The 57,671-nt window shown below is 49.8% G+C and carries 13 protein-coding genes (2 of these 13 running past the window's edge); 5 read left to right on the forward strand and 8 right to left on the reverse strand.

The genetic code is table 11. The features are described from left to right. The 5 genes from H6570_01955 to H6570_01975 all read right to left on the reverse strand — a co-directional run. Positions 1-354, reverse strand: the 5' portion of a protein-coding gene (locus H6570_01955) for a hypothetical protein (GenBank protein ID MCB9318016.1). 273 nt of this gene lie to the left of the window's left edge; only the first 354 of its 627 coding nucleotides appear in the window; its start codon is at positions 352-354; its stop codon lies off the left edge, out of view. Between the two features lie 170 nt (positions 355-524). Continuing rightward, on the reverse strand, positions 525-719 hold the full coding sequence (locus H6570_01960) for a hypothetical protein (GenBank protein ID MCB9318017.1): 195 nt from the start codon (positions 717-719) through the stop codon (positions 525-527). Then, positions 719-1,066, reverse strand: coding sequence for a hypothetical protein (locus H6570_01965; GenBank protein MCB9318018.1), 348 nt, complete (start codon positions 1,064-1,066; stop codon positions 719-721). The genes H6570_01960 and H6570_01965 overlap by 1 nt, the downstream gene beginning before the upstream one ends. A gap of 432 nt (positions 1,067-1,498) precedes the next feature. After that, the gene (locus tag H6570_01970) at positions 1,499-1,939 is read right to left on the reverse strand and encodes a hypothetical protein (GenBank protein MCB9318019.1); all 441 of its coding nucleotides are present in this window, start codon (positions 1,937-1,939) and stop codon (positions 1,499-1,501) included. A gap of 242 nt (positions 1,940-2,181) precedes the next feature. Next, on the reverse strand, positions 2,182-2,403 hold the full coding sequence (locus H6570_01975; GenBank protein ID MCB9318020.1) for a hypothetical protein: 222 nt from the start codon (positions 2,401-2,403) through the stop codon (positions 2,182-2,184). A gap of 420 nt (positions 2,404-2,823) precedes the next feature. Between H6570_01975 and H6570_01980 the strand changes: the two genes are divergently transcribed. From H6570_01980 to H6570_01995, 4 genes are all read left to right on the forward strand, one after another. Further along, entirely contained in the window at positions 2,824-3,123 is a 300-nt protein-coding gene (locus tag H6570_01980; GenBank protein ID MCB9318021.1) for a hypothetical protein, read from the forward strand. 633 nt (positions 3,124-3,756) lie between these two features. Then, on the forward strand, positions 3,757-17,376 hold the full coding sequence (locus H6570_01985; GenBank protein ID MCB9318022.1) for a VWA domain-containing protein: 13,620 nt from the start codon (positions 3,757-3,759) through the stop codon (positions 17,374-17,376). A 596-nt stretch (positions 17,377-17,972) separates the two neighbouring features. Further along, positions 17,973-25,718 carry a VWA domain-containing protein gene (locus H6570_01990; GenBank protein MCB9318023.1) on the forward strand — a complete coding sequence of 2,582 codons (7,746 nt, stop codon included), beginning with the start codon at positions 17,973-17,975 and terminating at the stop codon, positions 25,716-25,718. A 122-nt stretch (positions 25,719-25,840) separates the two neighbouring features. Continuing rightward, positions 25,841-53,449, forward strand: coding sequence for a hypothetical protein (locus H6570_01995; GenBank protein ID MCB9318024.1), 27,609 nt, complete (start codon positions 25,841-25,843; stop codon positions 53,447-53,449). Between the two features lie 144 nt (positions 53,450-53,593). Here the strand turns inward: H6570_01995 and gyrB are convergent, their stop codons facing one another. Then, on the reverse strand, positions 53,594-55,540 hold the full coding sequence (gyrB, locus tag H6570_02000; GenBank protein MCB9318025.1) for a DNA topoisomerase (ATP-hydrolyzing) subunit B: 1,947 nt from the start codon (positions 55,538-55,540) through the stop codon (positions 53,594-53,596). A 220-nt stretch (positions 55,541-55,760) separates the two neighbouring features. Beyond that, entirely contained in the window at positions 55,761-56,159 is a 399-nt protein-coding gene (tsaE, locus tag H6570_02005) for a tRNA (adenosine(37)-N6)-threonylcarbamoyltransferase complex ATPase subunit type 1 TsaE (GenBank protein ID MCB9318026.1), read from the reverse strand. A gap of 97 nt (positions 56,160-56,256) precedes the next feature. Between tsaE and H6570_02010 the strand changes: the two genes are divergently transcribed. Next, positions 56,257-57,489 carry an alanine dehydrogenase gene (locus H6570_02010; protein MCB9318027.1) on the forward strand — a complete coding sequence of 411 codons (1,233 nt, stop codon included), beginning with the start codon at positions 56,257-56,259 and terminating at the stop codon, positions 57,487-57,489. 134 nt (positions 57,490-57,623) lie between these two features. Here H6570_02010 and H6570_02015 read toward each other — a convergent pair whose 3' ends face one another. After that, positions 57,624-57,671, reverse strand: the final stretch of a protein-coding gene (locus H6570_02015) for an aminodeoxychorismate synthase component I (protein ID MCB9318028.1). Its footprint extends 972 nt past the window's final position; 48 of the gene's 1,020 nt are visible here — the last part of the coding sequence; its start codon lies off the right edge, out of view; its stop codon occupies positions 57,624-57,626.

Here is a 57,671-nt window from a genome sequence, read left to right on the forward strand (position 1 = left end):
CGAAAGATCCACAGGCATGGTACCATCCGTCACTTCCAGGCTGTCGCCGGTCACAAAGTCATACCACATTCCGGTGTGACTGAACTTGGCTTCAGAGGTCCTGTCGACAATTGCAAAATTGCCAATAACGATCACGGTCGAATCTTCTCCAAATAGTGTAATCTGTTTGGACAACTGAGCCAGGTCCAGATCAAAATTGTTGCTATTGAAAGCGCCGATGGAATGTCGCATCTGCATCATTTCCAGGTAGGTAGTAAACAGCTTCTTTCGATCCTGATGTTCCAGGTAGTCCCAGCGGATGGGTTTATTGGCTAGCCGGCAGTCATTACTGATGCTGCCATCCGGGCGAGGCATTTATAGAATAATCGTAACCCAGTTCGCCAAACTGCCAGATCATTTTAGGTCCCGGTATGGAAAAGAAAAAGACGGTTGCAAGTCCTGCATGCCGCAAACCGTGGGGTAAATCCGTAAACTGTAATCATTGTTTTGGTTTCCTGTGTCAATACCGGTACATCATCCGTTCTTCATCGTGACTTTCCATGTAGGACACCGCACTCGGGGTACTCAATCCTTATGGTGTAGGAAGCACCGGATAAATTACCATTGTAGCCGGTAGCCGCCTGAATGTAGGCTCCATTCACATTATTCCACAATAAAAATCCATGATCAGCCAGGACCGTTTCTTCCTCGATATCAGCGAAATGCTCTAAAATCAGCATCAAGTCAGGATTGGACTGCCATAATACATTTGCCATACGATCCAAAAGGGCCACCGGGAAGGATCATATCTGGACATGTCGGTATTATTGGTTGTATAGTTTTGTGTAAATCCTTTAGAAAGGTCAAACCGGTAGCCGTCGATGTGAAAGTTTTCTACCCAGTAGCGCAAAACCCGGTCCATATACCGTTGAGTGGCCAGACTTTCGTGGTTAAAATCGTTGAAAACATTAAATGGGTGTCTTGCCGTTTCGTTCAGCCAGGGATTGTCAGTTGCCGGTTGATTTTTGAGCTGTTCAATACAATTGGGCGAGCGGACTGGCGCCAGTGATGTGATTGAATACAACATCTAGGATTACTGCCATACCACGCTCATGGGCACCGTCAATCACCGCCTTGAAAGCTTCCGAGTTCCGTAATATTTATCCAGGGCCATCGAAGTCCGTATTATAACCCCAGGATTCATTGCCTTCAAATTCCGCTACCGGCATGAGCTCTATGGTGTTTATGCCTAATCGCTTTCAAGTAATCCAGGGAATCAAGCAGGCTTGCATAACTGTGATCGGTAACGAAATCACGGATTAGTAATTCGTAGATATTCAGACTACCGAATGCAGGAGGCGAATAATTATCGTTATGCCAGTTAAAGGGAACCTCGGGGCAGCCAGGTGATTATGCGGAGGTCTTCCGGTAGGGTAGGCTGGCAGATCCGGGAAGTTAGGCCCAATGGAAGCATCGTAATTGGGATCGAGGACCAGGGTAGAGTAAGGATCCGGAATTTTCAACTGACCATCGACGAGATATTGAAAAGGGGAGTATCGCCAGAGGTGTCAAGGGACCAGGAGGCCCACCAATAGTTGCCGCTGGTATCAGGGCTGAGTTGATATTTTGCTGAAGGCAGCCAATTATTAAAAGCTCCCAGCAAGTAAACATTTTGTTTGCCTGGCGCTTCCAGCAATGACTGTATTTGGTTGTTATTCATCAGATGGATACCCGGCACCTGATCATCCGGGACAGGCAGGGCAGGAAGATCCACGGATTCGGTGAAATAGATGGAATCCTGCCAGGATGTATCTGATGAAATGGCAATTAACCGGATCCAGTGATCACCTGGCTGGGATGAAATAGATGTGGTTATTGATGTGGTATCTGATGATGAATAAAGGGTGTCTGATGCCTCGATGATGTAAAATTCAGCGGATTGATTGGACTGGATTTGCACCGGAATGAAGTCACCGGAGATGTCACGGAAATTTTGGATGGTGAGATCAATTGTATGGCCAGACCATGTTCGGAGGGTATAAGGGGACGAAAATATCTCCCCGGTAGCAGTTTTCCGGTTTTACTTCCATCGATGTTTCTGAATACAAAAGCCAGCTCCTGGACTTCTTCGGTGGGCGGGACTCCAAAAAATCAGGAATGTAAAATCGGAAGGTGTGCTTATCATTACCGATGCTGGTCATTTTACCTGGGGTCGTCCTGTCCCCAATTGCCCTGTACATAGCGCCACCCACCTGGTGCACTCAGGTTGGTTATTAAACCGGCATGCATATAAACCTGGGATACACCGGCCAACCCCTTGCTTCCCTGCGTTGCATCAAAGGTGATGGTGATGGTATCTTTTATAGTCGCAAAGGTTGGGTCAAGGGAGACAATCTGTCCATCTGCCAGCAGGTACCAAACCAAGCAACATGTATAGACAAAAATTTTAATATATGAATTGTTCTGACTCATGGTGGTGTGTTCTGATATAAGCATAGAAATTGAGTGCACGGATTACATAAAAGTAGTTCAATTCCTGCATTTTGGTCCAGTAAAATGGGGTTAAATGATAGCTGGGTGTGAATATAAATCTTGTTTGGAATTCGATCAGATACAGGTTCGTTGCGGTATTTAAAACCCTTAGTTCATATTGCCGCGATGAACCATTCTCTAACTACTTTAGTTAAGTATAACACGGTTAAAGAAAAGGTGAAACGGTAATTTACTGAAGGTCGATGGGATCAGTACAGGGTTGGGTACACTGGATAAAATTAAGCGATCTCAGACCTGTTTCAATGAGGAAATATCGTATTTTTGTGGTCATTAAATATTAAAAATTTCAATATGCGAAAGTTAGTTTTTATTTTGATGTTAGGCACAGCCCTGTTTTCGATGGTTGCCTGCGGTGGACAAAAGCAGGAATCAGGTTCTATGGATTCAATGGATCATACCCATGCGGAAGCAGGACAATCAACGGATACCACAACTGTTCATGGACAAGGCAAAGAATATACCAGTGCTTATGTTTGTCCTATGCATTGTGAAGGAAGTGGTAGTAATGAGCCAGGTAAATGCCCGGTTTGTGGTATGGAATATGTAGCCCAAAATGATCATGTGAAGGACGGTCATACACACCAAGATTAATGAAAAATCACATATTTAACATTGCAAGCTGACTGATTAACGGTCAGCTTTTTTTATATGTAATTTTCATAAATGTGTGACATTTATTAGTGTTTTCAGCTTATTATATATTGTAATATTGATAATGTGTATATGCCTAATAATGCCAATTCTTACGATTAAGCTAAATAATAAATATTAATTTCAATACATTGATTATCAGATGAATAACGAATTATATTATAATAACATTCTATGTGTTATTATATTAATTTTTCCTATATAAAAGGAATGATAATTCTTTTTTTCCTGCTATTTTAGCCCTCTCTAACTACATGAAGTAGGTCATTCTGGACCTCCGTCTCTCATCTTAGGAATACTACAATCCTGCCAGGCAGGAGAAGACGAAATTTTTTAGAAAAGACGATTTTCTAATCATTTACCTGTGCTTGGATGTCACAGTTTGATGATGCCTATGGGATGTGTCTACAATTGTCCAAATTTATTGCATGCGTGGTCCCGAAGTAAATTTCGGATTGACCTAGTCGCAACTTGGTCACGCCAAGGTTTCACAGGATATGGCACCTCACAAGCTTCAGAAAGAACTGGATTTCGAGATCAGGAAAATCCGACTGAAGGCCAAAACCCAACTATATGAGAAGTGCTTACCGTTACATAGGTTTATTAGCAGGGATAAGTGTTGTGGCTATTGCCGGAAGCTTATTTAGGGTTAATCAGCACTCGAATGCTAAATTTGAAACATCCAATACCATAACAAGTAATCTATCGGATCAATCGATGCCTATGATGGCGACGGTATTGACCATGGGAGACATCATGTTCACAGGGTATCAATCTGATAATCCGGACGAATTTTCATTTGTTCTACTTACGGACATAATGGCGGGTACTACCCTTACATTTACAGACAATGGGTGGTTGTCAGCAGGAGGATTTAGGGCAGGAGAGGGAACCTTGACTGTAACTTTCGTGAACGATTTTACCTGTGGTACATCCCTCGTTGTGTCCAATCAGGGTGGCAGTTGGACTGTTAGCTCTTCAAGTGGCGCCATTGCAACAGTAGTTTCTGCAGGTTCATTTCAACTTTCAACATCTGGTGATCAAATATTTGCTTATCAAGGCACGGCTCCCACCGGTGTTGATCAATCGCACTTTGTGGCTGCGATTCAAATGAACGGCACCTGGGATTCCAATGCGACCAATGAAAATACATCTGCACAACCTTCTGTATTTTCCATGTCTGGCCTTGGCTTAGCTATTTCACCTGAACGGGATAACGCTCAATACGATTGTAGTACCATTTCAGGTTCACCAACAGATCTACGCGCAGCAATAATCACGACCCCTAACTGGGATTCAGACAACAGTAATGTTTTTGATCTGGGTGATTTCTGTGATTTTTGTTGTGGTTCGGGACCTCCGGTTACGGCTCCCTCACAGGTAGAGGTTAATCAAATGTTTAACCTGGATATCGGCATCACGCCGCCGACTGGCGTTTGGGAGCTGTATGGTTCAGCGGGATGTGGCGTTGGTGCCCCCTTGCAAACAACCACCGGAACCAGCTTTACAGTGACGGCACCGGCAAGTGCTGGTATTGCTACCTATTATATTAAGGAGTCAACCGAAGATTGTTGTACACCCATCGACATCTGTGTGGTTAATCCGGATCCATCGGTCATTTGTACCGACTGTAATTCCGATCCACTGGTGTGCGGGGATTGTTTTTTACCGGCACCTACCGATAACCCGGATCTGACGGCAACGTGTGATGACCTGCAGATGGTCTTTATTCTGGATGAATCCGGATCCATTGGTAACTCCGGTGCAACGAATGATGTACGGGACGGTGTTTTGGCCTTTATGAACGCTTTGAATGGCAGTGGCGTCGAAATGGCGATCATTGAATTTAATGCTACTTCCAGACTGGTTACCAACTATCAGTTGATCAATAACGCACTGATTGCCAGTGTTACCGGATATTTCAACGGTGTTCCTTTCAATGGCCAGACCTACAGCCCAAGTGGCAACACCAACTGGCATGATGCCATCAATGACGCGGACAATCTGGCTATTCAACCTGATTTGTTGATATTCTTCACGGATGGAGAACCTACCGCATATGGCACCACTTCTTCGACAAACTGCTCGGGCAATGCCTCGGTGGTCAACCCGGTGAAGATTGCCAACAAAATGAAAAACGAAGGCACCCACATGTTCATGCTGGGAGTGGGAACCGGAATCAACAGTACCAACCTGCAAGCAATGAGCGGTCCTACCCAATACATGAATGGAGTCAATTCCATCGGTACCTCCGATTGGACAATTGAAAACTTTAGCACCCTCGCCCAATGTCTGGAGGATTTTGCTTATGAGCTTTGTGCCACGTCACTCAGTCTGCAGAAAACGGTTATTAACTCATCCTGTGATGTGGTGACCTTCCAGTTTGTAGTCAGAAATCTGGGCGTATCCAATGTGGCTACTTCCGTGGTGGTAAAAGACACATTTCCTGCCGGATTCGCATCCGTGATGCACAGTGGTCCGGAAACCGTTTGTATCGGCAATGCTTGTGCACCCATGCAGCCGGCTAATACCTTTTGTTGGACCGTTGGCGATTTGCCGCCTTTGACGAGCGATACCCTGCAAATAACGGTAACCGCATTAACCTCCGGTAGCAAAATAAACACCGCTTGGGCTACTTCCTCCACCGCGGATACGGTATCCTCAACCTATGATGCCAGCGGAATAACGACGGACAATACCAATCCTGTAATTACTTGTCCTGCAAACATTACTGTTCAGTGCACACAATCTACGCTTCCGGCCGTGACGGGTACCGCTACGGCTACCGATGACCAGGATCCTACTCCAACCATCACCTATTCGGACGTAACTGCCGGTACAGCGCCTTGCATTACCATCACCAGAACCTGGGTGGCTACCGATGATTGTGACAATTCAGCCAGTTGCGTACAAACCATCACGGTTGAAGACAATACCCCGCCAACCATAAACTGCCCGGCGAATCTTACCCTGAATTGTGGAGCCGATACATCAGCGGCTGCAACCGGAATGGCAACGGCATCGGATAACTGCATGCCAAGCCCTACAGTTACCCGTTCCAATCAGGTTACACCAGGTCCTTGTGCCAATACCTTCTCCATTCAAAGGACCTGGAGAGCGGTTGATGCCTGCGGTAATACCAATACCTGCGTGCAATCCATTATTGTTCAGGATACCACGCGTCCAACCATTGTCTGCCCGGCTAATGTGACTTTATATTGCCCGGCGGACACCAGTGCTGGAGCGAATGGAATGGCCACAGGTATGGATAATTGTAACAACCCGGTATCCGTTTCCCATAGCAATCAAATCATTCCTGGAAGTTGTCCGGCGAATTATACCATTAACCGGACTTGGCGGACGATAGATGCCTGTGGTAACTCCAACAGTTGTGTTCAGATGATCCAGGTGCTGGATACCACGCGTCCTGTGATTAACTGTCCAGCTCCGGTCACAGTATTTTGTCCAAATGATACTAGTGTTGCATCAACTGGAGTCGCCACTGGTACAGATGTATGTAGTTCTCCTGTGCTGATCAGCCGCACCACTCAGATTACCCCCGGTAGTTGTCCGGCAAATTATACCATAACAAGGACTTGGCGTGCAACCGATGCCTGTCTGAATTCCAACACCTGTGTTCAGGTCATTCAGGTTTTGGATACTACCCGTCCGGTGATCACTTGTCCACCGAATGTCACCATGAACTGTCCGGGGGATACATCAGTAGCGAATACGGGAACCCCCATATCCAGTGACTTGTGCAGTACCGTATCCGTTTCACACATGAATCAGGTAATGAATGGATGTTCCGGTACTTCTACCACCATCCGTACCTGGATTGCAACAGATGCCTGTGGGAACAGTAACTCCTGCGTGCAGATCATTGTAGTACAGGATACGACGCCTCCTGTGCTGCCAATTCCGCCCTTTGATACGACTGTAAACTGTCCATTCAATGTTCCGTTCCCGGGCCCGTTGGTGGCTATGGATGCATGTGCAGGTCAGATTATTGCATTTCCGTTTGATCGATCTGTGCCCTCCTGCGATTATACCATTACCCGCACTTGGCGTTTTATGGATCCCTGTGGTAATGTAGATAGTGTGCAGCAATTCATCCGGGTAGTAGACTCCATAAGGCCTTATTTTACATCAATTGTACCAAACGATACCATCTATTTTTCCTGCAATGATACGCTGCCAACGGTACTGCCTGACGGAGAAGATAACTGTGGAAGTGTTTCAGCGGAATACATTGATGTTACATTGCCATCTCCGTGTCCGGCCAATCCGAATGTTAGACGCATTATGCGTACGTATACGATAACGGACTTATGCGGAAATGACAGTATTTATGTTAACTGGTTGTTTTTTGTGGATACAACTCCTCCAGTGCTTACACCTGCACGAGATAGTATAGTAGAATGTGATGGCGCCGGAAATACGGCCGACTATAATGATTGGATTGCTTTGCATGGAAGAGCAACTGCTACGGACGATTGCGGGCCGGTAACCTGGTCGCATCAAGTGATCAGCTCAACACCATTGTGTGGTGCCACAAGAGAGGATAGTGTCATTTTCATCGCAACAGATCTGTGTGGCTATGCGGACACAACCGGAGCAAAATTCATAATTATTGACATTACGCCGCCAACGATAACGCCTGCGATGCCGATTACGATTGATTGTGCTGCGGGCCCAACCGCTTTAACTAACTGGTTGAACAACCACGGGGGCGCTACTGCCAGTGATGATTGTAGTGCGATCACTTGGAGTTCCAACTTTGGCAGTGCTCCGGATGCATGCGGAGTAAATAACAGCATTCCGGTAACATTCTATGCAAGCGATGCGTGTGGAAATATTGATTCGACAACGGCTGACCTTACTATTCAGGACGACACACCTCCTATGATTACCGTTCCAGCTATGGATACCATTGTTCAATGTGATGGAGCAGGTAATGTTGATGATTACAACCGATGGATTATGAACCACGGAGGTGCAGAAGCGACCGATGATTGCGGAGGTGTGAATTGGATTAATGCCGTAATTACTTCCACACCAATGTGTGGTTCTACGCGCACGGATAGCATTCGGTTTACGGCCGTAGATGCTTGCGGAAACTCGGCGGTAACAACTGCCAAGTTCATCATTATCGATGATGTGCCACCGGTTTTGACCCCGGGGTCTAATCAGACGGTGGAATGCGATGGAAGTGGAAATATTGCTGCCTACCAGAATTGGATCAACACCCATGCTGGAGGAACAGCAACCGATATTTGTAGCTCGGTGACATGGGATACCATGACGCTTGCACGTATTCAAGTTTGTGGAAATACTTACAGGGACAGCGTTCGATTCTATGCGATCGATGCGTGTGGAAATAGAGATAGTTTCAGTGCTGTTTTTGCCATAAGGGATTTGACACCTCCGATGGTAACGCCGGGAAACAACCAAATAGTAGAATGTGATGGTGCAGGAAATGTGGCAGAATTTTCCAGTTGGATTGATTCCCATGCTGGAGGGGCCGCTACTGATGTTTGTAATGTTGTTTCCTGGGATACGACCACCCTTGCACGGATACCAATGTGTGGCAATACCTACCGGGATAGTGTTCGTTTTTATGCCATCGATGCCTGCGGTAATCAAGACAGTTTTACAGCGGTATTTATCATTCGGGATCAAACTCCACCTATGGTGACTCCAGGGATGGATATCATGATAGACTGCGGTGGGGGACAACAGATGGAGCTACAGAATTGGCTGGATACCCATGCTGGAGGAAATGCTACCGATCTGTGTGGGAATGTAACATGGACCAACAATTTTGGTGGTGCTCCGAATGCATGTTCTGGAAACAGTTCAGTCCCGGTCACTTTCTATGCAACGGATGATTGCAATAACGTAGATTCCTTTACGGTAAATCTTACGATACAAGATGACATACCTCCAACAATTAACCCTCCCGCACGAGATACGATGGTACAATGTGAAGGTGGTTTGACAACCTCCTACATGGATTGGTTGAACAATCATGGAGGAGCCATGGCCAGTGACGATTGTGGCGCCGTTACCTGGGCATACACAGAAATTACTAATGCTCCTGGCTGTGGATTGACCAGGGCGTATGATGTACGTTTCTATGCCATCGATGCTTGCGGAAACCGGGATAGTACCGATGCTACTTTTACCTACATTGATACCGTTGCACCAATTTTGCCTCCAACGCCTAACGACACCCTGGTAGGGTGCCCATTAAGTGTTCCATTACCGATGGTACTTACGGCTACCGATGCATGTTCCGGATCACCCATCACAGTGGTGCCTCGTCGAATATCTGAGACGCCCTCTTGCGAGTACAGCATTATTGAGCGATGGATCTTTATGGATGCGTGCGGCAATAAAGATAGTGTAGAACGGATGATCCATGTAAAAGACTCCTTGCCACCCGTATTTACGACGTTGGTCAGGGATGATTCCATTTACTACGACTGTACGGATACATTACCTACTATTTTACCAGGGGCTACAGATGCATGTGGTAGCGTCAGTGTAGAATACATGGATATGTATTTACCGAACAGTTGTCCATCAGAAACGATTATTAAAAGGACCTATAGGGCAACTGATTTTTGTGGAAATGCGGATTCAGTTATTAATTACTTGATTTTCCGAGATCGTACTGCGCCCGTTTTGACACCTGCGCGGGATACGATAGTGAATTGCGACGGAGCAGGTAATGTGGCTGCGTTTGCGGAGTGGATCAACCTCCATGGTCGTGCTACTGCTTCGGATAATTGCGGGATGATCACGTGGGATACGATGACGATTTCGCGGACGCTGCTGTGCGCCGTTACACGGATCGATTCGATGCTATTTATTGTTCAGGATGATTGTGGCAATGCCGATACGACATCGGCTAACTTTATCATACGTGATGTAACACCGCCTGTGGTCACGCCGGCCAATGACACAGCGATTGATTGTTCGGTAGTAGGCGGGATAGCTGGCTGGCTGGCGATCAACGGAGGAGCTACGGCGACAGAAGAATGCAGTACGGTGACGTGGAGCAACAATTACGGTTCTGCCCCCGGCGGTTGTGGGGAAGCTCCGGTACTGGTGACTTTTTATGCGACGGATGCATGTGGTAATGTGGATTCGACGACGGCGATGCTGATGATCCAGGATACGGTACCACCGACGATCACGGCTCCGGCGCGGGATACGACGGTGCAGTGTGAGGGAGGAGCCACGACAGCGTACTCGGCGTGGGTGAATAATCATGGTGGAGCGATGGGTACGGACGATTGCGGGCCGATCAGCTGGGATACGACGGAGTTGAGCAATACACCGTTATGCGGTGTTACGGAGAGCTATGTAGTTCGTTTTTATGCGGTGGATGTCTGCGGTAACCGGGATAGTACGGATGCGACGTTCACCTACATTGATACGGTAGCGCCGGTACCACCCATACCACCGGCGAATACATTGGTCGCCTGTGCTACGGATGTACCTGCGGCGGTGTCACTGATGGCTACGGACGCATGTCAGGGATCGGTACCCGGGGTATTGACACGGATCTTAAACGATACGAGTTGTGTGAATGGCAAGACAATCACGTATCAATGGGTGTTTACGGATGCATGCGATAATTCGAGTGCGGTAACGCAGACGATTGTGGTCAAGGATTCGATCGCACCGGTGATCAGTGGGGTGATGGACGGAGCGATGTACACGGTAAATTGCCAGGATCCGATCCCGGTATTTACGGTGACGGCCAGTGATAACTGTGGTTATTACCGGCTGACGGTAATGGATAACATTTCAGGAGGAAACTGCTCTGCAGAATCGACCATTGTACGGACGTGGGTAGCCCGGGACACCTGTGGTAATACATCTACGGTATCGGTGACGATAGCGGTGGTAGATACGATTGCTCCGACGATCCAGGCGCCGGCAGATACGATCGTTTACTGCACCTCAGACACGAGTGTCATGAATTTGGGAGATGCGGTGGCGATGGATAATTGTGGGATGCCGAATTTGGTTCACCACAATGAGCTGATAGCAGGGAGCTGTCCACAGGAATATATGATCAGAAGGATCTGGACGGCAACGGATGCATGCAGTCATGTGGCGATGGATACGCAGCTGATCCAGGTGGTTGATACAGTTGCTCCAATGCTGGTCACGCCGCCGATAGATACGACGATCGAGTGCAATGAAATGACGATGTCATTGCTGCAGAGCTTCCTGGATCGCCATGGAAACGCAACAGCTACGGATGAATGCGGAGGTATGGTGAGCTGGAGATACCGCTACATGGTGGTACCGGATGCGTGTGATCCGAGCGGTAGTAATACCTTCCCGGTAACGTTTATCTATATGGATGAATGCGGGAATGAGGATTCGGTGATGTCGATGATCACGATCGTAGATACGCGCCCGCCGACAATCACGGTGGAAGCGATGGATACCGTGGTGAACTGTGACGGGAATATGAATGTGGGTGATTTTGATGCGTGGATAGCGAATAATGGGGGAGCGGAAGCTACGGATGATTGCGGAGTGATCAATTGGAGGTATGAAATAGTTGGTACGCTGGATTTGTGTGCAGCTACGCGGGTAGATACGGTACGGTTTATCGCATCAGACTTGTGCTCGAATGCGGATACGACGATGGCATTATTCACGGTGATCGATACGACGCCGCCGATGATCTTCATTCGAGATACGACAATATTGTGCGACCAGGACACCTCAGTAGGCAATCTGGGTGGTCCGACGGTTGTCGAAGATTGCGGGACGTATACCCTGATGCATACGGATGTGGTACAAGAAGGCAGCTGCCCGCAGGAAGAGACGATCCTGCGTACGTGGGTAGCGGTGGATGAATGCAATAACTCGAATACGGTGTTACAGACGATCGATGTAGTGGATACGATCCCACCGCAGGTGACGTGTCCGCCGACGTCTTATGCCTCGTGTACAGCAGATGAGATACCGATCATCACGTCGTGGTCACAGTTTATGGACAGCCTGGGTACTGCTACGGATAATTGCAATCTGGATACGACGACATTCAGGTATGTAACGTTCCGTACGGTAGTTCAGCCGACGCGGCGGTTGGTGTACCGGGAATATGAGATCGGAGATGGATGTGGTAATTTTGGTAGCTGTGAACATCTGATCATTGTACAGGATGTGACGCCACCGGATGCGCGGTGCGTGGATACTTTCCGGATCATGGCGAATGATAACGGGATCGCAACGATCCTGGTCGACTCGATCGATAACGGAAGTACAGATAATTGTGGTATAGACAGCATGTGGCTTGACCGTGCGAACTTCAACTGTGACTTTTTCTACAATGTGACGCTGGTCAGACGGGTGACGCTGTATGTACGGGATTATGCAGGTAACGTATCGACGTGTGAGACGGTACTGCTGGTAACATGTCCTTGTCCACCGAGCCCGTTGCCACCGACATGTAACGATGAGATCACAGTAAGTTTGGGATCGAACTGCAGTTTCGAGGTTGATGCGTCGGTGATCATGCAGAACTATATAGAAGGCTGCGATGATCCGTATAAGATTACGTTGACGACGAGTTCGAATGTGAAGATCGGTAGCCTGATCACGGAGAACGAGATGGGTCAGGATCTGACGTACAACATCATCGATACGACGAATGGGAACCGCTGCTGGGGCGTGATCCATGTAGAAGACAAGCGGCCTCCGCAGATCATCTGCGAAGATCATACGGTGAGTTGTATCGAGCCGATCCCGGAATTGCCGCAGGTAGAGGAGAATTGCAGTTTTGTACCGAAGCTGGATTTATTGGAAGAAGTGTGGACGGACTACAATTGCAGTGAGAATACGGAATTGTCGGGCGTAATGCACCGGAAGGTACGAGCTACGGATGCGTGGGGTAATTACCGGGAATGTGAGCAGGACATCTACGTAAGGCGAGAGAGTCTTGATGATCTTCATTGCCCGGCGGACACGATCCTGGAGTGCTGCACGAAAGATATAGAAGGGAAATACAAATTATGGGATACGACCTTGGTGACGATCGATGCAGCAGGGATCCCACATCCGAAGCCGTTGGTAAAAGAAGGCCGGGTAGCGGGTCTGGTAGATGTGCCGTATCTGGTGGTAGACGGAGATACGACGTATGTATGGGACATCCATCACGGCTGCAACATCATTGTGGATTATCAGGATGATGTGATCGGGTTGTGTGAGCCGACGTACATGATCAGAAGGAACTGGATCATCAAAGACTGGTGCCGTGGTACGGAGATCCATTGTACGCAGTTGATCAAGGTGGTAGATAATACGCCACCGGTAGTAAAACAGCCTGCACCGGTTACGGTAGCGGTCACGGCACATGACTGTAAGGCAGCGGTGGTGATAGCAAGGCCCGAGATCACGGAAGAATGTGCGTATAAGTTTTATAAGAACAATGCGGAGAAGGCGGAATCTTTGATACAGGTGACGTATTCGGTGACGTATACGGCGGAGAAAGGGAAGACGGTGACGCTGGAAGGCGAGTTGGGCGTAGGCAAAGAGGAGCACCTGTATTTACCGGCAGGGGATTATAACATCCATTATTATGTGACGGATGGCTGCTGGAATCAGCGAGAGATCATCCAGGCGGTATGGGTACTTGATGATGTAGCGCCGATACCGGTATGCGATGAGATCACGCAGGTGACGCTGGATCCAGACAGTTGCTGGGCACGGATCTATGCGAAGGACCTGGACGATGGTAGCTACGATGGCTGTTGTGAGACGCTGCACTTTGCGGTAGCGACGATGAATGAGATCAGCTACTGGCGGACGTACTGGCGGGAGCAGTTGAATGCGTGCAACCCAGAGCTGTATCACTACGATACGTTGGCGCGCAATGAGCTGATCGAGCACTGGATCGACTGCTATATATTTAATGATTATGCCGATATCACGGCGTGTAAAGAAGAACAAGTGGTATTGCGGGTTTATGAAGCGTGCGGGATGCCGCAATACGATCCGCATGTGTTTAAAGGGACAGAGCATGACTGGTACTGCTGGAATCTGTACAATGACTTTGCGTGCTATTACCGGTTAAATTACGATTCGGTGAGTCACTATCAGCGTCTGCGGCCGGATCTGTGTGATTCGGATTATACGACGGCGTGCATAGGCGTAGCGTCATTAAGTCCGGGGGTACCGCACCGGAATCCGTTGTGTTGCAGTTATCCGACGGAGGCCTTGCTAGAGAGATGGGCAGAGGTACAGCAGAAATATCCTGAGGTGGTAGAATTGAGTGCGAGCCGTTGGTGGTTCCCACACTTGTCGAGTGATTGCATGATCCAGGTGCGGAAAGATGATAAGGAAGCACCGGTTGTAGAAGCGCCGGAGGACATCACGGTCTATTGCGACGGGGTTCCGTACTGGGTAGAGGTACCGTTTAAGTTGGGAGAAGCGGGCAACTACGTGTTGCATGCACCGGGTTATGCGTGGAATGTATGTTCACCGTGGGGAGATTACCTGACGACGGGCAGTTGTCCGGAGAGTGGATGGTACGATGATGAGGTCGGTGGCCGTTGTTGTCTGGAGCTGCCGTGGGACGGAGGCAAGTATGGTTATTATCAGGGGCCGAAGTTTGATTACTATGGAGCGGACTCCTGTGGATACAATTTGTGGCAGCCGGAGCGTGCATTAAAGGATGCACATGCGAGCTGGATGCCGACGTACTGTATGCTGTGGCTGTGGCTGGATAAATATGACCAGCCGGGTGGCGGCAAGGTAAAAGTGGAAGGAGGAGAACCGGTGATAACGGATAATTGCACACCGCTGGAAGAATTGTACATTGACTACAAAGAAGAAGGTGGGCTGAATGAATGTGGTGTGGGAACGCTGACGAGAAGCTGGACGGTAGAGGATGGGTGTGGCAACTCAAGCACGGCGCATCAATCGATCCATGTATTGCCGCGGAGTGATTTTGAAGTGATCTTCCCGGCGGATGTGACGGTGACGTGCGAAGAGCCAGGGTCTCTGGAAGCGGAGCTTAACGGAGCAGGAGCGCCGCTGATCACGGATGACGACTGTGAACTGATCGGTATCCATTATGAAGATGAGATCTATGAAGTATCGGGAGCGGGGTGTTACCAGATCCAGCGTACGTGGAAGGTGATCGACTGGTGTGTATTCAATGCGGACCAGAACCTGCATCATCCAGCGTATCCGGATGTGATCGTAGATGACCGGGTATATGCGGGTAGTGACCGGAAGTGTGTGTACCGCTACCTGAAAGACAATGGGGATGGGTACATGCTGTATACGCAGTTGATCGATGTGATCGATGAGGTGTCACCGGCGATAAGCTGTATAAGCGACACGGTACTGTGTACATACAATGCGACATGTGGTGCGGACTCGGTGGTGTTGTTGCTGGGAACAGCGGTGGATAACTGTACGGACAGTGCCTCGATCAGCTACCGGTATAGTGTGCGGGAGGTTGACGAGCCGGTAGCGCTGATCTACGGTAGTGGCCGGGTACTGCACGAAATGCTGGCCTATGGGACGTACGAAGTGTCCTTGATAGCAGAAGACCTGTGTGGCAATGCAGATACGTGTTATACACAGCTAACGATCCGGGATTGTAAAGCGCCGACGCCCTATTGTTACGATGGGATCGTGACGGTAATCATGGAAATCGGCGGTTCGATCACGGTGTGGGCTTCGGATCTGGATGCAGGCAGTTATGACAACTGCACAGCAGCGGAGGATCTGGTGTTCAGCTTTACGGAGGACGGAGAAACACCGAGCAGGACGTACATCTGTGAAGACATCCCGAACGGTAAGGAGAATGTGTTTAAAGTGGATATGTGGGTGATTGATGCGGACGGCAACCGGGATCATTGTACGGTAGATCTGCGCATCCAGGACAATACGGGCGATGCGTGCAGTGACATAAGCAGTCCATTGCAGACGGTAGAGGGCACGATCCAGACCGAACAGGGTACAGGGGTAGAATACGTAGAGGTTAAAGTACCGCAGATGACGTCGGTGATGACGGATGTATCGGGTAAATATACGGTAGAGGGCATGGATGAAAATGGTCAATATGAGTTGAATCCATTCCGCAACGACCGGGTATTAAACGGGGTATCGACGCTGGACTTGTTGAAGATCCAGAAGCACCTGTTGGGAATCGAGATGCTGGAGACGCCCTATCAGCTGATCGCAGCGGACATCAACAATTCGAAGTCGTTGACGGCGATCGATCTGTTGGATCTGCGCAAGGTGATCCTGGGTATCCTGGATAGCTTCCCGAATAACCATAGCTGGCGGTTTGTGGATAAGCACTATGCGTTCCCTGAACCTGGAGAGCCGTGGACATTCCCGGAACAAGTGAAAGTAGAACCATCGACATATACCGGGAATCCGGACTTCATCGGGATCAAGGTAGGGGATGTGAACGGGTCGTCGCAGCCGAACGGGTTGGCAGGCGCGGAGATCCGTGAAGACCAGACGTACTGGCTGCGGGTGGAAGACCGGAAGGTCATGAAGGGAGAGAGCGTGGTGGTACCGGTGTATGCGGAAGGGAATAGACCGATGGAGGGCTGGCAGTGGACACTGGAAGCGCTGCATGCCCGGGTTGAAGAAGTGTACAGTGATGTGATCGGGTTGAAGCCAGAGAACATCGGCTACAAGTGGTCGAAGGAAGGGGTGGTGACGATGAGCTGGAATGCAGTACAGCCGGTGACGGTAGGGGAGGAGAGCCCATTGTTCTATGTGCGGATAGAGGCAGGAGAAGAAGGCTGGCTGAGCGATGTCTTGCGGATCCATTCGCGTTATACGCCGGCGGAAGCCTATGGAGTGAACGATGAGGTGCTGGGTGTAGGGCTGAAATACCGCCGGGGAGGCGATGTGTTGACACAGGCGATGCCGAAGTTGTATCAGAACACACCGAATCCGTTCAATGAGCAGACGAAGATCGGCTTTGAATTGCCAGAAACATCGGATATCGTGCTTACGATTATGGACATCTCGGGAAGGATGGTGAAACAGATCCGGGGCAATTATGGCCGGGGCTATCACGAGATCGAAGTAAAAGCGGAGGAACTGGAACGTTCAGGGGTCTTGCATTATCAGTTGCAGACCAAGGATTATGTCCAGGTCCGCAAGATGATCTTGATCAAATAAGTCTGTTTAGGAGTAAAAAAATAAAAGTGCCCGGAAATAAATTATTTCCGGGCACTTTTATTTCAAACATTGTTGTAATGTGTAATGATCTTATAGTTAGGAATATGAATAATTTTAATATTAATATCGATTAAAATGATATTTGTAAAGTTTTGATTTATAATTAGTATGTTGTTTATTTTATATGTTTAATATACATGTGATTTCGGAAGTTTTAATGCTATAATTGCTTTGGATAGTCAATTCGATCTTTTATTTTTCGGCTCTCTTTGCTAGTCTTATTTAAGAATCCTACACCGGTTTTATAACTGGTATGGGTTTAACTTTCCTATGAACACTCTGTGGATTGGTATTTCCTGTGCCAGTTGGATGGAAAAGATTTATTCTGGTTTGGGTAAAGCCAATCTGTATTAGGAGACTTCACCTATGCATTCTTGGCACTTTTTCCAATATTGTTAATGATTGAACAAGAAGTTTGACACTTTTTGCATTCATTGATATGGAATTAAGTAGCTGATATAGCTTAATTGTTAGTTGATTAGATTTTCCCACCCGGAATGAATGGTTTCCATGGATTAAGATGCAATGGACCATTCATGAGGAAAACGATATTTTATATCACCATTTCCCTTTGTTTGAGTGCTGTATTGTTTGCAGGCATTCAGCAATGGTCTGTGCATAACGATCAGGCGAAAATCACCTTATCCCCAAATCCAGTACCCACTACTCAAGAATCCACCTACTTTAATCCGACACCACCCAATATATCTTTAGGTGGAATTATGTTTACAGGATATAAATCAGACGGTACGGACGCATTTTCCATTGTATTGTTGCAGCCCATAACAGCTGGTACTATTTTACATTTCACGGATCGAGGATGGGATATAGCTGATGGTGGATTTGACACTTCAGAAGGAACGCTAACCTTTACCTTTGGACGCGATTTTTCATGTGGTGAAGAAATATTATTCGAAGACGGTGGATGGCATGCGACAGATGTGAATGGGTCATCTGCAGGTACGGTATCCGAATCGGGCAATTTTTCGTTATCCACCTCAGGTGATCAGATTTTTGCATATGAAACACCAACACCCACAACCAGTAACGAGTCTGCATTTGTAGCAGCCATTCATATGAATGGAAACTGGGACTCGGATGTTTCCGGTGGAAATGCAGACACTGAATCTGAACGGCCGAGTACATTTAACGGATCTGGAGCTGCGTATGCCATCGTATTCGGAAGCGAGTATGATAATGCCAAATACGATTGCAGTACAACTTCCGGATCTACGACTGCAATATTGAGTGGTCTTGGAAATAATTCAAATTGGCAAAAAGGGAATAATTCAAGTGACATTGATGACCTTGATAATTTTTGCCAATTCTGTTGTGGAGCACCGATAGCAATAACCTTGTCTGGGCCATCGACAGTTGATGCAGACTCCACGTTTGTGATACATGTGATTGGATCGTTGGGTGTTGGTGAAAATTGGAACCTCTATTTAGGCATATGTGGCGGTACGCCTTTACAAACCACAATGACAGATAGTTTTGTTATAACTGCTCCGAGTACTGCGGGAGAATATACCTACTATGTAAATTCATCTGCTTCTGATTGCCCAAATGCATGTGAAGCCATTACAATATGTGTGGATAATCAATACTCCACGTGTACAAATTGTTCTTCATCATTGGATATTGAAGATTGTGGTGATTGTCATCTTCCATCACCTGCCCCCAATCCACCTTTAATGGCTAATTGCGATGATATCCGAATTGTGCTCCTTTTGGATGAATCCGGCTCTTTGAATAGCTCTCGAATGGATGTTGAAGATGGGGTGAATAATTTCGTAACTGCTTTAAACGGAAGTGGCGCTGAATTGGCTTTGATTGAATTCAGTACGTATGCAAGATTGGTGACGAATTATACCCCTATGAATAGCGCATTGGTTACCAATGTGCAAAATTACTTTAATGGTATTCCATACAATGGTTATACTTACAACCCAAATGGAGGAACCAATTGGCATCATGCAATTGCATTGGCCGCATCCTTAGCTCAAGCTGATTTAATCATATTTTTTACAGATGGGGAGCCGAATTATTATGGTACTTCGTTGATTTATAGTTGTGACTATGCCCCATCCATAGTTAATCCGGTTAAAATTGCAAATCAATTAAAAAATAACGGTTCACACATCTTTATGTTGGGTGTTGGAAATTCAATAAACAATACCAATTTGCAAAGGATGAGCGGTACGACACAGTATATGGCGGGAACCAATACAGTAGGCACTTCCGATTGGACAATTGAAAATTTTGACAATTTAGCTCAATGCCTTGAAGATTTCGCCTATGAGATTTGCGCTACGACCATAACTCTAGAAAAAACGGTGTTAGATACAACTTGTTTGGGTGATACTATTACGTTTCGTTTTATTGTAGAAAATACGGGACCGACTAACGATGCCGAATCGACGCAGGTTAAAGATACTTTACCTCCTGGTTATTTACTATTACCCTATAGTGGATCAAAAACAGTTTGTATAGGAAATGCTTGTAGCCCGTCTCAGCCGAGCAATACAATCTGCTGGACTATTGGCAATTTATTGCCTGGACTATCAGATACAGTGTACATTAATGCTTTGGTACAGTCATCCAATAATTTGGAAAATACCGCTTGGGCAACATCAACTACTGCCGATACCGTATCGAGCATTGTTTCTGATATCCCAATTGATACTACTCCTCCATCAATTATGTGTACGCCCTCTTGTCTAAACTCACCTCAGGAGCCATTAAATGGTGAAGATTGTAACAGTTGTTCAACTACAATTTCCGGAAATGGCACAGTTACGGTAAGCTCCGGGATGAAGGTATGCATTTCTGCTAGTACATCCTTTACTGGAAATGTTACAGTGGATGGTGGTACATTAGTTGTTTGTGGTAATATGACACCTTCAAACTTTACATTAAATAATGGAACTGTTATTCTATTAGGGACTGCATCATTCAATAATATTAATTTTAATAACTCAGGCTCAATATTTAAAAATTACGGCACTGTTACATTTCAGAATCTGACTTGCCAAGGGACAATTGAAAACCACGGTACACTTATTGCAAATGGGAACGCAAATATTAATACTTCTACATCTTTATTTATCAATACTGGAAATGCTTCCTTCGGAAATAATTTAATTGTAAATGGCGCATTGAATAATTATGGTTCAATTTATGTCGACCATAATATGAATGGAAATGGACAAAGCATCATTAATAATTACTGTGAGATTGACGTTAATAACACTATGTCGTTGAATAATTTATTTCAAAATAGTGGTTTAATTACTGTTGTCAGCAATATCACTTTGCAAAATGGTTCTGTTTCTGATTTTAGAAACAAAAGTGCAATTTATGCTGGGGGTGGAATACTGAACGGAGCTATTTCCATTGATGGTTGTTCTTTTATGAGTGTAACATATTCCGAATTAAATTCTTCTTTAACTATTGCCGGAGAACTCCATATTTGCGACGCGAATGGTTTTTTTGATATAAATAATTATAATGCGGGGTACATGGTTAATTGTAGTCCTTGCAACATTGACTCCGTATTAACTTGTGGTGATGACACAAGTGCCACTGCCTTGGGTATTCCAATAGTTGTTGACGATTATGATTCAAATCCAATTGTGTATTATAGAGATATAATTATTTCTGGATGCATCGATGGCTTATCTGAGTTTACGCGCAGATGGTATGCTTTAGATGCTTGTGGTAATTTGGATAGTTGTGATCAGATCTTTCAAATTTTGGACACTGTTCCACCGACCATAATACCTCCTCTTGATACAATAGTAGAGTGCGATGGATTAAATAATTCAGCTGATTTTAGTAGCTGGGTTGATTTGAATGGTCGGGCAATTGCTAGTGATGACTGTGACTCTGTTATATGGACTTATTCACTTGTAAGTTCGATATCTGGTTGTGGTTCAACACGGATTGATAGTGTGTTATTTATTGCTACTGATAAATGCGGTAATGCAGATAGCGTTGGTGCCAGATTTATCATTGTTGACACGACGCCACCGGTAATCACCTGTCCAATAGACATTACTTTAGACTGTCCTGCGGACACCAGTACCACTAACACGGGAGTAGCTACGGCGACGGATGCCTGTAGCAGCATCACGATCAGTTACAGCGATGCGGTAACGACGGACTGTGGCACTACTTACCAGGTGGTGAGGACGTGGCTGGCGGTCGATGCTTGCGGCAACAGCAGCGCTTGCGATCAGCTGATCACTATACAGGACACCACCAGACCTGCGATCACTTGCCGGGCAGACATAACATTGAATTGTCCTGCAGACACTACAACAACGACCACGGGAGTAGCTACAGCGACGGATGCTTGCAGCAGCATCACGATCAGTTACAGTGATGCAGTAACGGCGGACTGTGGTACGACTTACCATGTTGTGAGGACGTGGTTGGCAGTAGATGCGTGTGGAAATAGCAGCAGTTGCGACCAACTGATCACGGTACAGGACACCACCAGACCTGCGATCACCTGCCCGGCAGACATAACATTGAATTGTCCTGCAGATACTACAACAACGACCACGGGAGTAGCTACAGCGACGGATGCTTGTAGCAGCATTACGATCAGCTACAGCGATGCAGTAACGACAGACTGTGGAACGACCTACCATGTTGTGAGGACGTGGCTTGCAGTGGATGCGTGTGGCAATAGCAGCAGCTGCGACCAGCTGATCACGGTACAGGATACGACCAGACCTATGATCACTTGCCCGTCAGACATCACCTTGGATTGTCCGGCGGATACGACCACGGCGACCACGGGAGTAGCTACAGCCACGGATGCCTGCAGCAGTGTCACGATCAGTTACAGTGATGCAGTGACAACAGACTGCGGAACCACCTATCATGTTGTGAGGACATGGCTTGCAGTTGATGCTTGTGGCAATAGCAACAGTTGTGATCAAATGATCACGGTTCAGGATACTACCAGACCTATGATTACCTGCCCGGTAGATATTACTTTGGATTGTCCGGCGGATACGACAAGAGGAACAACGGGAGTAGCTACGGCTACAGATGCATGCAGCAGTGTCACGATCAGTTACAGTGATGCGGTGACGGTGGATTGTGGAACCACCTATCATGTTGTGAGGACGTGGCTGGCGGTGGATGCTTGTGGCAACAGCAGCAGTTGCGACCAACTGATCACGGTACAGGATACGACCAGACCGGTGATCACCTGTCCGGCAGTCATCACGTTAGACTGTCCGGCGGATACGACCACCGGAACAACGGGAATAGCTACGGCTACCGATGCCTGTAGCAGTGTCACGATCAGTTACAGTGATGCAGTGACAACAGACTGCGGGACCACCTATCATGTCGTAAGGACCTGGTTAGCGGTCGATGCTTGTGGGAATAGCAGCGCTTGTGATCAGCTGATTACAGTGCAGGATACCACCAAACCTGCGATCACTTGTCCGGCAGACATCACCTTAGATTGTCCGGCAGATACTACCACCGGAACAACGGGAATAGCTACGGCCATGGATGCCTGCAGCAGTGTCACGATCAGTTACAGCGATGCGTTAACGACAGACTGTGGCACGACCTATCATGTCTTGAGGACGTGGCTGGCGGTCGATGCTTGTGGCAATAGCAACAGTTGTGACCAGCTAATCATTGTCCAGGATACGACCAGTCCCACAATTACAGTAACTGCGATGAATGACACCGTACAGTGTGATGGGGGTGGCAATACGATAGCCTTTATGAGCTGGATCGACAACCATGGAGGTGCAATGGCATCGGATGGCTGTGGGAGCTTTATATGGGATACGACGCTGGTGTCCCGCACACCAGGATGTGGGAAGACGCGGATAGACCGGGTGTTGTTTATAGCGAGAGATGCATGCGGTAATGCAGATACGACGGAAGGATTGTTTGTGATCATCGATACGATAGCTCCGGTGATGCCGGCGGCTCCACGGGATACGGTGGTAGGCTGTCCGGTACAGGTACCGTTACCTGCGCCGGTGTTGTACCGGGATGCATGTGACGGAGTATTGCGGATAGCTTTTGCTCAGGATATGAGGGAGCCCTATTCCTGTGATTATACGATTACACGGAGCTGGATCGGAGTGGATGCGTGTGGCAACCGGGATACGATCGTACAGTTGATCCGGGTCAAAGACACGATAGCACCGGAGATACCGGGATTGGTGGATGGAGATACGATCAGATACGATTGTACGGATGTATTACCAACCACGGTGCCACCGGGCATGGATGCGTGTGGACCGGTGAGTGTAGGCTATGAAGATTCGACGGCCACACCGAGCTGTCCGGGTGAAGAGTTGATCCGGAGGAAGTACACAGCTACGGATGTGTGTGGAAATGAGAGGATATACATCAACTGGTTGCAGTTCCGTGACACGACCCCACCAGAGATTACTTGCCCGGCAGATGTGACGTTAGACTGCCCGGCGGATACTACAACAGGAACGACGGGAGTAGCTACGGCCACCGATGCCTGTAGCAGTGTCACGATCAGTTACAGTGATGCAGTGACAACAGACTGCGGAACCACCTATCATGTTGTGAGGACGTGGCTGGCGGTCGATGCTTGTGGCAATAGTAACAGTTGTGACCAGCTGATCACGGTACAGGATACCACCAGACCCACGATCACTTGTCCAATAGATATTACGTTAAACTGCCCGGCTGATACTACCACAGGAACGACGGGAGTAGCTACGGCCATGGATGCCTGTAGCAGCATAACGATCAGTTACAGTGATGCGGTAACGACAGACTGCGGGACGACCTATCATGTTGTACGGACGTGGCTGGCAGTTGATGCGTGTGGCAACAGCAGCAGCTGTGACCAGCTGATCACAGTACAGGACACGACCAGACCTGCGATCACTTGCCCGGCAGACATCACCTTGGATTGTCCGGCGGATACGACCACGGCGACCACCGGAGTAGCTACAGCCACCGATGCTTGTAGCAGCATTACGATCAGTTACAGTGATGCGGTAACAACAGACTGCGGAACCACCTACCAGGTTGTGAGGACCTGGTTTGCAGTTGATGCTTGTGGCAATAGCAACAGTTGTGACCAGTTGATCACGGTACAGGACACCACCAGACCAGAGATCACTTGTCCGGTAGATATTACGTTAGATTGTCCGGGGGATACCACAACAGGAACAACGGGAATAGCTACGGCAACAGATGCCTGTAGCAGTATCACGATCAGTTACAGCGATGCGGTAACGACAGAATGTGGTACAACTTACCACGTTGTACGGACCTGGCTTGCAGTGGATGCGTGTGGCAACAGCAGAAGCTGTGATCAACTGATCACGGTACAGGATACTATAAAACCAGTTATCACTTGCCCGGCAGACATCACGTTAGACTGCCCGGCTGATACGAGCACTACCAACACGGGAGTTGCTACGGCTACGGATGCTTGCAACAGTGTTACGATCAGTTACAGTGATGCAGTGACAGCAGACTGCGGAACCACCTACCAGGTTGTGAGGACATGGCTGGCAGTGGATGTTTGCGACAACAGCAGCAGTTGCGATCAGCTGATCATTGTACAGGATACGACCAGGCCGGTGATCACCTGTCCGGCAGACATCACATTAAACTGCCCGGCAGATACCACAACAGGAACAACGGGAGTAGCTACAGCCACGGATGCCTGCAGCAGTGTCACGATCAGTTACAGCGATGCGGTAACGGCGGATTGCGGAACGACCTATCATGTCGTAAGGACCTGGCTTGCAGTAGATGCGTGTGGCAACAGCAGCAGTTGCGATCAACTGATCACGGTACAGGATACGACCAGACCGGTGATCACCTGTCCGGCAGACATCACGTTAAACTGCCCGGGGGATACCACAACAGGAACAACGGGAATAGCTACGGCAACAGATGCCTGCAGCAGCATCACGATCAGCTACAGCGATGCGGTAACGACGGACTGTGGCACGACCTATCATGTTGTGAGGACATGGCTGGCAGTGGATGCGTGTGGCAATAGCAACAGTTGTGACCAGCTAATCATTGTCCAGGATACGACCAGTCCCACGATTACAGTAACTGCGATTAATGACACAGTACAGTGTGATGGGGTTGGCAATACGATAGCCTATATGAGCTGGATCGACAACCATGGAGGAGCGATGGCATCGGATGGGTGTGGGAGTTTTATATGGGATACGACGCTGGTGTCCCGCACACCGGGATGTTTTGGTGTTGTTTATAGCGAGAGATGAATGCGGTAATGCAGACACCACGGAAGGGATCGTCCCTATGGCGAAATGGGCTTACATCCTCTTCACATACAGATGATTAATGAGACAGTACAGGGAAGGATTGTTTTGCGTTACGAGGCTGGATGATGCCGGCGGCTCCACGGGATACGGTGGTAGGCTGTCCTGTACAGGTACCGTTACCTGCGCCGGTGTTGTACCGGGATGCATGTGACGGAGTATTGCGGATAGCTTTTGCTCAGGATATGAGGGAGCCCTATTCCTGTGATTATACGATTACACGGAGCTGGATCGGAGTGGATGCCTGTGGCAACCGGGATACGATCATCCAGCTGATCCGGGTCAAAGACACGATAGCACCGGAGATACCGGGATTGGTGGATGGAGATACGATCAGATACGATTGTACGGATCCATTACCAACCACGGTGCCATCGGGCATGGATGCGTGTGGACCGGTGAGTGTAGGCTATGAAGATTCAACGGCCACACCGAGCTGTCCGGGTGAAGAGTTGATCCGAAGGAAGTACACAGCTACGGATGTGTGTGGAAATGAGAGGATATACATCAACTGGCTACAATTCCGGGATACGACCAGACCAGAGATCACTTGTCCGGCAGACATCACATTAGACTGTCCGGCGGATACAACAACAACGACCACTGGAGTTGCTACGGCGACGGATGCCTGCAGCAGTATCACGATCAGTTACAGCGATGCGGTAACAGCAGAATGTGGAACGACCTATCATGTTGTAAGGACGTGGCTGGCGGTCGATGCTTGCGGTAATAGCAGCGCTTGTGACCAGCTGATCACGGTACAGGATACGACCAGACCGGTGATCACCTGCCCGTCAGATATCACGGTAGATTGTCCGGCAGATACCACCACAGGAACGACGAGAGTAGCTACGGCCACGGATGCCTGCAGCAGTGTCATGATCAGTTACAGTGATGCAGTAACGGCGGACTGCGGAACCACCTATCATGTTGTGAGGACGTGGCTTGCAGTTGATGCTTGCGGCAACAGCAGCAGTTGCGATCAGCTGATCATTGTACAGGATACCACCAGACCTATGATCACTTGCCCGGCAGACATCACGTTAGATTGCCCGGCTGATACGAGCACTACCAACACGGGAGTAGCTACGGCCACGGATGCCTGCAGCAGTGTTACGATCAGTTACAGCGATGCGGTAACGACGGATTGTGGCACCACCTACCACGTCGTAAGGACGTGGCTGGCGGTCGATGCGTGTGGCAACAGCAGCGCTTGCGATCAGCTTATCACGGTACAGGATACTACCAGACCGGTGATCACTTGCCCGGGTAATGTGACATTAGACTGTCCAGCAGATACGAGTACCACCAACACGGGAGTAGCTACAGCTACGGATGCCTGCAGCAGTGTCACGATCAGTTACAGTGATGCGGTAACAGCAGATTGTGGCACAACCTACCATGTTGTGAGGACGTGGCTAGCAGTAGATGCGTGTGGCAACAGCAGCGCTTGCGATCAGCTTATCACGGTACAGGATACTACAAAACCAGAGATTACTTGCCCGGCGGATGTGACATTAGACTGCCCGGCAGATACTGCAACAGGAACGACGGGAGTAGCTACCGCTACCGATGCTTGCAGCAGCATCACGATCAGCTACAGCGATGCGGTGACAGCAGATTGTGGCACAACCTACTATGTTGTGAGGACGTGGCTGGCAGTTGATGCGTGTGGCAATAGCAGCGCTTGCGACCAACTGATCACGGTACAGGATACTACAAAACCAGAGATCACCTGCCCGGCGGATGTGACATTAGACTGCCCGGCAGATACTGCAACAGGAACGACGGGAGTAGCTACCGCTACCGATGCTTGCAGCAGCATCACGATCAGCTACAGCGATGCGGTGACGACGGACTGTGGTACAACTTACCACGTCGAACGTACCTGGCTGGCAGTTGATGCGTGTGGCAACAGCAGCAGCTGTGATCAGCTGATCACAGTACAGGACACGACCAGACCTGCGATCACTTGCCCGGCAGACATCACCTTGGATTGTCCGGCGGATACGAGCACGGCAACAACGGGAGTAGCTACGGCCACCGATGCCTGTAGCAGCATTACGATCAGTTACAGCGATGCGGTAACGGCGGATTGTGGCACGACCTATCATGTTGTGCGGACGTGGCTGGCAGCAGATGCGTGTGGTAACAGCAGCAGCTGTGATCAAATGATCACTGTCCAGGATACCACCCGACCGATGATCACCTGCCCGGCTGATGTGACATTAGACTGTCCGGCGGATACGAGTATTGCAAATACCGGAATTGCTGGTGCAACGGATATGTGTTCCCTAATCCCGGTTATATCTTATGTTAATTCACTCACTAGTGATTGTGGAGGAACATATACGATAAATCGTGTCTGGATGGCAACAGATGTTTGTGGTAACAGTACAACCTGTACGCAACTGATCACAGTCCAGGATACGATAATTCCCACGATTACAGTTGTCGCGATGAATGATACAGTTCAGTGTGACGGCACTGGTAATACAACTGCATATAAATCCTGGATCGACAACCATGGAGGTGCAATGGCATCGGATGGATGTGGGAGTTTTATATGGGATACGACGCTGGTGTCACGAACACCGGGATGTGGGAAGACACGGATAGACCGGGTGTTGTTCATAGCGAGAGATGAATGTGGTAATGCAGACACCACGGAAGGATTGTTTGTGATCATCGATACGATAGCTCCGGTGATGCCGGCGGCTCCGCGGGATACGGTGGTAGGTTGTCCTGTACAGGTACCGTTACCTGCGCCGGTGTTGTACCGGGATGCATGTGACGGAGTATTGCGGATAGCGTTTGCTCAGGATATGAGGGAGTCCTATTCCTGTGATTATACGATTACACGGAGCTGGATCGGAGTGGATGCCTGTGGCAACCGGGATACAATCGTGCAGCTGATCCGGGTCAAAGACACGATAGCACCGGAGATTCCGGGATTGGTGGATGGAGATACGATCAGATACGATTGTACGGATCCATTACCAACCACGGTGCCACCGGGCATGGATGCGTGTGGACCGGTGAGTGTAGGCTATGAAGATTCGACGGCCACACCGAGCTGTCCGGGTGAAGAGTTGATCCGAAGGAAGTACACAGCTACGGATGTGTGTGGCAATGAGCGGGTATACATCAACTGGTTGCAGTTCCGTGACACGACACCACCAGAGATCACTTGTCCGGCAGACATCACATTAAACTGCCCTGCGGATACGACCACGGCAACAACGGGAGTAGCTACGGCCACCGATGCCTGCAGCAGCATCACGATCAGTTACAGTGATGCGGTGACGGCAGATTGCGGAACCACCTACCACGTCGTAAGGACGTGGCTGGCAGTTGATGCGTGTGGCAACAGCAGCAGTTGCGATCAAATGATCACGGTACAGGATACGACCAGACCGGTGATCACCTGCCCGGCAGACATCACGTTAAACTGCCCGGCGGATACGAGCACAACCAACACGGGAGTAGCTACCGCTACCGATGCCTGTAGCAGTATTACGATCAGTTACAGTGATGCGGTGACGACAGACTGTGGTACGACCTATCATGTTGTACGTACCTGGCTGGCAGTTGATGCCTGCGGCAACAGTAGCAGCTGTGATCAACTTATAACAGTACAGGATACGACCAGACCGGTGATTACCTGCCCGGTAGATATTACGTTAGACTGTCCAGCGGATACGACCACAGGAACCACGGGAGTCGCTATGGCTACGGATGCTTGCAACAGTGTTACGATCAGTTACAGTGATGCAGTGACAACAGACTGCGGCACGACCTACCATGTTGTGAGGACATGGCTGGCAGTTGATGCTTGTGGCAACAGTAACAGTTGTGATCAAATGATCACGATACAGGACACCACCAGACCTGAGATCACTTGCCCGACAGATATTACGTTAAACTGTCCGGCGGATACTACAACAGGAACAACGGGAGTAGCTACGGCCATGGATGGGTGTAGCAGCATCACGATCAGTTACAGTGATGCAGTGACAGCAGACTGCGGAACCACCTACCAGGTTGTGAGGACATGGCTTGCAGTTGATGCTTGTGGCAATAGCAACAGTTGTGACCAGCTAATCATTGTCCAGGATACGACCAGTCCCACGATTACGGTACCTGCGATGAATGACACGGTGCAGTGCGACGGCAGTGGTAATGCAACCGCCTATATGAGCTGGATCGACAACCATGGAGGTGCAATGGCATCGGATGGATGTGGGAGTTTTATATGGGATACGACGCTGGTGTCCCGCACACCGGGATGTGGGAAGACACGGATAGACCGGGTGTTGTTCATAGCGAGAGATGAATGCGGTAATGCTGATACGACGGAAGGATTGTTTGTGATCATCGATACGATAGCTCCGGTGATGCCGGCGGCTCCACGGGATACGGTGGTAGGTTGTCCGGTACAGGTACCGTTACCTGCGCCGGTGTTGTACCGTGATGCATGTGACGGAGTATTGCGGATAGCGTTTGCTCAGGATATGAGGGAGTCCTATTCCTGTGATTATACGATTACACGGAGCTGGATCGGAGTGGATGCCTGTGGCAACCAGGATACGATCATCCAGCTGATCCGGGTCAAAGACACGATAGCACCGGAGATTCCGGGATTGGTGGATGGAGATACGATCAGATACGATTGTACGGATCCATTACCGACCACGGTTCCATCGGGCATGGATGCGTGTGGACCGGTGAGTGTAGGTTACGAAGATTCGACGGCCACACCGAGCTGTCCGGGTGAAGAGTTGATACGGAGGAAGTACACAGCTACGGATGTGTGTGGAAATACGAGGATATACATCAACTGGCTACAATTCCGGGATACGACCAGACCTGAGATTACTTGCCCGGTAGATATTACTTTAGACTGTCCAGCAGATACGAGCACAACCAACACGGGAGTAGCTACGGCTACGGATGCCTGTAGCAGCATTACGATCAGTTACAGTGATGCGGTAATGACGGATTGCGGTACAACTTACCATGTTGTAAGGACCTGGCTGGCAGTAGATGCGTGCGGGAATAGTAGTAGTTGTGATCAAATGATCACAATACAGGATACGACCAGACCGGTGATCACCTGTCCGGCAGATATCACGTTAGATTGTCCGGCAGATACCACCACAGGAACAACGGGAGTAGCTACGGCCACGGATGCCTGCAGCAGTGTCATGATCAGTTACAGCGATGCAGTAACGGCGGACTGCGGAACCACCTATCATGTTGTGAGGACGTGGCTTGCAGTTGATGCTTGCGGCAACAGCAGCAGTTGCGATCAGCTGATCATTGTACAGGATACCACCAGACCTATGATCACTTGCCCGGCAGACATCACGTTAGACTGCCCGGCGGATACGACCACGGCGACCACCGGAGTAGCTACAGCCACCGATGCCTGTAGCAGTGTTACGATCAGTTACAGCGATGCGGTAACGACGGATTGTGGCACCACCTACCACGTCGTAAGGACGTGGCTGGCGGTCGATGCGTGTGGCAACAGCAGCGCTTGCGATCAGCTTATCACGGTACAGGATACTACAAAACCTGAGATTACTTGCCCGGCGGACATCACGTTAGATTGCCCAGCGGATACGACCACGGCAACAACGGGAGTAGCTACAGCTACGGATGCCTGCAGCAGTGTCACGATCAGTTACAGCGATGCGGTGACAGCAGATTGTGGCACCACCTACCACGTCGTACGGACGTGGCTGGCAGTAGATGCGTGTGGCAACAGCAAGAGTTGTGACCAGCTGATCACGGTACAGGATACCACCAGACCGGTGATCACCTGTCCGGCAGGCATCACGTTAGATTGCCCAGCGGATACGACCACGGCAACAACGGGAGTAGCTACGGCCATGGATGCCTGCAGCAGCATCACGATCAGTTACAGCGATGCGGTGACAGCAGATTGTGGCACCACCTACCACGTCGTAAGGACGTGGCTGGCGGTCGATGCGTGCGGCAACAGCAGCGCTTGCGACCAACTGATCACGATACAGGACACCACCAGACCAGAGATCACCTGCCCGACAGATATTACGTTAAACTGTCCAGCGGATACGACCACGGCGACCACTGGAGTAGCCACAGCAACGGATGCCTGTAGCAGCATTACGATCAGTTACAGCGATGCGGTAACGACGGACTGCGGCACGACCTACCATGTTGTGAGGACGTGGCTGGCGGTCGATGCGTGTGGCAACAGCAGCGCTTGCGATCAGCTTATCACGGTACAGGATACTACAAAACCAGATATTACTTGCCCGGCGGACATCACGTTAGATTGCCCAGCGGATACGACCACGGCAACAACGGGAGTAGCTACGGCAACGAATGCCTGCAGTAGCATCACGATCAGTTACAGCGATGCGGTGACGACGGACTGTAGTACAACTTACCACGTCGAACGTACCTGGCTGGCAGTTGATGCGTGTGGCAACAGCAGCAGCTGTGATCAGCTGATCACAGTACAGGACACGACCAGACCTGCGATCACTTGCCCGGCAGACATCACCTTGGATTGTCCGGCGGATACGACCACGGCGACCACGGGAGTAGCTACAGCCACCGATGCTTGTAGCAGCATTACGATCAGTTACAGCGATGCTGTAACAGCAGACTGTGGCACGACCTACCATGTTGTGAGGACCTGGCTTGCGGTTGATGCTTGTGGCAACAGCAGCAGCTGCGACCAGTTGATCACGGTACAGGACACCACACCTCCAAACATCACGTGTCCTGTAGATACCATCCTGAATTGTCCAGCAGATACAAGTATTGCAAATACCGGAATTGCTGGCGCAACGGATATGTGTTCCCTAATCCCGGTTATATCTTATGTTAATTCACTCACCAGTGATTGTGGAGGAACATATACAATAAATCGTGTCTGGATGGCAACAGATGTTTGTGGCAACAGTACAACCTGTACGCAACTGATCACAGTCCAGGATACGACAATTCCCACGATTACAGTTGTCGCGATGAATGATACAGTTCAGTGTGACGGCACTGGTAATACAACTGCATATAAATCCTGGATCGACAACCATGGAGGAGCAATAGCATCAGATGGTTGTGGAGGTTATACCTGGGATACAACTTTGATAATGAGAACACCGGGATGTGGGAAGACACGGATAGACCGGGTGTTGTTTATAGCCAGAGACGAATGTGGTAATGCAGACACCACGGAAGGATTGTTTGTGATCATCGATACGATAGCTCCGGTGATGCCGGCGGCTCCACGGGATACGGTGGTAGGTTGTCCGGTTCAGGTACCGTTACCTGCGCCGCTGTTGTACCGGGATGCGTGCGACGGAGTATTGCGGATAGCGTTTGCTCAGGATATGAGGGAGCCTTATTCCTGTGATTATACGATTACACGGAGCTGGATCGGAGTGGATGCCTGTGGCAACCGGGATACGATCATCCAGCTGATCCGGGTCAAAGACACGATAGCACCGGAGATACCGGGATTGGTGGATGGAGATACGATCAGATACGATTGTACGGATCCATTACCAACCACGGTGCCATCGGGCATGGATGCGTGTGGACCGGTGAGTGTAGGTTACGAAGATTCGACGGCCACACCGAGCTGTCCGGGTGAGGAGTTGATCCGCAGGAAGTACACAGCTACGGATGTGTGTGGAAATGAGAGGATATACATCAACTGGTTGCAGTTCCGTGACACGACACCACCAGAGATTACCTGCCCGGCCGATGTGACCTTAGACTGCCCGGCGGATACGAGCACGGCAACAACGGGAGTAGCTACGGCTACCGATGCCTGCAGCAGTGTCACGATCAGCTACAGCGACGCAGTAATGACGGATTGCGGTACAACTTACCATGTTGTAAGGACCTGGCTGGCAGTAGATGCGTGCGGGAATAGTAGTAGTTGTGATCAAATGATCACAATACAGGATACGACCAGACCGGTGATCACCTGTCCGGCAGATATCACATTAAACTGCCCGGCTGATACTACCACAGGAATCACGGGAGTAGCTACGGCCACCGATGCCTGTAGCAGCATAACGATCAGTTACAGCGATGCGGTAACAACAGACTGTGGAACAATCTATCATGTCGTGCGTACGTGGCTGGCGGTGGATGCGTGCGGCAACAGCAGCAGCTGTGATCAGCTGATCACGGTCCAGGATACGACCTCACCAGAGATCACCTGCCCGGCAGATGTGACATTAGACTGCCCGGCAGATACTGCAACAGGAACGACGGGAGTAGCTACAGCTACCGATGCTTGCAGCAGCATCACGATCAGCTACAGCGATGCGGTGACGACGGACTGTGGTACAACTTACCACGTCGTACGGACGTGGCTTGCAGTGGATGCGTGTGGCAACAGCAGAAGCTGTGATCAACTGATCACGGTACAGGATACTACAAAACCAGAGATCACTTGCCCGGTAGATATTACGTTAAACTGTCCTGCAGATACCACCACAGGAACCACGGGAGTAGCTACAGCGACGGATGCTTGCAGCAGTATTACGATCAGTTACAATGATGCAGTAACGACAGACTGTGGCACGACCTATCATGTTGTGAGGACGTGGCTTGCAGTTGATGCGTGTGGTAATAGCAGAAGCTGTGATCAACTGATCACGGTACAGGATACTACAAAACCAGAGATCACTTGCCCGGTAGATATTACGTTAAACTGTCCTGCAGATACCACCACAGGAACCACGGGAGTAGCCACGGCTACAGATGCCTGCAGTAGTATTACGATCAGTTACAATGATGCAGTAACGACAGACTGCGGCACAACCTACCACGTGGTACGGACGTGGTTGGCGATTGATGCGTGTGGCAACAGCAGCAGCTGTGATCAGCTGATCACCGTCCAGGATACCACCAGACCTGCAATCACCTGCCCGGTAGATATAACATTGAATTGTCCTGCAGATACTACAACAACGACCACGGGAGTAGCTACAGCGACGGATGCTTGCAGCAGCATCACGATCAGTTACAGTGATGCAGTAACGACAGACTGCGGCACGACCTACCATGTTGTGCGTACGTGGCTGGCGGTTGATGCCTGTGGCAACAGCAGCGCTTGCGATCAGCTGATCACTATACAGGATACCACTAGACCGGTGATCACCTGCCCGGCAGACATCACCTTAAACTGCCCGGCGGATACGAGCACAACCAACACGGGAGTCGCTACGGCTACGGATGCCTGCAGCAGTGTCACGATCAGTTACAGTGATGCAGTGACGGCGGATTGTGGTACAACCTATCATGTTGTAAGGACATGGCTTGCAGTTGATGCTTGTGGCAATAGCAACAGTTGTGACCAGCTAATCATTGTCCAGGATACGACCAGTCCCACGATTACAGTACCTGCGATGAATGACACGGTACAGTGCGACGGCAGTGGTAATGCAACCGCCTATATGAGCTGGATCGACAACAACGGAGGAGCGATGGCATCGGATGGGTGTGGAAGTTTTATATGGGATACGACGCTGGTGTCCCGAACACCGGGTTGCGGCAAGACACGGATAGACCGGGTGTTGTTTATAGCGAGAGATGCATGCGGTAATGCAGATACGACGGAAGGATTGTTTGTGATCATCGATACGATCGCTCCGGTGATGCCGGCGGCTCCACGGGATACGGTGGTAGGCTGTCCTGTACAGGTACCGTTACCTGCGCCGGTGTTGTACCGTGATGCATGTGACGGAGTATTGCGGATAGCGTTTGCTCAGGATATGAGGGAACCCTATTCCTGTGATTATACGATTACACGGAGCTGGATCGGAGTGGATGCCTGTGGCAACCGGGATACGATCATCCAGCTGATCCGGGTCAAAGACACGATAGCACCGGAGATACCGGGATTGGTGGATGGAGATACGATCAGATACGATTGTACGGATCCATTACCAACCACGGTTCCATCGGGGATGGATGCGTGTGGACCGGTGAGTGTAGGCTATGAAGATTCGACGGCCACACCGAGCTGTCCGGGTGAAGAGTTGATCCGGAGGAAGTACACAGCTACGGATGTGTGTGGAAATGAGAGGGTATACATCAACTGGTTGCAGTTCCGGGACACGACACCACCAGAGATTACCTGCCCGGTAGATATCACCTTAGATTGTCCGGCAGATACCACAACAGGAACCACGGGTGTAGCTACCGCTACGGATGCCTGCAGCAGTGTTACGATCAGTTACAGTGATGCGGTGACGACAGATTGTGGCACGACCTACCATGTTGTGAGGACGTGGTTGGCAGTAGATGCGTGTGGCAACAGCAACAGTTGTGATCAACTGATCACGGTACAGGATACGACCAGACCTGAGATCACTTGCCCGGCAGCCATCACTTTAAACTGTCCGGCGGATACGACCACGGCGACCACTGGAGTAGCCACAGCAACGGATGCCTGTAGCAGCATTACGATCAGTTACAGCGATGCGGTAACGACGGACTGCGGCACGACCTACCATGTTGTGAGGACGTGGCTGGCAGTAGATGCTTGCGGCAACAGCAGTGCTTGCGATCAGCTGATCACTATACAGGACACCACCAGACCTGCGATCACTTGCCCGGCAGACATAACATTGAATTGTCCTGCAGACACTACAACAACGACCACGGGAGTAGCTACAGCGACGGATGCTTGCAGCAGCATCACGATCAGTTACAGTGATGCAGTAACGGCGGACTGTGGTACGACTTACCATGTTGTGAGGACGTGGTTGGCAGTAGATGCGTGTGGAAATAGCAGCAGTTGCGACCAACTGATCACAGTACAGGACACCACCAGACCTGCGATCACCTGCCCGGCAGACATAACATTGAATTGTCCTGCAGATACTACAACAACGACCACGGGAGTAGTTACAGCGACGGATGCTTGCAGCAGCATCACGATCAGCTACAGCGATGCAGTAACGACAGACTGTGGAACGACCTACCATGTTGTGAGGACTTGGGTGGCGGTTGATGCGTGTGGCAACAGCAACAGATGCGATCAAATGATCATAGTCCAGGATACCACCAGACCGGTGATCACCTGCCCGGTAGATATAACATTGAATTGTCCTGCAGATACTACAACAACGACCACGGGAGTAGCTACAGCGACGGATGCTTGCAGCAGCATCACGATCAGCTACAGCGATGCAGTAACGACAGACTGTGGAACGACCTACCATGTTGTGAGGAATTGGTTGGCGGTTGATGCGTGTGGCAACAGCAGCAGTTGCGACCAAATGATCACGGTACAGGATACCACCAGACCGGTGATTACCTGCCCGGTAGATATAACTTTGAATTGTCCTGCAGATACTACAACAACGACCACGGGAGTAGCCACGGCAATGGATGCCTGCAGCAGTGTCACGATCAGTTACAGCGATGCGGTGACAACCGACTGCGGCACCACCTACCATGTTGTGAGGACGTGGCTTGCAGTTGATGCGTGTGGCAACAGCAGCGTTTGCGATCAAATGATCACAGTGCAGGATACCACCAGACCGGCGATCACCTGCCCGGCAGACATCACATTAAACTGCCCGGCGGATACGACCACAACAACAACGGGAGTAGCTACAGCCACCGATGCCTGCAGCAGTGTCACGATCAGTTACAGCGATGTGGTAACGACAGACTGTGGAACGACCTACCATGTTGTGAGGACTTGGTTGGCGGTTGATGCGTGTGGCAACAGCAACAGATGCGATCAAATGATCATAGTCCAGGATACGACCAGACCTGAGATCACCTGCCCGGTAGACATCACATTGAATTGTCCTGCAGATACTACAACAACGACCACGGGAATAGCTTCGGCTACAGATGCATGCAGCAGTGTCACGATCAGTTACAGCGATGCTGTAACAGCAGACTGCGGCACGACCTACCATGTTGTGAGGACATGGCTTGCGGTTGATGCTTGTGGCAACAGCAGCAGCTGCGATCAAATGATCACAGTACAGGACACCACCAGACCTGCGATCACTTGTCCGGCAGACATCACGTTAGACTGCCCGGCAGACACGAGCACAATCAACACGGGAGTGGCTACTTCAACCGATGCCTGCAGCAATACTACAATCAGCTACAGCGATGCAGTGACAATAGACTGCGGAACGACCTACCAGGTTGTACGGACCTGGCTTGCGATCGATGCCTGTGGCAACAACAGCGCTTGCGAACAGCTGATCACGATACAGGACACGACGCCACCCACGATCACTTGTCCAGCAGATGTAACATTAAACTGCCCGGCAGATACAAGCATTACGAATACTGGAATTCCAAGTGCATTAGATCTTTGCGTTATACCGACCATTACGTATCGTAATTCACTTACCAGTGATTGTGGAGGCACTTACACAATAAATCGCATCTGGACGGCAACCGATGCTTGTGGCAACAATACATCCTGTACACAACTGATCACCATTCAGGATACGACCATTCCAACGATTACGGTTGCTGCAATAAATGACACTGTACAGTGTGACGGTAATGGTAATAATGCAGCATTTAAGAATTGGATTGACAACCATGCAGGTGCCATAGCATCGGATGGATGTGGAGGTTATACCTGGGATACTACACTAATTGAACGTACACCAGGGTGTGGCAGGACAAGGACCGACCGGGTGTTGTTTATAGCCAGAGACGAATGCGGGAATGCAGACACGACTGAAGGTGCGTTTGTTGTTATCGATACGATCCCACCAGTGCTGCCGTCAGCCCCGGCAGATACGTTGGTGGGTTGTCCATTTAATGTTCCATTGCCAATGCCTTTGATGTACCGTGATGACTGTGATGGCGTATTGCGGATAGCTTTTGCCCAGGATATACCGGAGCCGTACTCTTGTGATTATACAATCAATAGGAGATGGATAGGTGTGGACGCTTGTGGTAACCGGGATACAGCAATACAATTGATCCGTGTAAAAGACACGATAGCACCGACGATACCGGACCTGGTGGATGGAGATACGATAACGTACAATTGTACAGATCCATTGCCAGTGACATTACCACCGGGCATGGATGCTTGTGGCTCGGTAAGTGTGAGCTATGAAGATTCGACGGCTATGCCCAGTTGTCCTGGTGAAGTGTTGATCCGGAGGAAATATACTGCAACGGATGTGTGCGGAAATACAAGAATGTATATCAACTGGTTGCAATTCCGTGATACCACACCTCCAGACATTACCTGTCAAGCTCCAATGATCCTGTATTGTCCTGCGGATACAAGCATTGCCAATACAGGCTTAGCCATAGCCACGGATGATTGCAGCACCTTTACGATCAGTCATCGTGACTCCATTATCCCTGGATGTGGTACCACCTATACAGTGATCCGGATTTGGACAGCGATGGATGCATGCATGAATAACAGCATGTGTCAACAAACGATAACGGTTCAGGATACGATGGCGCCGGACATTACTTGTCCTGCAGCTGTAATCATAAATTGTCCGGCAGATACGAGTACAGCAAACACAGGAATGGCCACGGCTACCGATGAATGTAACAGCGTTACGACCAGTTATCGGGATTCGATCATCCCTGAATGCGGCAGCACGTACACAGTGATCCGGATCTGGACAGCGGTGGATGCATGCATGAATAGTAGCACGTGTCAACAAACGATCACAGTACAGGATACGACACAACCTGCGATCACCTGCCCTGTTGACATCACGTTAGACTGTCCGGCGGATACCACAATAGCGACCACGGGAGTAGCTACGGCCATGGATTCCTGCAGCAGCATCACGATCAGTTACAGTGATGCGGTAACGACGGACTGTGGGACGTCCTATCATGTCTTGAGGACCTGGCTTGCAGTAGATGTGTGTGGCAACAGCAGCAGCTGTGACCAGCTGATCACGGTTCAGGACACCACCAGACCTGAGATCACCTGCCCGGCAGACATCACGTTAGACTGCCCGGCAGATACCACCACAGGAACAACGGGAGTAGCTACAGCAACGGATGCTTGCAGCAGCATCACGATCAGTTACAGCGATGCGGTGACAGTAGATTGCGGGACGACTTACCACGTCATGAGGACGTGGCTGGCGGTGGATGCGTGCGGCAACAGCAGCAGCTGTGATCAGTTGATCACGGTACAGGAGACCACCAGACCGGCGATCACTTGTCCGGTAGACATCACGTTAGATTGTCCGGGGGATACCACATCAGGAACAACGGGAATAGCTACCGCCACGGATGCCTGCAGCAGTGTTACGATCAGTTACAGTGATGCGGTAACAACAGAGTGCGGGACGACCTACCATGTCTTGAGGACGTGGCTTGCAGTGGATGCCTGCGGGAACAGCAGCGCTTGCGATCAGCTTATAACTATACAGGATACCACCAGACCGGTGATCACCTGTCCGGCAGATATCACATTAAACTGCCCGGCGGATACGAGCACGGCAACAACGGGAGTAGTTACGGCTACAGATGTCTGCAGCAGCATCACGATCAGTTACAGCGATGCGGTAACGACAGACTGTGGCACGACCTATCATGTTGTACGTACGTGGCTGGCGGTCGATGCTTGCGGCAACAGCAGAAGTTGTGACCAGCTGATTACCGTACAGGATACGACCAGACCTGAGATTACTTGCCCGGTAGATATTACTTTAGACTGTCCAGCAGATACGAGCACGGCAACAACGGGAGTTGCTACGGCCACGGATGCTTGCAGCAGCACAACAATTAGGTACAGTGACGCGGTAACTTCAGACTGTGGAACGACTTATCATGTCGTTCGAACCTGGTTGGCAGTGGATGCTTGTGGCAACAGTAGCAGCTGCGACCAAATGATTACTGTACAGGATACCACCAGACCGGTGATCACCTGTCCATTAGATGTGACATTAGACTGTCCGGCGGATACGAGTACCACCAACACAGGGGTAGCTACAGCAACGGATGCCTGCAACAGCACCACGATCAGTTACAACGATGTAGTGACGGCAGATTGCGGCACGACTTACCATGTCGTACGGACCTGGCTGGTGGTAGATGCCTGCGGTAACAGCAGCAGTTGCGATCAGCTGATTACCGTACAGGATACGACAAGACCAGTGATTACAGTAGGCGCGATGAATGACACGGTGCAGTGCGACGGCAGTGGCAATACGATTTCCTTTATGAACTGGGTCGACAACCACGGAGGGGCGGTAGCATCGGATGGCTGTGGAAGTTTCGTCTGGGATACGACTGTCTTGCGTACACCTGGTTGTGGGAAGACACGCGTTGACCAGGTTTTGTTTATAGCAAGAGATGCATGCGGGAATGCAGATACGACAGAAGGGGTATTCGTGATCATTGACACGATTCCCCCGGTGATGCCGCAGGCACCGGCAGATACTCTGGTGGGCTGTCCATTTAATGTGCCATTGCCCATGCCATTGATGTATCGCGATGATTGTGACGGTACCATTCGAATTGCTTTTGCCCTTGATATGCCGGAACCATACTCCTGCGACTATACGATCACACGGAGATGGATAGGTATGGATGCCTGTGGTAACCGGGATACAGTTATTCAGCTGATCCGGGTAAAAGACACCATAGCGCCGGTGATTCCAGATTTAGTGGATGGGGATACGATCACGTACGATTGTACAGATCCTTTACCGGTAACATTGCCACCGGGTATGGATGCCTGTGGCTCGGTAAGCGTGAGTTATGAAGATTCAACGGAGACGCCGAGTTGCCCCGGAGAACGGCTGGTTCGTAGACGGTATACGGCAAGGGATGTGTGTGGCAATACACAAGTATACGTGAATTGGTTACAATTCCGGGATACAACGCCACCGCAGATAACCTGTCCGGCTGACGTGGTCCTGGACTGCCCTGCGGATACGAGTTCAGGAAATACAGGCATTGCGACAGCAACTGATGATTGTGGTAGCATTATGATCAGCCACCGGGATTCAATCATTCCGGGTTGCGGAAATACTTATCGTGTCATCCGGGTGTGGACAGCAATTGATGCCTGCCTGAATAGTAGCTCTTGTTCACAGATGATCACCATCCAGGATACCATCGCTCCTGTAATCACCTGTCCGGCAGCGCTGACGTTGGACTGCCCTGCCGATACAAGCACGGCCAATACGGGTGTAGCGATGGCAACAGATGAATGTAACAATATAACCATTAGTTACCGCGATTCGATCATTCCAGGTTGCGGCAGTACGTACACGGTGATCCGGATCTGGACAGCGGTGGATGCCTGTCTGAATAGTAGCTCCTGTTCACAGATGATCACCATCCAGGATACCATCGCCCCGGAGATCACTTGTCCGGCGGCAGTGACGTTGGACTGCCCGGCGGATACCAGTACCGCAAATACGGGTATTGCAACAGCAATGGATGAATGCAACAGCGTCTTGATCAGCCACCGCGATTCGATCATCCCGGGATGCGGGAACACATACCAGCTCATCCGGATCTGGACAGCGGTAGATGCGTGCATGAACAGTAGCAACTGTCACCAGTCGATCACCGTCCAGGATACCATTGCCCCGGAGATCACTTGTCCGACGGCAGTGACGTTGGACTGCCCGGCGGATACCAGTACCACAAATACGGGTGTGGCAACAGCGATGGATGAATGTAACAGCGTCTTGATCAGCCACCGCGATTCGATCATCACGGGTTGTGGTAACACCTATCAGGTGATCCGGATCTGGAAAGCAGTTGATGCCTGCCTGAATAGTAGCTCCTGTTCACAGATGATCACCGTCCAGGATACGATTGCACCTGTAATTACTTGTCCGGCATCGGTGACGTTAAATTGTCCGGCAGATACCAGCACTGCCAATACTGGAATCGCTACAGCTACCGACGCATGTGATACGGCACCTTTATCGCTAACCCATAGTGATTCAATCGTTACCGCTTGTGGAAGCACCTATTCGATCCTGCGGAGATGGATGGCTATGGATGCCTGTGGTAACAGCAGCAGTTGTGTGCAAGCTATTGTTATTCAGGATACAACAGCTCCATCAATAATAACCGAAGCATCGAATGACACGGTTCAGTGTGATGGTTCGGGCAATATGACGGATTTCATAGCCTGGATTAATAATCATGGAAGTGCACAGGCAAGCGATGAATGCAATGGCGTTACCTGGGATACATCGATGGTTGACCGGACGCAATTGTGTGGCAGGACCAGAATTGACCGAGTGTTATTCATTGCCAGGGATGCGTGTGGTAATGAGGCAACTTCTGAGGCACTATTTGTTATCATTGATACCATTCCACCGGTATTGCCGTCAGCTCCGCATGACACTTTGGTCGCCTGCCGGAATAATGTTCCATTACCTTCCCCACTCATGTATCGCGATGCCTGTGATCAGGTGATCCGGATTGCCTTCTCACAGGATCTATCCGAGCCTTTGTCCTGCGATTATACCATTACCCGTCGTTGGATAGGCATGGATGCTTGCGGCAACCGCGATACGGTCATCCAATTGATCCGGGTTAAAGACTCCATCCCACCGGAAATACCGGGATTGGTACATGGGGATACCGTAGTTTATGACTGTACGGATCCGCTTCCCACGACAGTCCCGCAGGGTATGGATAATTGTAGTGCAGTCAATGTCAGTTACAGTGATTCTACGGAGACACCGGAATGTGCTGGGGAACGATTGATTAAGAGAACTTACACGGCAGTGGATTTCTGTGGTAACCGTAATGTTATCGTGAATTGGTTGCTGTTCCGGGATACCACACCTCCTGCGTTCATAATGCCGGTCTTAAGTGACACGGTTGATTGTGATGCACTAAGCATGCAGGCTTATCGCAACTGGATCGATAATCATGGAGGAGCACTGGCAACGGATAATTGCAGTTCGGTAACCTGGGATACAATTACTGTCCAGAGAGCGTTGCCATGCGGCAGTACCCGTAAAGACAGTGTGCTGTTTATCGTACGGGATGCATGTAACAATGCCGATACCATGTCCGGCGTATTTGTCATTCAGGATACGACTCCTCCAAGCCTGCCGGTGCCTCCCCGGGATACGCTCGTTGAATGCCCAAATCAAATACCTGCTGCCCAGACCCTGATCGCCATGGATGCCTGTAATGGTGTAGTGATGGCCGTGCCAATAGATATTGCTGAGGATTTCAGTTGTGATTATCAGATCATTCGCAGATGGGTTTTCAGTGACCTTTGTGGAAACAAAGACAGTATTGAACAGCACATCCGAGTGAAAGACAGCATTCCGCCCACGTTTATTGATCCAGTGATTACAGATGGTGATACGACTTTCCTGGATTGCAACGACACGATAGCCGTAGATACGCCTGCCGTTGTGGATGCCTGCGGGTTACCGGTGGTACAGTACCAGGATAGCCTCCTTGGACCTTCATGTGGAGTCAATTCCATTATCCGGCGAATCTATACAGCCACGGATGTATGCGGGAATACAGCAAGGCTTACCCACTATTACCAGTTTATAGATACTACGGCTCCTGAAATTATAATTCTGCCGAGGGATACCATCGTGGAATGCGATGGTGCAGGAAACAATGATGCATTCATGTTCTGGGTTGGTGAGCAGGCTGGAGCTGAAGCTACGGACGTTTGTGGAACGATCCAATGGGATTATGTTTTGGCGGCTTCCACGCCATCATGCGGCTCAACACGTATCGACAGCATCCTGTTCATAGCCAGTGATGGCTGCGGCAATGCAGATACGGCAAGTGCATTATTTACTGTAATAGACACAACACCTCCGGTCATAGATTGTCCTCAGAATCTCCAGTTTAACTGTCCCGCAGATACGTCAGTAGTCAACACCGGACTTCCAACGGCATTTGATCTTTGTAGTACTGTTCCACTCATTACGCACCGGGATAGTGTTATTCCTGGATCCTGCCCCAATACTTTCAGGTTACACCGGTATTGGACTGCTACCGATGCCTGTGGAAATTCTTCCGTATGCCGTCAAACCATTGATGTGCGCGACATCACACCGCCGGTCGTGTCATGTCCACAGGATCTATTATTGGATTGTGATGCCCGGACGGATGTGGGAGCAACCGGCGTGGCTACTGCCATCGATGGTTGCAACCCAAATCCAGTGATCTCCTACCGCGACAGCATAGTTCCAGGTAGCTGTACCAACGCTTATACTATTCTGCGTATCTGGAGCGCCCGTGATGCCTGCGGGAATATAGGTTCTTGTACCCAGCGCTTGATGATCCGCGACCGTTATGCACCTACGATCACCTGCCCGGCCAATCTGACATTGGATTGTTCTGCATCGATCATTCCGGATTCGACAGGATATGCCACGGCCACCGATGCCTGTGACCCCAATCCGCTTATTACCTATGCCGATACATTGACCCTGGGGAGTTGTCCTCAGCAAGGAACATTGGTCAGGACCTGGCGGGCAACGGATGCCTGTGGTAACAGTAGAACCTGCAGGCAAATATTAACCATTGTAGACCAGACCAGCCCAGTCATAACTTGTCCGGCAAATGTGACTTTATCCTGTGAAGATGATACATCCGCGGTTATACGCGGAACAGCTACTGCAAGGGATAATTGTAGTGGAACCATTATGATTACCCACCTGGACGCCATTTTTAACGGAAGTTGTACCAATAATTATAACCTGCGCAGAAGATGGATGGCGGTCGATGCTTGTGGTAATAGTTCCGTTTGCGATCAATTCCTGTTCATCCGGGATACATCTGCACCACTCATCAGTTGCCCTGTTGCGGTGACAGTTTCTTGTAGTTCAGATACCATACCTACAACAAGCGGTCTTCCTACGGTTACCGACGTATGTGACCCAAATCCGTTGATTACCTACTCAGATGGCATTCAAAACAGTACCTGTGCCAACCGGTTTACTGCATTGAGGACCTGGGTAGCAACCGATGATTGTGGCAATTCCAGAAGTTGCACCCAGGTGATCACCGTCAATGACCAGATTGCACCGGTGATTACCTGTCCCGTCGCAATCACGGTGGATTGTGCATTGGGCACCGATACTACATTAACCGGAGCTGCCACGGCGACGGACAATTGTTTACAATCACCGGTAATAGCATTCTCCGATCAAACCATCAGTACAACCTGTGCCAATACCTATACCCTTCAGCGCACCTGGCGCGCCACCGATGTGTGTAACAATTCCGCTACCTGTATTCAGAATATTCGCGTGGTAGATACGACTGCTCCTGTGGTCACCTGCCCGGGGGATACGGTTATTGATTGTGCCAGCAACCCCGATCCCGGACAGACCGGATATCCGGTATATTCGGATAATTGTGATGGAAACCCCATTGCCACCTATGCAGATCTTACCATTAGCCAAAGTTGCGCGAATGCTTATGTGCTGCGTCGCATCTGGACGGTTACCGATGCTTGTGGTAATAGTGATACCTGCTGGCAGATCATCGAGGTGGTTGATACAACCGCGCCAATGTTACACATTCCGCCGGATACGATCCTGATTTGCCCCATAGACACCGCGGCTTCCGTGACCGGTTATGCCATTGCTTCCGACCTTTGTGATACCATACCTTCGGTTACGTATTCAGACAATGTGATCAGTGGTGTTTGTGCCAGCGACTTTACCGTCAATAGATTATGGACAGCTGTCGATGTTTGTGGAAATAGTTCAAGCCAGGTTCAGGTCATACGGGTACATGACACCATTCCACCTGTTATTATATGTCCTGCCGATACCATCCTGGATTGCCCGGCGGATACAATGCCTTCCAGTTCAGGTACTGCGATTGCGGATGATGGATGCAATCTTGGCTTAAATATCTTTTACCGGAATAATATAACCGCGGGAGGGTGTCCCGGAGTTTACACGCTGGTACGAACCTGGTTTGCAGAAGACAATTGTGGCAATATTGACTCGTGTATTCAGACCATCCAGGTCATTGATACCACTCCGCCACAACCACTGATTATCATGAGGGATACCCTGGTCGGCTGCCCGCTTGATGCTCCGATTGCAGGACCATTACCGGTTTCAGACGCCTGCAGTGGTAACCAGGTTATCTTGCCGGTAACGAGAACTGTAGGTTCGGACTGTGATTATTATGTCTATCATGTATGGACGTATTCGGATGCCTGTGGTAATGTGGATTCAACCGTCCAGCGTGTTCACGTGAAGGACAGTATACCTCCGGAAATACCGTCACTCCAGGACGGCGATACCATAGATTTTGCCTGCACCGATCCGCTGCCAGTGACCTTGCCGGCCGGTACGGATGCCTGTGGATCCGTCAGTGTTTCATTTGTAGATTCAACGCTTGCACCACCATGCCCGGGTGAGCAATTGATCAGACGGGTGTACACCGCTATGGATCTCTGTGGGAATACCAGATACTACACCAACTGGTTGTGGTTCCACGATACACTGGCTCCGGTATTGAGCGGTGCCCGCGATACCTTGGTTGACTGCGATGGAGCAGGTAACCTCCTTGCCTATGCCGATTGGATCAGTCAACATGGCAGGGCCGTTGCCACCGATAATTGCAGTGGGGTGATCTGGGATACAACTACGGTTTCTACTACATATGGATGCGGGGCTACCCGGGTGGACAGCGTTCGCTTTATTGCAATGGATAGTTGTGGCAATAGCAGTTCTGTGGTTGCCCGGTTCATTATACAGGATACAACTCCACCTGAGATCACCGTGCTACCCCGGGATACGCTCTTTGAGTGTGACGGTATGGGCAACCAGGCCGGATTTGGCAATTGGATCGATCAACATGCAGGCATGCAGGCAGCCGATGTTTGCAGTAGTGTGAGCTGGGATACTATGACGGTGTCAAGAACAAATGACTGTGTCGCCGGCAGGGCAAGGCAGGTGAAATTTGTGGTGTCGGATGTTTGCGGCAACAGGGATTCTGCTTTGGCTTCCTTTATCATTATAGATACCCTGCCACCAGTGATCATTCGCGAGGCACAGGATACTGCCATTACGTGTGATTCGGTGGATATCAATATTGTATTTGCCAGGTGGATGAATGATCATGGCGGAGCTCTCGCCACGGATGCCTGTTCGATGGATAATCTGACCTGGACGTCGCGGGTGACCGATACCGTAGAAGATTGTACGATGTTGCCGACCTATGCGGTGGTATTTTATGTGGCGGACGAATGCGGCAATCAGGATAGTACCCTGGCCATATTCAGTGTCATTGATACGCTGGCACCCAGTATTGTGATACCCCGTGATACCATCATTCTTTGTGATCAGGATACCAGCCCGGCCAACCTGGGAGATCCGATTGCTGAAGATAATTGCAGCATGTTTGTATTGTCCTATACAGATACGGTCACGCCCGGCAGCTGCAATTCCGAATATCAGATCGAAAGAACCTGGATTGTTGAAGACCAGTGTGGTAACCGGACGGGTGGCGTTCAGATCATTCAGGTCATCGACACCGTGCCTCCCGGCATGTCCTGTCCTGCAACCAGTAATGCGAATTGCAACTTCACTGAAGTCCCCATATTTGCTAACTATCAAACCTTTATTGATTCCGGAGGTGTGATCACGGATAACTGTGAGCTGGATACCGCTTCATTCATGTATCTGAATTCCTACATGGATACTGTAGGGCGGGTGATTGTTCTTCACCGGATTTATCAGATAGCCGATGCTTGTGGCAATACCAGCACCTGTGACCATGCTGTCAGCCTGGAGGATGTGATCCCACCCGTGGCCAATTGCCGGGTTGAATTCAGCATCATGGCCGGGGAAGATGGATTGGCTCACCTGGTTGCCGACTCATTGGATGATGGCAGTACCGACAACTGTGGTATAGACACCATGTACGTGGTCCCGGATGTACTTAGCTGTGGGTTTTTCTACGGCCAGGATGTTGAACGCCAGGTCACTCTGTATGTGGTAGATCGTTTTGGAAATGTAGGAACTTGTACGACCTTGGTCAGGGTATCATGTCCTTGCCCACCGGATGGTATTCCACTCTCGTGTCAGGACCAGGTCAAAGTTTCACTCGCCTCAGATTGTCAGCGGGTCGTGGAACCAGCTGATGTACTGGCGTGGGAAGTACTCTCCTGCTATAACCCTTATAAAGTCATTATTTACGATGCGAGTGGAAATGCCATTGGAAATACAGTCAATGACTCCCATGTTGGCCAGAGATTAACCTATACCATCATTGATACCCTCACCGGAAACCGCTGCTGGGGCGATCTGAAAGTAGAGCAATCCTATCCACCTGCTTTTACCTGTGTGGATGATACCATCAGTTGCCTTGATCCGATTCCGCCGGTACCGGATGCACCTCAGGGATGTACCTTCGTATACCGCCTGCGTGTGATGGATGAGCAATGGACCGATTATGGTTGTGATGATCCCAGGTTCATGGGTGTATTACGCCGGAGGCTACTGGTCAATGATCCTTGGAATAATTACACGGAGTGCGTTCAGAACATTTATATCCGAAAAGAAAACCTCGACAGCCTGGTCTGTCCTGTAGATACGGTATTGAATGGATGTCTGCCTGACCTTGACGGACAAAATCGCTTGCTGGATACCAATCTGGTTACGCTGGATGCCCGGGGCTATCCTCATCCCAAGCCGCTCGTGGAGAACGGCAAAGTCACCGGTCTGGTGCCGGTTCCATTCGTGATCGTACAGGGAGATACCGTTTATTTGCAATTCCGGGATAAAGCTTGCAACCTGATAGTGGATTACCAGGATGAGATCATCCCATTATGTAATCCGGGTTATATGATCCGCCGTACCTGGATCATCAAGGACTGGTGTACTGGTGAAGAGCGCTCCTGTGTCCAGCGTATATCGATCGTAGATACGACCGGACCTGCCCTTGAATTAGCCTCTTCGATTACTATACCAGTTGAGACCCATGGCTGTAAAGCACGTGTGCCTGTTGCCGTCCCTAAAATCATCGAAAATTGTACATTCCCATATCTGCCGGATGACCTGAGCTATTCCATTCGCTATGAATTGGTGCTCGATCAGGAAGGGCAGCAGATCAGCTATGCCGGGGATCTGGCCGGTCAAACGGAATACCTTTACCTGCCGGCCGGAAAATACCTTTTACACTACCTCATAAGTGATGCCTGCTGGAATCAGCGCGAATACATCCAAACGGTATGGGTCGTGGATGACCAGCCGCCGGTAGCCGTATGTGACGAGATCACACAGGTAACGCTGGGTCCGGATAGCTGTGTTGCACGTATTTATGCCCGTGACCTGGATGACGGTAGCTATGATGGGTGTTGTGAAAAATTGCACTTTGCGGTTGCTTCCATGGACGATATTGACTATTGGACCAAGTACTGGACCGGGCAATTGGAAACATGCCGTCCGGAACTGGAGGCAGCAGAACGCAACGCGTTGATAGACCACTGGATTGATTGTTATGTCTTTAACGATTACGTGGACAGCCGGAACTGTGGCGCCGACCAGCTGGTGCTAAGGGTCTATGAAGCCTGCGACCTGCCCGTCAGGGATTCCCACCTCTTCTTTGGTAATGAGCATGCCTGGTTCTGCTGGAATCTGTATGATGATTATGCCTGCTATTTCAGATTGCATTACGATGAAGTAGATACCGATCAGGTGCCGGTTCTGGATTTGTGTCAGGAATCGTGGGCTACCGCGTGTTACGAGCCTAAACACGAGCATGGAACATCATATCAGAATGCACTATGCTGTACCTATCCGATACAGGAACAGGCTCAATGGCAGTACATCCAATGGCAATATCCGGAAATCGGCGATTATGGGTTAAGCAGTACGCGACGCTGGTTCCAGCATTTGTATTCCGATTGCATGATCCAGCTCTACAAAGACGATAAAGTGCCGCCGGTCGTGGAAGCACCTGCCGATGTGACCCTGTATTGCGATGGAGTTCCCGGTCTGGTCCAATTAAACGAAAAAGGAGGATATGTGTTGACCGATCCAGGTCACGCCTGGAATGTTTGTACCGAAGCAGATCATCTGACCACTGGCGCTTGTAGCTCTTCCGGATGGTACCAGGATATCATCGGCGGAAGCTGCTGTGTAACAGTGCCCTGGGATGGAGAAAAAATGGGTTATTATGCCGGCAGCCTGCCTTACGATCAACCCTGTAATAACGACTGGTATTCCAGTAGCTGGCAGCCCTGGTACTGCAAATTATGGTTGGAACTGGACAAATTTGATCTTAGCCCGGCTACCGACTGGAGGTCCGGTCAACCAGCAATCTCTGATGCCTGCACACCACAGGAAGAGCTGATCATCGACTATCAGGAACAGAACCAACTCAACGATTGTGGCATTGGATCGGTTGTGCGGACCTGGAAAGTAACGGATGGTTGTGGTAATGTCACGGAAGCGCACCAAACAATCCATGTCTTAGCCAGAAGTGACTTTGAGGTAGTATTCCCGGCCGATACCACCGTTGTGTGTACAGACCAGATATCATTGGATGCATCCGCAGAAGGAGCCGGTGTGCCCTACATTACCGATGATGAATGCGAACAAATTGGCATCTCTTACCAGGATGAACGGATTCAATTGGACGGCAGTGCATGCTATCAGATCAAGCGGACCTGGAAATTGATTAACTGGTGTGTATTCAAGGGCGATCTTGCCTCCAGCCATCCCGAAATCATCGTAGACGACCGCAAGGTTGCCGGATCCGTACGTCCCTGCATTTACCGTAATCTCAAGGATAATGGCGACGGGTATATGGAATACATCCAGATCATCCGGGTTGACGACCGCACCGCTCCGGTACTTACCATGAGCGCGGATACCACCATCTGTACGTATTGGGCTGATTGTGAACCCGATACCAGCAGCATTGTCCTTGGCCAGGCTATAGACAACTGTACCTCCACTGATGTATTGCGCTATACCTACCGGTGGTGGCCTGTGGATGTTCCAGGAGAGATCCATACCGGGGCAGGAAATGTCCTAAGTGACCGGTTACCCTATGGGACGATTCACGTTGAGATGAAAGTGGAAGACCTGTGCGGCAATGCAGATACGGGTATCCTTCAGATTGTGATACGGGATTGTAAGCCACCAGTGCCCTATTGCTTTGAAGAAATCGTTACGGTGGTCATGGATACTACCGGACAAATCGTGGTTCCTGCTTCAACCTTTAATGCAGGAAGTTACGATAACTGCACGCCTCAGGATGCCCTGCGGTTCAGCTTCACGGCTGATGGACAGACGCCGGAGAGAACGTTTACTTGTCTGGATATTCCGAATGGTAAAGAGGCACTGCCTGAGCTGGAAATGTGGGTGCTGGATGGCAATAACAACGCGAACTATTGTACGATCCGTCTGAAAATACAGGATAATTCTGGCAATGCCTGCGCGGATGTAAATACTGATTTTATGGTACAGGGGAATATCCATACCCTGTCCGGTGAAGGCATCGATCAGGTTGACGTAAAGGCTATGCAAACGTTCCTGAGCGATACCACCGATATCAATGGTGATTACGACATCCAAGATCTGAAACCAGGTGTCTGGTATACCATCCGGCCACACCGTAATCATGATCCATTAAACGGGGTTTCGACGCTGGATCTGGTACAAATTCACAAGCACATCCTGGGTATGGAGCCATTTACCAACCCTTACCAATACATTGCGGCGGATATCAATAATTCCCAGACCATTAATGTATTGGATTTGGTAGAATTGCGTAAATTGATACTGGGCGTTCTCGATTCGTTCCCGCACAACACAAGTTGGCGGTTTATACCCAAGAACTATTCCTTCCCGGATGTTAATAAGCCCTGGAGTTTCCCGGAAACGGTCGATATATTGCCTCCAGTGCCTGATTCCATCCAGCATGATTTCATTGGTATTAAGATCGGTGACCTTAATGCTTCGGTGTTACCGAATGGTTTGGCAAGGCCTGAAGTACGCAGCAATGAGAACCTGCTATTACAAGTAGAAGATCGTTTTGCCTCACCCGGGGATACGGTCGATATTCCGTTGTATGGTCTGGATTATCAAAACATTACCGGCTGGCAATGGACATTGGGTCTCACTAATTTGAAGTTCCTGGAAGTAATTCCGGGCACACTGCCTTTGGAAGATGGAAATGTCGGGTTACGTTGGGCATCGGATGGCTTGATCACGATGAGTTGGGATCACCCGGAAAGCGATACCATTGCATCCGATCAGCCACTGTTTACCCTGAGGGTACAAGCCACGGATACGATCCGTTTGAGTAATGCTTTACATATCCTGTCCAGCAAGACTCCAGCGGAAGCCTACCGGGGCACAGACGAGATATTGGGTGTTGACCTGCAGTTCCTGAATGATCAGGAGGTGATCCGTCATGAACAAATGACAGTCTATCAGAACCACCCGAACCCATTCAATGAGAAGACCTGGATTGGCTTTGAATTGCCGGCAGCGGATCAAGTAATCATCCGGATCATGGACCAGCATGGCCGGACAATCAAAATATACCGGAATGCCTTTGTGGCTGGCTATCATGAAGTTGAAGTCAGTGGCGAAGGGTTGCCTCAGGCAGGTATCCTTTACTATCAGGTGGAATCTTCCAATCGAACGACGATCAAAAAGATGATCCGCTTGCAATAACAATGGATTCAATATTTGAATCAAACCAATATCAGTAGTATCCCAATCCACGAATCGATTGGGATCTTTTCAATCCCAAAAAGCCACGCTAGAATGCTAGCGTGGCTTTCTTTTTTGGGTATTGATTTTAATTTTCTGGAGAGGTTACGCGTCGACTTTAGCGTATTTGGCATTAGCCTCGATAAAGGCACGGCGTGGTGGAACCTCGTCGCCCATAAGCATGGAGAAGATACGGTCCGCTTCTGCCGACTCATCCACCGTCACCTGCTTCAACTGCCGGGTCTCCGGATCCATGGTGGTTTCCCATAGCTGCTCGGCATTCATCTCACCCAGACCTTTGTATCGCTGAATTTTAATGCTGCTGTCCGATTTACCACCGGAGTAGACATCGACAGCTGCTTTCCGTTCCTCATCATTCCAGCAGTACTGATATTGTTTGCCTTTCCGTACCTGGTAGAGTGGGGGAGATGCGATGTACAAATGGCCTTCATCGATCAGGGGTCGCATGTAGCGGAAGAAGAAAGTCAGGATCAGGGTCACGATGTGACTGCCATCTACGTCGGCGTCGCACATGATCACGATCTTATGGTAGCGCAACTTATGCAGGTTCAGGATACGTTCACCGTCCTCCCCTTCTTCGATGGATACCCCTAATGCCGTGAAGATATTTTTGATCTCTTCATTGTCATAGATCTTGTGTTCCAGCGCCTTTTCCACATTGAGGATCTTACCCCGCAGAGGAAGTATGGCCTGGAAATTCCGGTCGCGGCCGGATTTGGCGGTACCACCTGCGGAGTCTCCTTCCACCAGGAACAACTCACTGTGGCTGGGATCTTTGCTGGAGCAGTCAGCCAGTTTGCCGGGCAGTCCACCACCGGTTAATACGTTCTTGCGCTGGACCATTTCACGGGCTTTACGCGCAGCTTCTCTGGCTGTGGCCGCCAGGATGACCTTATCAATGATGCGTTTGGCATCCTTGGGGTTCTCCTCCAGGTAATAGTTGAGTACATCACCCACACACTGGGATACGATACCCAGCACCTCGGAGTTACCCAGTTCGCCCTTGGTCTGACCTTTGAACTGTGGTTCCGGAACTTTGACCGAAATGATGGCGGTCAATCCTTCCTTGAAGTCATCACCGGCAATATTGACTTTGGTCTTACCAAACAGGTTGTTGTCCTCGCCGTATTTCTTGAATATTCTGGTGACGGCCCGGCGGAAACCACTTACGTGCGTACCTCCTTCCCGGGTGTGGATGTTATTGACAAATGAAACGATGTTTTCTGCATACGAAGTGTTGTATTGCATGGCTACTTCTACTTCGACATCGTCTTTCTTGGCTGTGACATAGATCGGGTTCTCGATCAGGGGAGTTTTGGATTCATCAAGGAATTTCACAAATTCAACCAATCCTCCTTCACTGTGGAATATTTCCCGCTTAAAATCCCCGTCCTCTTCTTCGCGCTCATCGATCAGGGTCAGATACAGGCCTTTATTCAGGTAAGCCAGTTCGCGAAGACGCGTGGCCAGGGTATCGTATTTGTATTCCACAGTTTCGAAGATGACCGGGTCCGGCGAGAAGGTGATTGTAGTTCCTGTATCCTCGGCATCTCCGATGGTTTGAACTTCTGCCAGCGGCTTGCCCTGGGCATATTCCTGGACAAATACCTTCCCTTCACGATGAACTTCCGCACGCAGGTATTTGGACAATGCATTGACACAGGATACCCCGACGCCGTGAAGGCCTCCGGAAACCTTATAGGTGTCTTTATCAAATTTACCGCCGGCATGCAATACCGTCATCACCACCTCCAGCGCGGACTTTTTCAGCTTTGCCTGGATACCGGTCGGAATACCGCGGCCATCGTCGATCACCGTGATGGAGTTGTCTTTATGAACATGGACCGTGATGTTCGTAGCATATCCGGCCAGGTGCTCGTCGATCGAGTTATCGACCACTTCCCATACCAGGTGATGCAAACCTTTGGTATCGGTGCTGCCAATATACATCCCCGGCCGCTTCCTGACGGCTTCCAATCCCTCCAGCGCCTGAATATTATCGGCACCGTAATTTGATGGTTTTTCACTCATAGGTGATTCACATTTTTAAGACGTGCAAAGATATGCAAAAAAAGCCTCCTATACCAGGAATTCAAGACCTTAAAGGCCTCTTTTTGAATTGGTTTTATAGATGAAAAAGATTAATAACGAGAGGACCCGTCACCAGGTTCACACAAAGGCTGAGGTATCTGGATATTTAGTGGTTATTTCTGCTGAAACCGGGCTAATTGATTCTCGTCCGTACCTACTTTTATTCCTTTTCCAGTAGCTGGGCAACCACGTCGCGGCAGCCATCCTCGCGGATGCGGATCTCTATTTTAAGGTAGCCTGACAGCCAGAGCGGTTCGATCAGTCCGGGCCACTCGATAATGCACCATTCTCCGCTGTCCAGGTAGTCCTCGATGCCAATTTCCTGGGCTTCCCCGATGGACTTTAAGCGGTAGAGATCCAGATGATACAGCCAGTGATCTTCGGGCAGCAGGTAAGGCTGTACGATGGAAAAGGTTGGGCTGGTGACCAGATCGGACGCTTGCAGCGTCTGAGCCAGGCCCTGCACCAGGGTAGTCTTTCCGGCACCTAAGTCACCGCTCAGCAGCCACACCAGGCTGCCGGGATAGTCCCGGATCAGCTGCGCCGGCAGCGCATGCATTGCTTCGACCGAGCAAATGGTATAAGTCTTGGCCATGTACAAAGATACCTCCAACATTTCTCTTATCTTCATACTCGATTGTAAACCCTGCAATGCTATGGCGATACATGAGTTTTCTTCAGGTGAAGGTATCCAAAGCCGCAAGAGCCCTGAATTCCATTATCAGGAAGAGACCCTGGCCTTGGTCAAGCAGCCACATAAGCTCTTTATTGGCATCCCGGTAGAGCAAAACATCAATGAAAATCGCATCGCACTGGTCCCTAATTCGGTCAAATCACTGACCGGCCAGGGCCATCGCATCGTGGTGGAAAGCGGCGCAGGGCTCAAATCCAATTTTACCGACCAGGATTATTCGGAAGCCGGTGCGGAAATCGTCTTCTCCACCGAAGAAGTCTACAAAGCGCAGATCATCCTCAAGACATCACCGCCGAAAGAGGAAGAAAGCGAATATTTCCACCCGGGGCAGATCATCATTTCACCTCTGCAGATCCCGATCATCACCGAATCCTTCATCCAAAAACTGAAGAACAAGCGCGTGATCGCCATCGCAATGGAATACCTCCAGGCCGATGACGGCTCTTATCCGGTGGTGCGCATCATGAGCGAACTGGCCGGATACAGTGCGATCCATACGGCGGCCGAATTATTATCCAATACCGGCGGCGGCCGGGGTGTATTGCTCGGCGGCATCGCCGGTGTGCCTCCCGCTAAAGTGGTGATCCTGGGTGCCGGCGTCGTCGGCGAATTCGCCACCAAAGCCGCGCTGGCACTGGGTGCTTCAGTCCGCATCTTTGACGACAACGTTTACAAGCTGATGCGATTGCAGAATCATGTAGGGCATGCCTTGCACACCTCCTCGATCAATCCGGTTTACCTGGGATACCAATTGCTCAGTGCGGATGTGGTGATTGGCGCGATCCATTCGGGTTCTGGGCGTACGCCCATGGTGGTCACCGAAGAGATGGTCGCCAAAATGAAATCAGGTTCTGTGATCATTGACGTATCCATCGATCAGGGCGGCTGCTTTGAGACTTCAGAAATTACGACGTTGGAGAAACCCACCTTTGTCAAGTATGGCGTCATCCACTATTGTGTGCCTAACATTGCGTCCAAAGTGGCGCGTACTGCTTCGGTAGCCATCAGCAATATTCTCACTCCTTTACTGCTTAAGGTAGGCCTGTCTATGAGCATCGAACACCTCCTGTACAACCATTACGGATTGCGCCATGGCGTCTACCTCTACAAGGGATGCCTCACCAACCAGTACCTGAGCAACCGTTTCAACATCAACTATACCAGCCTGGATTTGCTGCTGCCGTCAAGTCTGTAGAAAGCTATGGTCAGCTGGTTTAGGCAGTAGCTACGGATGATGCTATGGCAAGATTGCAACCCATTCAGCCTTTACCCATTACCCATTACCCGTTACCCTTTAACCTTTCACCTTTCACCTTTCACCCTAAGCCTTTATACCATCACTCTCTGCATCAAATGCCTGTGCTCCCGTGCCAGGGG

The organism is Lewinellaceae bacterium (genome assembly GCA_020636135.1).
Lineage (GTDB): Bacteria > Bacteroidota > Bacteroidia > Chitinophagales > Saprospiraceae > JAGQXC01.

Coding starts and splice junctions, on each gene's coding strand:
- tsaE (MCB9318026.1), bottom strand. CDS start 56,159: ATGCATGCGCTGCCGGCGCAGCTGATCCGGGACTATCCCGGCAGCCTG.
- H6570_01980 (MCB9318021.1), top strand. CDS start 2,824: ATGCGAAAGTTAGTTTTTATTTTGATGTTAGGCACAGCCCTGTTTTCG.
- H6570_01995 (MCB9318024.1), top strand. CDS start 25,841: ATGATGCCGGCGGCTCCACGGGATACGGTGGTAGGCTGTCCTGTACAG.
- H6570_02010 (MCB9318027.1), top strand. CDS start 56,257: ATGGCGATACATGAGTTTTCTTCAGGTGAAGGTATCCAAAGCCGCAAG.
- H6570_01965 (MCB9318018.1), bottom strand. CDS start 1,066: ATGTTGTATTCAATCACATCACTGGCGCCAGTCCGCTCGCCCAATTGT.
- H6570_01985 (MCB9318022.1), top strand. CDS start 3,757: ATGAGAAGTGCTTACCGTTACATAGGTTTATTAGCAGGGATAAGTGTT.
- H6570_01990 (MCB9318023.1), top strand. CDS start 17,973: ATGAGGAAAACGATATTTTATATCACCATTTCCCTTTGTTTGAGTGCT.
- gyrB (MCB9318025.1), bottom strand. CDS start 55,540: ATGAGTGAAAAACCATCAAATTACGGTGCCGATAATATTCAGGCGCTG.
- H6570_01960 (MCB9318017.1), bottom strand. CDS start 719: ATGCTGATTTTAGAGCATTTCGCTGATATCGAGGAAGAAACGGTCCTG.